The sequence below is a fragment of the Sphingopyxis sp. genome (genome assembly GCF_025869345.1).
In the GTDB taxonomy this organism is placed as follows: Bacteria; Pseudomonadota; Alphaproteobacteria; order Sphingomonadales; family Sphingomonadaceae; genus Sphingopyxis.
This window is the reverse complement of record NZ_JAOZVW010000071.1, coordinates 1-45,482: the sequence shown is the minus strand read 5'-3', so window position 1 is coordinate 45,482 and position 45,482 is coordinate 1. Positions and strand designations below refer to the sequence as shown.

Annotated in this window: 41 protein-coding genes; 26 read left to right on the top strand and 15 right to left on the bottom strand. The window is 66.9% G+C overall.

Annotated features, from left to right (window positions below):
• Positions 1-85: 85 nt before the first annotated feature.
• On the bottom strand, positions 86-532 hold the full coding sequence (locus OJI97_RS07880; protein WP_257548346.1) for a VOC family protein: 447 nt from the start codon (positions 530-532) through the stop codon (positions 86-88).
• Positions 533-544: 12 nt separating this feature from the next.
• Entirely contained in the window at positions 545-1,348 is an 804-nt protein-coding gene (locus OJI97_RS07875) for an aspartate dehydrogenase (protein WP_297662509.1), read from the bottom strand.
• A gap of 262 nt (positions 1,349-1,610) precedes the next feature.
• On the opposite strand from OJI97_RS07875, the gene OJI97_RS07870 reads away from it, so the two are divergent.
• From OJI97_RS07870 to dmpG, 13 genes are read left to right on the top strand one after another with little or no spacing between them, the layout of a single operon-like run.
• The gene (locus OJI97_RS07870; protein WP_297662508.1) at positions 1,611-2,639 is read left to right on the top strand and encodes a fumarylacetoacetate hydrolase family protein; all 1,029 of its coding nucleotides are present in this window, start codon (positions 1,611-1,613) and stop codon (positions 2,637-2,639) included.
• The gene (locus OJI97_RS07865; protein ID WP_297662507.1) at positions 2,636-3,688 is read left to right on the top strand and encodes an ABC transporter substrate-binding protein; all 1,053 of its coding nucleotides are present in this window, start codon (positions 2,636-2,638) and stop codon (positions 3,686-3,688) included. The genes OJI97_RS07870 and OJI97_RS07865 overlap by 4 nt, the downstream gene beginning before the upstream one ends.
• The gene (locus OJI97_RS07860; protein WP_297662506.1) at positions 3,685-4,242 is read left to right on the top strand and encodes a VOC family protein; all 558 of its coding nucleotides are present in this window, start codon (positions 3,685-3,687) and stop codon (positions 4,240-4,242) included. The genes OJI97_RS07865 and OJI97_RS07860 overlap by 4 nt, the downstream gene beginning before the upstream one ends.
• Positions 4,239-4,991, top strand: coding sequence for an ABC transporter permease (locus tag OJI97_RS07855; protein WP_297662505.1), 753 nt, complete (start codon positions 4,239-4,241; stop codon positions 4,989-4,991). Before OJI97_RS07860 ends, OJI97_RS07855 begins: the two co-directional genes overlap by 4 nt.
• Positions 4,988-5,737 carry an ABC transporter ATP-binding protein gene (locus OJI97_RS07850; protein ID WP_297662504.1) on the top strand — a complete coding sequence of 250 codons (750 nt, stop codon included), beginning with the start codon at positions 4,988-4,990 and terminating at the stop codon, positions 5,735-5,737. Before OJI97_RS07855 ends, OJI97_RS07850 begins: the two co-directional genes overlap by 4 nt.
• Positions 5,737-6,564, top strand: a complete 828-nt coding sequence (locus tag OJI97_RS07845; protein WP_297662503.1) for an alpha/beta fold hydrolase — start codon at positions 5,737-5,739, stop codon at positions 6,562-6,564. Before OJI97_RS07850 ends, OJI97_RS07845 begins: the two co-directional genes overlap by 1 nt.
• Positions 6,561-8,033: a 2-hydroxymuconic semialdehyde dehydrogenase gene (locus tag OJI97_RS07840; RefSeq protein WP_297662502.1), complete on the top strand. Its 1,473-nt coding sequence runs from the start codon at positions 6,561-6,563 to the stop codon at positions 8,031-8,033. Before OJI97_RS07845 ends, OJI97_RS07840 begins: the two co-directional genes overlap by 4 nt.
• 9 nt (positions 8,034-8,042) lie before the next feature.
• Entirely contained in the window at positions 8,043-8,822 is a 780-nt protein-coding gene (locus tag OJI97_RS07835) for a fumarylacetoacetate hydrolase family protein (RefSeq protein WP_297662501.1), read from the top strand.
• A complete protein-coding gene (locus tag OJI97_RS07830) occupies positions 8,819-9,253 on the top strand; it encodes a RidA family protein (protein WP_297662500.1) in 435 nt (144 codons plus the stop codon). Before OJI97_RS07835 ends, OJI97_RS07830 begins: the two co-directional genes overlap by 4 nt.
• 4 nt (positions 9,254-9,257) lie before the next feature.
• Complete coding sequence (locus OJI97_RS07825; RefSeq protein WP_297662499.1) at positions 9,258-9,782, top strand: 3-hydroxyanthranilate 3,4-dioxygenase; 525 nt, start codon at positions 9,258-9,260, stop codon at positions 9,780-9,782.
• On the top strand, positions 9,779-10,558 hold the full coding sequence (locus OJI97_RS07820) for a fumarylacetoacetate hydrolase family protein (protein WP_297662498.1): 780 nt from the start codon (positions 9,779-9,781) through the stop codon (positions 10,556-10,558). The genes OJI97_RS07825 and OJI97_RS07820 overlap by 4 nt, the downstream gene beginning before the upstream one ends.
• A gap of 4 nt (positions 10,559-10,562) precedes the next feature.
• Positions 10,563-11,492 (top strand): acetaldehyde dehydrogenase (acetylating), encoded by a 930-nt coding sequence (locus tag OJI97_RS07815; RefSeq protein ID WP_297662497.1) that lies wholly within the window; start codon positions 10,563-10,565, stop codon positions 11,490-11,492.
• Positions 11,489-12,514, top strand: coding sequence for a 4-hydroxy-2-oxovalerate aldolase (gene dmpG, locus OJI97_RS07810; protein ID WP_297662496.1), 1,026 nt, complete (start codon positions 11,489-11,491; stop codon positions 12,512-12,514). Before OJI97_RS07815 ends, dmpG begins: the two co-directional genes overlap by 4 nt.
• Positions 12,515-12,518: 4 nt before the next feature.
• Here dmpG and OJI97_RS07805 read toward each other — a convergent pair whose 3' ends face one another.
• A complete protein-coding gene (locus OJI97_RS07805) occupies positions 12,519-12,965 on the bottom strand; it encodes an Lrp/AsnC family transcriptional regulator (RefSeq protein ID WP_297662495.1) in 447 nt (148 codons plus the stop codon).
• A gap of 119 nt (positions 12,966-13,084) precedes the next feature.
• On the opposite strand from OJI97_RS07805, the gene alr reads away from it, so the two are divergent.
• Genes alr through OJI97_RS07790 form a run of 3 tightly spaced genes read left to right on the top strand, consistent with a single transcriptional unit; the run spans position 13,085 to position 15,842 of the window.
• Positions 13,085-14,212 (top strand): alanine racemase, encoded by a 1,128-nt coding sequence (gene alr / locus OJI97_RS07800; protein WP_297662494.1) that lies wholly within the window; start codon positions 13,085-13,087, stop codon positions 14,210-14,212.
• Complete coding sequence (locus tag OJI97_RS07795; protein ID WP_297662493.1) at positions 14,209-15,468, top strand: D-amino acid dehydrogenase; 1,260 nt, start codon at positions 14,209-14,211, stop codon at positions 15,466-15,468. The genes alr and OJI97_RS07795 overlap by 4 nt, the downstream gene beginning before the upstream one ends.
• 26 nt (positions 15,469-15,494) lie before the next feature.
• A complete protein-coding gene (locus OJI97_RS07790; RefSeq protein WP_297662492.1) occupies positions 15,495-15,842 on the top strand; it encodes a RidA family protein in 348 nt (115 codons plus the stop codon).
• Positions 15,843-15,886: 44 nt separating this feature from the next.
• Here the strand turns inward: OJI97_RS07790 and OJI97_RS07785 are convergent, their stop codons facing one another.
• The gene (locus tag OJI97_RS07785; protein ID WP_297662491.1) at positions 15,887-17,191 is read right to left on the bottom strand and encodes a hypothetical protein; all 1,305 of its coding nucleotides are present in this window, start codon (positions 17,189-17,191) and stop codon (positions 15,887-15,889) included.
• A 109-nt stretch (positions 17,192-17,300) separates the two neighbouring features.
• On the opposite strand from OJI97_RS07785, the gene OJI97_RS07780 reads away from it, so the two are divergent.
• Both OJI97_RS07780 and OJI97_RS07775 read left to right on the top strand, forming a co-directional pair.
• Positions 17,301-18,338 carry a serine hydrolase gene (locus OJI97_RS07780; protein ID WP_297662490.1) on the top strand — a complete coding sequence of 346 codons (1,038 nt, stop codon included), beginning with the start codon at positions 17,301-17,303 and terminating at the stop codon, positions 18,336-18,338.
• A gap of 54 nt (positions 18,339-18,392) precedes the next feature.
• Complete coding sequence (locus tag OJI97_RS07775) at positions 18,393-20,150, top strand: chloride channel protein (protein WP_297662489.1); 1,758 nt, start codon at positions 18,393-18,395, stop codon at positions 20,148-20,150.
• A 7-nt stretch (positions 20,151-20,157) separates the two neighbouring features.
• Here OJI97_RS07775 and OJI97_RS07770 read toward each other — a convergent pair whose 3' ends face one another.
• The 3 genes from OJI97_RS07770 to OJI97_RS07760 are packed head-to-tail and all read right to left on the bottom strand — an operon-like array spanning position 20,158 to position 23,380.
• The gene (locus OJI97_RS07770; protein ID WP_297662488.1) at positions 20,158-21,666 is read right to left on the bottom strand and encodes an NAD(P)/FAD-dependent oxidoreductase; all 1,509 of its coding nucleotides are present in this window, start codon (positions 21,664-21,666) and stop codon (positions 20,158-20,160) included.
• On the bottom strand, positions 21,663-22,517 hold the full coding sequence (locus OJI97_RS07765) for an SDR family oxidoreductase (RefSeq protein ID WP_297662487.1): 855 nt from the start codon (positions 22,515-22,517) through the stop codon (positions 21,663-21,665). Before OJI97_RS07765 ends, OJI97_RS07770 begins: the two co-directional genes overlap by 4 nt.
• On the bottom strand, positions 22,517-23,380 hold the full coding sequence (locus OJI97_RS07760; RefSeq protein WP_297662486.1) for a metal-dependent hydrolase: 864 nt from the start codon (positions 23,378-23,380) through the stop codon (positions 22,517-22,519). Before OJI97_RS07760 ends, OJI97_RS07765 begins: the two co-directional genes overlap by 1 nt.
• A gap of 301 nt (positions 23,381-23,681) precedes the next feature.
• On the opposite strand from OJI97_RS07760, the gene OJI97_RS07755 reads away from it, so the two are divergent.
• A complete protein-coding gene (locus OJI97_RS07755) occupies positions 23,682-27,965 on the top strand; it encodes a TonB-dependent receptor (RefSeq protein ID WP_297662485.1) in 4,284 nt (1,427 codons plus the stop codon).
• 87 nt (positions 27,966-28,052) lie between these two features.
• Here OJI97_RS07755 and OJI97_RS07750 read toward each other — a convergent pair whose 3' ends face one another.
• Entirely contained in the window at positions 28,053-28,619 is a 567-nt protein-coding gene (locus tag OJI97_RS07750; RefSeq protein WP_297662484.1) for a TetR/AcrR family transcriptional regulator, read from the bottom strand.
• A gap of 210 nt (positions 28,620-28,829) precedes the next feature.
• Entirely contained in the window at positions 28,830-29,777 is a 948-nt protein-coding gene (locus OJI97_RS07745) for an alpha/beta hydrolase fold domain-containing protein (RefSeq protein WP_297662483.1), read from the bottom strand.
• Between the two features lie 178 nt (positions 29,778-29,955).
• Between OJI97_RS07745 and OJI97_RS07740 the strand changes: the two genes are divergently transcribed.
• Entirely contained in the window at positions 29,956-30,639 is a 684-nt protein-coding gene (locus OJI97_RS07740) for a hypothetical protein (RefSeq protein ID WP_297662482.1), read from the top strand.
• 29 nt (positions 30,640-30,668) lie between these two features.
• On the opposite strand, the gene OJI97_RS07735 is transcribed toward OJI97_RS07740, so the two are convergent.
• Positions 30,669-31,100 (bottom strand): heme-binding protein, encoded by a 432-nt coding sequence (locus tag OJI97_RS07735; protein WP_297662481.1) that lies wholly within the window; start codon positions 31,098-31,100, stop codon positions 30,669-30,671.
• 23 nt (positions 31,101-31,123) lie between these two features.
• Positions 31,124-32,089, bottom strand: coding sequence for a DMT family transporter (locus OJI97_RS07730; RefSeq protein WP_297662480.1), 966 nt, complete (start codon positions 32,087-32,089; stop codon positions 31,124-31,126).
• Positions 32,090-32,187: 98 nt separating this feature from the next.
• Here OJI97_RS07730 and OJI97_RS07725 point away from each other — a divergent pair, with 98 nt between their 5' ends.
• The 6 genes from OJI97_RS07725 (at position 32,188) to OJI97_RS07700 (ending at position 39,709) form a co-directional block, all read left to right on the top strand.
• On the top strand, positions 32,188-32,676 hold the full coding sequence (locus OJI97_RS07725; RefSeq protein WP_297662479.1) for an Lrp/AsnC family transcriptional regulator: 489 nt from the start codon (positions 32,188-32,190) through the stop codon (positions 32,674-32,676).
• Between the two features lie 136 nt (positions 32,677-32,812).
• Positions 32,813-35,038: a TonB-dependent receptor gene (locus tag OJI97_RS07720; protein ID WP_297662478.1), complete on the top strand. Its 2,226-nt coding sequence runs from the start codon at positions 32,813-32,815 to the stop codon at positions 35,036-35,038.
• Positions 35,039-35,040: 2 nt separating this feature from the next.
• Positions 35,041-36,258 carry a cytochrome P450 gene (locus OJI97_RS07715; RefSeq protein WP_297662477.1) on the top strand — a complete coding sequence of 406 codons (1,218 nt, stop codon included), beginning with the start codon at positions 35,041-35,043 and terminating at the stop codon, positions 36,256-36,258.
• The gene (locus tag OJI97_RS07710) at positions 36,255-37,139 is read left to right on the top strand and encodes a helix-turn-helix domain-containing protein (protein ID WP_257548396.1); all 885 of its coding nucleotides are present in this window, start codon (positions 36,255-36,257) and stop codon (positions 37,137-37,139) included. Before OJI97_RS07715 ends, OJI97_RS07710 begins: the two co-directional genes overlap by 4 nt.
• 12 nt (positions 37,140-37,151) lie before the next feature.
• Complete coding sequence (locus tag OJI97_RS07705) at positions 37,152-38,264, top strand: NAD(P)-dependent alcohol dehydrogenase (RefSeq protein ID WP_297662476.1); 1,113 nt, start codon at positions 37,152-37,154, stop codon at positions 38,262-38,264.
• An 11-nt stretch (positions 38,265-38,275) separates the two neighbouring features.
• Positions 38,276-39,709, top strand: a complete 1,434-nt coding sequence (locus OJI97_RS07700; RefSeq protein WP_297662475.1) for an aldehyde dehydrogenase family protein — start codon at positions 38,276-38,278, stop codon at positions 39,707-39,709.
• A gap of 2 nt (positions 39,710-39,711) precedes the next feature.
• On the opposite strand, the gene OJI97_RS07695 is transcribed toward OJI97_RS07700, so the two are convergent.
• From OJI97_RS07695 to OJI97_RS07680, 4 genes are all read right to left on the bottom strand, one after another.
• Positions 39,712-41,520 carry a diguanylate cyclase gene (locus tag OJI97_RS07695; protein WP_297662474.1) on the bottom strand — a complete coding sequence of 603 codons (1,809 nt, stop codon included), beginning with the start codon at positions 41,518-41,520 and terminating at the stop codon, positions 39,712-39,714.
• 53 nt (positions 41,521-41,573) lie between these two features.
• Positions 41,574-42,425, bottom strand: coding sequence for a MaoC family dehydratase N-terminal domain-containing protein (locus tag OJI97_RS07690; RefSeq protein ID WP_297662473.1), 852 nt, complete (start codon positions 42,423-42,425; stop codon positions 41,574-41,576).
• A complete protein-coding gene (locus OJI97_RS07685; RefSeq protein WP_297662472.1) occupies positions 42,425-44,020 on the bottom strand; it encodes an acyl-CoA dehydrogenase family protein in 1,596 nt (531 codons plus the stop codon). The genes OJI97_RS07690 and OJI97_RS07685 overlap by 1 nt, the downstream gene beginning before the upstream one ends.
• Before the next feature lie 156 nt (positions 44,021-44,176).
• Positions 44,177-45,391 (bottom strand): acetyl-CoA C-acetyltransferase, encoded by a 1,215-nt coding sequence (locus OJI97_RS07680; protein WP_297662471.1) that lies wholly within the window; start codon positions 45,389-45,391, stop codon positions 44,177-44,179.
• Positions 45,392-45,482 lie beyond the last annotated feature (91 nt).

The window sequence follows — 45,482 nt, the reverse complement described above, 5'->3', positions numbered from 1 at the left end:
GCTTCGCTCGCAATGACGGAGGATATGGAAAAGCCGCCGAAGCGATGGGCTTCGGCGGCTTTCGTTTGTCAGACCGGCTGCAATCTCACGCTGGCGGCGGCGCGCCCTTGAAGCTCTCGGTGCCCGCCCAGCCGCGTTCGGAGACGTCGACCATGACATTCTCCGGCCCTGCCATCTTGTACTCGGCATTGTCCTTCGCCGGATTCTTGCCGAGACCCTGCGCCAGGTTGACGTCGTGGCGCGGGGCGTAGCCCGAATTTTCGAAGCGCTCGACGACGTCGGCAATGTCGTCGCACTGGAAGCCGATGTGGTGGAGGCCGGTATAGCCCTCGGGGAACTCCATCCCCGCGGCGGGGCGGTTCTTGAAGCAGAGCAGGGCGATGTTGATGTGGCCGTCGGTGACGTAATAGCCGCGCGCGTTGCGGCTGTCGATCTTGCCGGCGACGGTCCAGCCGAGGACGTCGGTGAAGAAGCCGACCGAATTGTCGGGGTCGGCGGAGGCGATCGCCACATGGCGGAGGCGGGTGGTCATCGAGGAGCCTTTCTATGTTCCGATACGAATGGGGCTGACGAGGTCGTTCAGCACCGCGACGATGCTTTGCGCGGTGATGCGGCCGGTGCCGGGATTCTCGTCGGTCGGGATATTTTGAATCCCGAGTTCGAGCCGCGCGCTGTCCGAATCGACGAGGATGCGGTGGGTGTTGCGCGTCAGCGCCGGGTCGGCCCAGATTTCGAGCCGGGTGCGTTCGGGGCCGACGCCCGCGAGGCCCAGCGCCGCCGCGACATTGACGTTGGCGGGAAAGGCGATCGCGCCTTCGCGCGCATTGCCCTCGAAAATCTTGAGCGGCTCGGTGATCGCGGTCAGGTCGATGGCGTTGCGCACGACATGCTCGGCCTTGATCAGCGACTTGACCGGCTTGCGCGTCACCATCGTCACCGAATGGATCGTGCCGATCGCCGCCGCGCGCACCGCGTCGAGCCCGAGCAGCGCGCCGGTCGCGAGGATCAGGCGACCACCGTGCGCGCGGGCGAGGTCGGCCGCTTCGGGCCATTGCATCAGCGCCGCGCCGCTGACCGTCACCAGCGTCTTGCCCGCGCGTAGCGTCGCCTCCGCAATCTCGCGGAACGCGGCGGTCGGCGCGCTGTCGACGATCACGTCGGACAGGGCGACCAGCTCATCGGTGTCGACGATCGGGACGGGACGCTTCAGCTTTGCCATTGCCGCTTCTGCGCGCGCGCGGTCGCCCGCCGACACCGCCGCCAGAGTCAGCGGCAGGTCGCTTGCTTCGATATGGCGCGCGACGACGCGACCGATGGTGCCGAACCCGGCGATGCCAATGCTCTTCATATTCGCCGCGCTACGGCGTCGCTGTTATATGCGATAATATCGATTGTCCGGCCCGCTATCTCCGAACGGATATAGGGGCGCCGATCGGCCAGCTATGTATTTTTGGTTATAGGCGGCCGCATTTTCTATCTTTGACTGCATATCGTCCGCCCCGCACAAGCAGGACAGCATTTTTGGGGGAGCCATGCAGGCGCTTTTGAAACCGGAACGGGAACCAGTCGCGGCGGTGTGGATGCCGATCCGGGCCTGCGGGTGAGATGCGATGGCCGGTGCCTCCCTCGATCGTCGCGCCGCGCTGGCGGCGCTCGGCGCCGGTCTCGCATTCGGCTGCGCCGCGCCCGGCTTCGCACGCCATTTTGAGAAGGAAGATCGACGCATGACCCGCTTTGCCCTTGCCACCCGCGCGACGCCCGAGGGCGCGCGCCCGACGATCCGGGTCGGCGATGCCTTCCACGACCTGCACGCCGCCGCCGATGCGCATGGCTTCGCGGCGGTGGCGGGCGACGTCAGCGCGATCATCCGCGACTGGGACGCGCGGCGCGAGGGGCTGTTCGCGCTCGCCCGCGCGCTCGACGGAACGGCCGGCGGAATCGAGGCGCCCGCGCTCGCGGCGCCCTTCGAGCCGCGCCGCATCTTCGCCGCCGCGTCGAACTTCATCGAACATGCCGACGAGATGAAGACCAAGCTCGCCGCCAAGGCCGAGAGCGAACCTTATATCTTCCTGAAAACGGTCGAGAGCGTCGTGGGGCCGAACGAGACGGTCGTGGTGCCCCCGCAGGTCTCGCGCCCCGACTGGGAGGTCGAACTCGGCGTCGTCCTCGGCCGCGCGGGCAAGCATGTCGCCGCCGCCGACGCGCACGACCTGATCGCGGGCTATACGATCGTCAACGACGTGTCGGCGCGCGACCGCACGCGGCGCAGCGACTTTCCCTTCTCGCACGACTGGTTCCGCGGCAAGAGCTTCGACAGCTTCACGCCGCTCGGCCCGGTGTTCGTGCCGCGCGACTGCCTCGGCGATCCGCATGACATCCGCCTCGGCCTCAAGGTCAATGGCGAGGCGATGCAGGACGGCAATACGTCGGAGATGATCTTCAACATCTATGAGCAGATCGCCTATCTCTCGACGATCCTCGAACTCAGGGCGGGCGACCTGATCGCTTCGGGCACCCCCGCCGGGGTCGGCATGGGGCGCGGCGTCTTCCTGAAGGACGGCGACGTGATGGATGCCTGGGTCGAAGGCATCGGCGAGCTTCGCAATCCCGTCTCGGCGCCGCACCTGCCGCGCGCATGACGCCGAAGACCGCCTTTTCGCGCCGCGCGCTGATCGTGCCCCTGCTCGTCGTCGCGGCGATCGCCGCGCTGACGCTGTGGAGCGCGTTCGGCGGCAATGCGCCGCAGGCCGCGAAGCAGGCGGAGGGCGCTCGAACCGTCCGTTTCAACATGGCGTGGCTGCCGCAGGGCAGTATGGCGGGCCTCTTCGTCGCGATCGACAAAGGCTATTTCGCCGATGCGGGGCTGAACGTCGAGCCGGTGCGCGGCTTCGGCGGGATGCGCACCGCGAACGAGCTCGACCAGGGCATGTTCGAATTCGCCTATATCGATCCGCTGTCGGTCGCGCTGGCCCGCGCCAAGGGCGGCAAGGTGCGGATGATCGGCGGCATCAACATGCGGCTTCCCGCCGGCGCCTGCTTCGTCAAGGAACGGCATCGTGTTACCAGGCCCGCCGACCTCGCGGGCCTGCGCTTCGGCGCCGGGCAAAGTTCGATGATCCAGGCGCTGCTCCCGGCATGGCTCAAGGATAATGGCGTCGACCCCGCGCGCGTCGAGCAGATTCAGCTCGACCCGGCGATTGTCGTCTCCTCGCTCGTCGAGGGGCGGATCGACGCCGCCGAATGCTGGCTCGGCAATTCGCTGGCGCTGTTCGACAAGGCGGCGAAGGCGAAGGGGGTGACGATCGGGCGCATCGCCTATGCCGATTTCGGCCTCGACGTTTACGGCAGCGGTTTCGCGACGCAGGATGCGCTGATCGAGAAGCAGCCCGATCTGGTGCGCGCTTTCCTGAAGGCCGCCTATCGCGGCTATGCCGACGCGGCGCGCGATCCCAAGGGCGCGCTCAGGGTCATCCGCAAGGCCTATCCGTTGCTCGACGAGGCGGTGACCGAACGTCAGATTCGCGAAACCGCCGACCTGATGGCGGTCGAGGGCGGCTCGCACCGCCTCGCGCCCGAGAAGGTCGAGCGCACCGTCACCACGCTGCAGGCGAGCGGCCAGCTTCGGGGCTTCGACCAGACGCCGCAGCTCTTCACCAACGCCTTCGTTCCGATGGGGAATCAGCCATGACCGATCCCGCCGCCTATCGCCCGCGCCCGACGCGGCTCGGCCACCTTGTGCTCAAGGTGCGCGACATCGACCGCAGCCTCGCCTTCTATACCGAGGTGATCGGGCTCACCGTGTCCGACTGGATCGACCATCATATGGTCTTCCTGCGCGCGGGCGAGGATCACCACGACCTTGCGCTGCTCCAGCTTCCGCCCGGCCATACCGGCATCCCCGAGGGCCATTATCCCGCGGTCGAGCATTTCTCCTACCGCCTCGAGACGATCGAGGAGATGGAGGCGGTCGCGGCGATGCTGATCGCGCGCGGCATCCCGATCGATCGCGGCATCGGCAAGCATGGGCCGGGGGCGAACAGCTTCCTCGTTTTCCGCGATCCCGACGGCAATAATGTCGAATTCTACACCGACATGACGCAGATCACCGCCGACAGCCCCTATGCGCCGTCGGTGTGGGACGGGAAGGACCTCGAAACCTTCGACCGCTGGCATTTGGACCGCTTCCTTGTGCCGCCGCCCGCACGCATTCAGGCGCTGCTCGACAAGGACGGCGGCGCGTGAGCAGGATCGTCAACCGCGATACCGCGATCAGCGCGGGCTTCTTTCTGCTGCTCGGACTGGCGTGGGAATATGGCGTCCGCGCGTCGGGCATCGCGTCCTATCTGTTGCCGCCGCCGAGCGCGATCCTCGGCGAGCTGTGGCAATCGCGCGGGCCGATCCTGTCGCAGAGCCTCGTCACGCTGACCGAGGTGTTCTGGGGCTTTCTGATCGCGGTCGCGCTCGGGGTGCCGATCGCGGCGCTGATCCATTTCTCGCGCACTGCGAAAAGCACCGTCTATCCGCTGTTCGTCGCACTCCAGTCGATCCCCAAGATCGGGCTCGCGCCGCTGATCGTCGTCTGGTTCGGCTATGGCCTCGCGTCGAAGCTGATCATGGCGTTCCTCTTCGCCTTCTTCCCGATCATCATCGCGACGCTCGGCGGGCTCGCGAGCACGCCCGCGCATCTCGAAGAGCATTTCCGCGCGCTGCGCGCCACCCCGATGCAGGCCTTCTGGCGTCTCCGCCTCCCCGCCGCGCTGCCGAGCTTCCTCGACGGTTGCAAGGTCGCGATGCCGCTCGCGGTGATCGGCGCGGTGGTCGGCGAGTTCGTCGGCTCGAACGACGGGCTCGGCAACCTCATCCTCACCGCGTCGGGCTCGGGGCACACGACGCTGACCTTCGCGGCGTTGATCGCGGTGACGATCCTGTCGCTGCTGCTCTTCTATGGCGTCGCCTATTGGGAGCGCTTCATCTGGTGGCGGGCCGCATGAGCGCGGTGATTTCTCTCTCGAACGCCGGCAAGCTGTTCGGCGGCCGTCAGGTGCTGCAGGGCGTCAGCGCCGAGATCGGCGACGCCGAATTCGTCTCGATCCTCGGCCCCTCGGGCTGCGGCAAGAGCACGCTCCTCCGCCTGATCGCCGGGCTCGTCCCGTTCGAGGAGGGCAGCATCCGCTTCGGCGGCGCCGAGGTCACCGCGCCGACCGCCGACATGGGCTTCGTCTTCCAGACCTCGAACCTGTTGCCGTGGCGCAATGTCCGCGACAATCTGCTGCTCGGGGTCGACCTCGACCCGGCGGCGCGGCGCCCCGACGAGGCGGCGATCGCGGCGCTGGTCGAGACGCTCGGCCTCACCGGCTTCGAGGCGAGCTATCCCGGCGAGCTGTCGGGCGGGATGCGCCACCGCGTTGCGATCGGCCAGGCGCTCGCGCGCGGGCCGCGGGTGCTGCTGATGGACGAGCCGTTCGGCGCGCTCGACGCGCTGACCCGCGACCGGCTCAACATGGAACTGCTCCGCATATGGCAGCGCGACCGCAAGACCGTGCTGCTCGTCACCCACAGCATTTCGGAAGCGGTGCTGCTCTCCGACCGCGTGCTCGTGATGTCGGAGCGGCCGGGGACGATTATCGAGGATGTCCGCATCGACCTGCCGCGCCCGCGCGATCCCAGCGCGACGCGCGAGGACCCGGCGTTTGGCGACTATGTCGTGCGGCTCAGCAAATTGATGGGAGTATCGTGATGGACAGCGGGGTTCTGGCGACGGCGGGCGCCGAAATCTGGTGGCAGGCGCAAGGCGAGGGGCCGGCGGTCGTGCTGGCGCACGGCATCGGCGGCAATCATGCGATCTGGTATCGGCAGATCGATGCGCTGGCGCGGTCGAACCGCGTCATCACCTTCGACCATCGCGGTTTCGGCCTGTCGCGCGACCATGACGGGCGAGGGCGCGATGCCTTCGTCGACGATCTGGCCGCGCTGCTCGATCATCTGGGCGTGGAGAAGGCGGCGCTCGTCGGCCAGTCGATGGGCGCGGGCACCTGCATCGGCTTCGCGCGTCGCGCGCCGGAGCGTGTCGCGGCGCTTGCGATCTGCGACAGCCTGCACGGCATCGCCGAAAGCGCCGAGATAAAAGCGATCATGGACGCCGCGCGCGCGAAGACCGCCGGCCTGTCGCAGATCGAGCGCGTGCTCGGCGCGGGCGCGCCGCGCGAACTGGCGGCGCTCTATAGCCAGATCGCGAGCTTCAACGCCGCCGATCGTCACAGCCTGGCGGGCCGTTTCGAGGCGCGCCCGGCGGCCGAGCTCGGCGGCAAGGGGTTCCCGATCCTCTTCCTCTGCGGGGTCGAGGACGCGCTTTTCCCGATCGAGGCGGTGCGCCTCGCGCAGGCCGACGTCGCGGGCTCCTTCCTCGTCGAGGTCAACGACGCGGGCCATTCGGCCTTCCTCGAAGCGCCCACCCAGTTCAACGACACCATCTTGTCGCTGCTACAGATGGCGGGCCATGTCGGCAAGGCCGGCCCCGCGCACAGCAATGCCGCGGGCTATGTCGCGGTCGGAGGGGCGGCATGAGCGCCTATCCCTTCGCTGAACGCCCGGTGCTGAACTATGTGGGCGGCACCTTCGTCGAGGGCGACGGCTGGTTCGACAATGTGAACCCGGTCGACGGCAGCGTCGCGGGCCGCGTATCGCTGGCGAGCCGCGATCTTGTCGATCGCGCCGTCGCGGCGGGCCGCGCCGCGCTCAAGGGGCCGTGGGGCAGGATGTCGCAGGCCGAGCGCTGCAAGCTGCTCGTCCGCATCGCCGAGGGGATCGAAGCGCGCTTCGACGAATTCGCGGCGGCCGAGATCGCCGATACCGGCAAGTCGCTGCATCAGGCGCGGACGATCGACATTCCGCGCGGCGCCGCCAATTTTCGCGCCTTCGCCGCGCTCGCCGAGGCGCGCGCGATGCCGAGCTTCCGCACCGACCTCCCCGACGGGCGCAGCGCGATCAACTATGCGGTCGCGCGGCCCCTGGGCGTCGTCGCGATCGTGTCGCCGTGGAACCTGCCGCTGCTGCTGATGACGTGGAAGGTCGCGCCCGCGCTCGCCTGCGGCAATGTCGTCGTCGTCAAGCCGAGCGAGGAAACCCCTTCGACCGCGACCCTGCTCGCCGAGGTGATGGATGCGGCGGGGGTGCCGCCGGGGGTGTTCAACCTCGTCCACGGTTTCGGCGCTGCATCGACCGGCGAATGGCTGACCGCCAATCCCGATATCGACGCGATCACCTTCACCGGGGAATCGGCGACCGGCGGCGCGATCATGCGCGTCGCGGCAGCAGGCGTGAAACCCGTCTCCTTCGAGCTCGGCGGCAAGAATGCCGCGCTCGTCTTCGCCGACTGCGATTTCGACGAGGCGGTCGCGGGCACGGTGCGCTCGGTCTTCTCCAATTGCGGGCAGGTGTGCCTCTGCACCGAGCGCGTTTATGTCGAGCGGCCGATCTTCGATCGTTTCGTGAAAGCGCTGGCCGAACGCGCCGAGGCGTTGACGGTGGGCGACCCGTGGTCGGGCGCCGATATGGGGCCGCTGATCTCGCACGGGCACCGCGAGAAGGTGCTGTCCTATTATGCGCTCGCGCGCGACGAGGGCGCGACGGTGGTGACGGGCGGCGGGGTACCCGAATTGGGCGGCGCGCTGGCGGGCGGGGCGTTCGTCCAGCCGACGATCCTCACCGGGCTCGGGCAGGACGCCCGCTGCGTGCGCGAGGAGATATTCGGCCCCGTCTGCCACATCGCGCCCTTCGACAGCGAAGAGGAGGCGGTCGAGCTTGCCAACGATACCGACTATGGCCTTGCCGCTGCGATCTGGACGCGCGACGTGGGACGCGCGCACCGCGTCGCGGCGCAGATGGAGGTGGGCATCGTCTGGGTCAATGAATGGTTCCTGCGCGACCTCCGCACGCCCTTCGGCGGCATGAAACTGTCGGGGATCGGGCGCGAGGGCGGCGAGCATTCGCTGAATTTCTATTCCGAACCGACCAATATCTGCGTGAAACTGTAAGAGGACATCATGGCCGACATTGCCGCCATCGCCGCAAGGCTCGACACTGCCGCCCGCGAGGCCCGGGCGATCCCGCAGATCACCGGCGAGGCGGGCGACCTGCCGCTGGCCGACGCCTATGAGATCCAGCGCGCGGCGATCGACCATCGCCTTGCGCGCGGCGCTTCGCTCGTCGGCGTGAAGATGGGCTTCACCAGCGAAGCGAAGATGGCGCAGATGGGCCTCAAGGACCAGATATGGGGGCGGCTCACCTCCGACATGGTCGTCGTCAACGGCGGCGCGATCGACCGCGCGCGCTTCATCCATCCGCGCGTCGAGCCCGAGGTCGCGGTGCGGCTGAAGGCGCCGCTGGCGGGCGAGGTGACGCGCGACGAAGCACTCGCGGCGGTCGATGCGGTCGCCGCGGCGCTCGAGGTCATCGACAGCCGCTACGAGAATTTCCGCTTCGCGCTCGGCGACGTGATCGCCGACAATGCCTCATCGTCGGCCTTCGTCACCGGGCCCTGGCTTGCCGCCGGCACCGACGTATCGGACGTCGCGATGACGATGCGCGTCGATGGCGAGGTGGTCGAGACGGGAACGAGCGCCGCGATCCTCGGCGATCCGATCCGCTCGCTCGTCGCCGCGGCGCGGCTTGCGGGCGCGGCGGGCCTCACGCTTCAGCCGGGCTGGACGGTGATGCTCGGCGGCGCGACCGCGGCGGCGGCGATCGGCGATGCGCGCAGCGTCTCGCTCGACGCGGGGCATCTCGGCCGCGTCGGCTTCACGATCGAGGGAGGCGTGGCATGAGCGGCGATAGCGATGGCCGGGTAATCCCCGGCAAGGCGCGCCCGCGCGGCCGCTTTCCGCACTATCGCCGTGCGGGCGATTTCGTCTTCGTCTCGGGCACCAGCTCGCGCCGCGCCGACAACAGCTTCGCGGGCGCCTCGGCCGACCAGTTCGGCACCGTGACGCTCGACATCGCGCAGCAGACGCGCGCGGTGATCGAGAATATCGGCGCGATCCTCGCCGATGCGGGCGGCTCGCTTGCGGACGTCGTCGACGTGACGAGCTTCCTCGTCAACATGAACGATTTCGGCGGCTACAACGCCGTCTATGCCGAATATTTCGACGAAGCCGGGCCCGCGCGCACCACCGTCGCGGTCCACCAGCTTCCCCACCCGCATCTGCTGATCGAGATCAAGGCGACCGCCTTCATCCCGCGCGCGCCGAAAGGATGATGCCATGCTGACCTATGGACTGCCCTTCAACTTCCGCGAATGGATCGAGGATCATCGCGACGTGCTGCAACCCCCGGTCGGCAATGCGCAGATATGGGAGGATGCCGATTTCATCGTCACCGTCGTCGGCGGGCCCAACCAGCGCACCGACTATCATGTCGATCCGCTCGAGGAGTTCTTCTACCAGATCGAGGGCGATATGAACCTGCGCCTGTGGACCGAGGACGGGCCGAAGGACATGCCGATCCGCGCCGGCGACATCTTCCTGCTGCCGCCGAACGTCCCGCACTCGCCGCAGCGCCCCGTCGCGGGCAGCGTCGGCCTCGTCATCGAGCGCAAGCGGCCCGAGGGCGTGACCGACGCCTTCCAATGGTATTGCGACGATTGCGGCCATATCGTCCACCGCGTCGAGGTCCAGCTCCAGAGCATCGTCCGCGACCTGCCGCCTTTGTTCGAGGCCTTTTACGCGAGCGAGGAGCTGCGCACCTGCGGCGAGTGCGGCACGGTCCATCCGGGAAAGCAGCGATGACCGCGACCCACGAAGCCCTCGCGCGCCGTTTGCGCGACGCCTATTCGGGGGGGGCGGTCGAGCCGCTGCGCGACGGACTGGCGCCGACCGATGTTGCGGGCGCCTATGCGGTTCAGACGATCAACACGCGGTTCTGGGAAGCACAGGGCCGCCGCATCGTCGGGCGCAAGGCGGGGCTGACCGCGAAGGCGGTGCAGGCGCAACTCGGGGTCGATCAGCCCGACTTCGGCGTGCTGTTCGACGATATGCGCGTCGCCGATGGCGGGCGGCTGGACCCGGCGCGGGCAATCCAGCCCAAGGCGGAGGCCGAGATCGCCTTCATCCTCGGCGCCGATCTGCCCGACGCCGATACGAGCGCCGAACAGGTCGCGGCGGCGGTGGCGTCGGTCCACGCCGCGATCGAGATCGTCGACAGCCGCATTGCGGACTGGAAAATCACCTTCGCCGACACGGTGGCGGACAACGGCTCGTCGGCCTTCTTCCTGCTCGCCGATGCGGGGCTGCCGCTCGCCGGGCTCGACCTCGAAGGCGCGGCGATGGAGATGCGCGTGAACGATGCGGTCGCCTCGACCGGGGTCGGCGCCGCGGCGCTCGGCAATCCGCTCAACGCCGCCGCCTGGCTGGCGCGGACGCTGGCGGCGCGCGGCGAGCCGCTGAAGGCGGGCGACATCCTGCTGGCAGGCGCGCTCGGGCCGATGGTCGCACTGACGTCCGGCGATCATGTCGAGGCGCGTATCGTCGGCATCGGCGCGTGCAGCTTCACATACAAGGCATAGAGCGATGGCGAAGACCAAAGTGGCGATCATCGGATCGGGCAATATCGGCACCGACCTGATGATCAAGATCATGCGCTTATCCGATGTCCTTGAGATGGCCGCCTTCGTCGGCATCGATCCCGAGAGCGACGGCCTCAAGCGCGCTGCGCGGCTCGGCGTGCCGATCACCGCCGAAGGGCTGGACGGGCTGATCACTATGCCCGGCTTTGCCGACATTGCCATCGTCTTCGACGCGACCTCGGCGGGCGCACACAAACGGCACAGCGAGGTGTTGATCGCGCACGGCAAGCGCGTCGTCGATCTGACCCCGGCGGCGATCGGTCCCTACACGATCCCGCCGGTCAACGGCGATGCGCACCTCGATGCGGCGAACGTCAACATGGTGACCTGCGGCGGGCAGGCGACGATCCCGATCGTCGCGGCGGTGAACCGGATCGCGAAGGTGCATTATGGCGAGATCGTCGCGTCGATCGCCTCGAAGAGCGCGGGCCCCGGCACGCGCGCCAATATCGACGAGTTCACCGAGACGACGAGCCGCGCGATCACCGAGGTCGGCGGCGCGACGCGCGGCAAGGCGATCATCGTCCTTAACCCCGCCGAGCCGCCGCTGATCATGCGCGACACCGTCTATTGCCTGTGCGAGGACGGCGACCGCGCGGCGATCGCGCGGAGCGTCGCGGATATGGTCGCCGAGGTGCAGAGCTACGTTCCCGGCTACCGCCTCAAGCAGGCGGTGCAGTTCGAGAGCATCGGCGGCAACGCCCCCTTGCGCATTCCCGAGATGGGCGGGAGCTTCACGGGGCTCAAGGTCAGCGTCTTCCTCGAGGTCGAGGGCGCGGCGCATTATCTGCCGGCTTACGCGGGCAATCTCGACATCATGACCTCCGCCGCGCTCAAGACCGCCGAGAAGATCGCCGAAAGGATGGCCGCATGAGCTTCGATCCGACCACGACCAAGCTTTATATTCAGGACGTGACGCTGCGCGACGGGATGCACGCGATCCGTCACCAGTACGGCCTCGATCATGTGAAGGCGATCGCCAGGGCGCTCGACGCCGCGAAGGTCGATGCGATCGAGGTGTCGCATGGCGACGGCCTGCAAGGGTCGAGCTTCAACTACGGCTTCGGCGCGCACACCGACTGGGACTGGATCGGCGCGGTCGCCGAGGTGCTGGAACATAGCGTCCTGACCACGCTGCTTCTCCCCGGGATCGGGACGATCCACGACCTTAGACATGCCTATGAGATGGGCGTCCGCTCGGTCCGCATCGCGACGCATTGCACCGAGGCCGATGTCGCGAAGCAGCATATCGAGTTCGCGCGCGGGCTGGGCATGGACGTCGCGGGCTTTTTGATGATGAGCCATATGTCGGAGCCCGAGGCCCTTGCGAGCCAAGCGAAGCTGATGGAAGATTATGGCGCACGCTGCGTCTATGTCACCGACAGCGGCGGTGCGCTGACGATGGACGGCTATGCGGCGCGCCTCCAGGCGTACGACCGGGTGCTGAAGCCCGAGACAGAGCGCGGCGTCCACGCGCACCACAACCTCAGCCTCGGCGTCGCGAACAGCATCGTCGCGGTGCAGAATGGCGCGGTCCGCGTCGACGCCAGCCTCGCCGGGATGGGCGCGGGGGCGGGCAATGCACCGCTGGAGGTGTTCATCGCCGCCGCCGACGTTCACGGCTGGAACCATGGCTGCGATCTGTTCGCGCTGATGGACGCCGCCGAGGACCTCGTGCGCCCGCTTCAGGACCGGCCCGTCCGCGTCGACCGCGAGACGCTGACGCTCGGCTATGCCGGGGTCTATTCCAGCTTCCTTCGCCACGCGGAGAAAGCTGCCGCCGAGCACGGCCTCGACACCCGCGCCATCCTCGTCGAACTCGGCCGCCGCAAAATGGTCGGCGGGCAGGAGGATATGATCACAGATGTCGCGCTCGATATGGCGAGCGGCCGATAGGGTCCTACATCCGCCGGTTGCTGCGCATCGCGAAGCTCGACATGATCCGCGAGACGCCGGGCAGGCGCGAAAGCACGTCGCGGTGGAAGGCGCCATAGGCGTCGATGCCTTCGATCTGCACCCGCAGGACATAATCGCCGCTTCCCGACATCAGATACCATTCCTGGATCTCGGCATGGTCGCGCACCGCCTTTTCGAAGCGGACGAGATATTCCTCGGTCTGCCGCTCCAGCTCGATCTGGACGATCGCGGTCGTCCCTTCGTGCGGGGCGGCGTGCGAGACGATCGCGGCATAGCCGCGGATCACTCCCGACTGTTCGAGCAGGCGCACGCGGCGCAGGCAGGCCGAGGGCGACAGCCCGACCTCGCTCGCGAGCGCCTGGTTGGTGATCCGCGCGTCGAGCCGCAGGCGGTTGAGGATGCGCCGGTCGATGGCGTCGAGAGACTGCATATTTTGCGATACTTTCGCATATTATTCGAATCGATACACCGATTATGCCGGTTTCTACTCCGGATAGACGACAAATTGGAAGAGTCTTTGCCTATCTCCGGTTCCGGGAGATAGGGATCATGTCGCAAATCCTGTCGTCGAGCATCCTTCGGATCGACCTCGACGCGATCCGCGCCAATTATCGAACGATCGCAGAGCGCGTCGCGCCGGCGCGCGCCGGCGCGGTGGTCAAGGCCAACGGCTATGGCCTCGGCGCCGAACGCGTGGCGGCGGCGCTGTATCTCGAGGGATGCCGGACCTTCTTCGTCGCGCGGCTCGTCGAGGCCGACGCCTTGCGCGCGGTGCTGGACGCCGATGCCGGTATCTTCGTGCTGAATGGCCTCGACCCCGGCGCCGAACCGCGCTGCGCCGACGTGGGCCATATTCCGGTTCTCAATTCATCTTCGCAGGTTGCGGCGTGGCGCGGGCTCGCGGCGGCGCGGGGGGTGGCGCTTCCGGCGGCGCTGCAACTTGACAGCGGCATGTCGCGCCTCGGCCTTCCGCTCGCCGATGCCGAGCGGCTGGCGCGCGATGCCGCTTTCGCGGACGAGATCGACCTGCGCCTCGTGATGAGCCATCTCGCGTGCGGCGACGAGCCCGATCATCCCGGCAATACGGCCCAGCTTGCGGCCTTCGCCGCGGGACGCGCACTGTTTCCGGGCGTCCCGGCCTCGCTCGCCAACAGCGGCGGATCGTTCCTGCCCGAGGATTTTCATGGCGATATCGTCCGCCCCGGCGTGGCGCTGTTCGGCGTCGATCCCGGGCCAGCGGCGACAGGCCTGCGGCCCGTCGCGACATTGCACGCCCGCGTCCTGCAAATCCGCGAGATCGAGGCGGGCACCGGCGTCGGCTATGGGCTCGACCATGTCGCGCGCGACCGGCAGCGGCTGGCGACGATCGGCATCGGCTATGCCGACGGCTGGCCGCGCAACCTCGGCTGCGTCGGCCGCGCCTGGTGGAACGGCGTGCCGCTGCCGATCGTGGGGCGCGTGTCGATGGACAGCCTGACGATCGACATCAGTGACCCGCGCGCCGCGACGCTTGCCGAAGGCGATCTCGTCGAACTGATCGGACCGTCGCAGTCGCTCGCCGACGTCGCCCGCGACGCGGGGACGATCCCCTATGAAATTTTGACCCGTCTTGGATCGCGCCATGCGCGGATTTTCGTCGAGGACGGTCCATCGCTCGATGTAGGAGACAGGGCATGAAGGTCGTGGTTCTCGGCGCCGGAGTCATCGGCGTCACATCGGCCTATTATCTGGCCGAGGCCGGACACGAGGTCGTGCTGATCGACCGCCAGCCGGGGCCGGGGCTCGAAACCAGCTTTGCCAATGCGGGCGAGATCTCGCCCGGCTATGCCTCGCCCTGGGCGGCGCCGGGCATTCCGGTCAAGGCGCTGCGCTGGCTGTTCATGCATCATGCGCCGCTGATCCTGAAGCTGCGTTTCGATCCCGCGATGCTGCGCTGGATCTTCGCGATGCTGCGCAACTGCACGGCCGGGCGCTATGCCCTCAACAAGAGCCGCATGGTCCGCCTTGCAGAGTATAGCCGCGACGAGCTTGTCGCGCTGCGGACGAGGCTGGGGATCGCCTATGACCATCGCTCGCAGGGGACGCTTCAGCTTTTCCGCACCCAAAAGCAGTTCGACGACAGCGCGAGCGATATCGCGGTCCTGAAGGATTATGGGGTCGCCTATGAGCTGCTGGAGCGCGACGGCTGCGTCGGCGCGGAGCCGGGGCTCGCGGCGACGCAGGACCGCTTCGTCGGCGGCCTGCGGCTGCCCGGCGACGAGACGGGCGACTGCCACCTCTTCACCCGCGCGCTCGCGGATCGCCTGCCGGCGATGGGCGTCGAAATCCTCTACGACACCGCGATCGAAGCGCTCGAAAGCGAGGGTGGGCGGATCGCCGGGGTGCGGACCGACCGCGGGACGATCCGCGGCGACGCCTATCTGGCGGCGCTGGCGAGCTTTTCGCCGGGGCTGCTGCGTCCGCTCGGGCTCGACGTGCCGATCTATCCGGTCAAGGGCTATTCAGTCACTGTCCCGATCGCCGACGACAGCCGCGCGCCGGTGTCGACGCTGCTCGACGAAAGCTACAAGATCGCGATCACCCGGCTGGGCGACCGCATCCGCGTCGGCGGCATGGCCGAACTGTCGGGGTTCAACCGCGCGCTTTCGCCGCGCCGCGAAGAGACGCTGCTGCACTCGCTGAACGACCTGTTTCCGGGCGCCGCCGTCCCGGGCGCGGAGACGAATTTCTGGAGCGGGCTGCGGCCGATGACCCCCGACAGCACGCCGATCATCGGCGCGACCCGGGTGCCCAATCTTTTTCTGAATGTCGGCCATGGCACATTGGGCTGGACGATGGCATGCGGCTCCGGGCGCCTGATCGCCAGCCTGATCGGCGGAACGCCGCCGCCGATCGACCATGCGGACCTGGCCCTTTCGCGCTATGCGCGCTGACCGTTTCAAACGAAGGAGAAGGAAGAGTGACCATCGAACGCCTGCATAGCGGCCCGCGCATGAGCCAGGCCGTGATCCACAACGGCATCGTCCATCTTGCGGGCCAGATCGGCGCGCCCGGCGAGGATGCGACGGCGCAAACGCGCGCCGTGCTCGCGTCGATCGACACGCTGCTCGCCGAAGCGGGAACCAGCCGCGACCGCCTGCTCACCGCCACGATCTGGCTCGCCGACATGGGTGACTTCGCGGCGATGAACGCCGTCTGGGAGGAATGGCTTGGCGGCGCCAATGCGCCGACCCGCGCCACCGGCGAATTGCGCCTCGCGACCGATGCGTACAAGGTCGAGATCATCGTGACTGCTGCGCTGCCCTGATAGTTCAAGCCCGGCGGGCGAGGCGTGCGACGGCGCGTCTCGCCTCAGCCCGGCGTGCCGGCGACCGCTTCGAGCAGCCGGCGAAATCCCTGCGCCGCGGCAATGGTGGCGGGAACGTCGAGACAGCGTTCGTCATCGTCGGCGACATGGTGATAGCGGTGGATTCCGAAAACCCCGGCCGCCGGGGCATAGCCGGCCTTGATGACCTCATCGAGCTCGCCCGCCGACAGAAGTTTGCTCGAAACCGGGGCTTCATAGCCGAGCTGGCCCGCGAAAACGGCGCGCGCCAGTGGGAGCAGCGCCGGCGAGATCGACAGGAAGCGCTGGCTGTCGACGCTGGGCAGCGGGGTCAGATGGCCCCCGAGGTCGTGCCAGTCGCGTGCCGCGACATTGGCGCCGATATGCAGCCAGAAACGCGTCGCGGCGGGCGGCGGCGCGATTTGCTTCATGGCCTCGGCGGCGCCGAGATATTCATATTCATGGCCGGTGTTGCAAATGAGGGCGAGGTCGTGATCGGGCAGCGCTTGCGGCGCCCAGCGCGCGAGGTCGAGCCACGCGGCGACGCCCGGCCCGCGTTCGGCGGCGCAGCCGAACCAGCCCGACCGCGGCGTTGAGATCGCCAGCCAGCGGCCCTTGCCGCGATCGATCCGGCCGACGAAGTTGAAGGCCGGGCGCGTGCCGCCCCGGCCGTCGATCGTCAGCCTCGCCTCGCTGCCCTGCATCGCGGCCGCGAGGAAGGGATCGGCGTCCTCGGGAGCGATCAGCGCCACCGGCCCCGCGAACATCGGCTTGCGGCCGTCGGCGTTGAGCGCGATCAGCTTGCCCGTCGGGCCGTTGGTGATCGCCACCGCGGCTTTCGCGCCACCGGCGAAGGCCGCTTCGATCGGTCCGCGCGCCGCCTTGGCGAGCATCGACGACCAGCGTGCGTGCGGCAGATCGACGAGCGCGATCGCGCCTTGCAGCGAGGCGGCGGCGCGGCCGCGCGGATCGACGCGCACCAGCGGCCCCGAAACGCCGACGGGGCCGGTCGGGATGACGACGGGCTGCGGATGGATCGCGGCCGTTCGCCGCTCGCACGCCAGTTCGGCGGTCGCGGCGTCGAACCAGGGGGCCGCGAAATCCTGTCGCTCGACGGCATAGCCCGCGCGCTTGAGCTCATCCGCCAGCCAGGCGCCGCACGCCATGTCGCCGGGGCCGCCGGCGCGCTTGTTGCCGAAACCGACATAGCGCAGCAGGTCCGCCTCGATCGCGCCGCTTGCGGGGGAGGCGGCGGCCCGAACCCCGGCGCCTGCCAGCGGCAGCAGCGCGCCCGCGCCCAGAAATCTTCGCCTGCTGCTGTCGATCATCATCCTGCCTCTCGCCCCTTCGGGGCCAGCATGGCGCGATCGATTTGCATTGGTCAACCCGCCATGCGACGGTAACGGCACCAGCAGAACAGGGGAGAAGAAAGTGCGGCGGATGGCGCGACTGGCGACGGGGATCATGGCCGGCCTGCTCGCGGGCTGCGCGCCCGTCGCGGCCGAGGCGTCTTCGCCGCCCGCACCACGCGCGGCGCCCGATCAGGACGCCGCGATGCAGGAACTGCTCGATTATGTGCGCGGTCAGCGCAGCACCGGCTTCCTCGTCGTGCGCGGCGGGCGGACACTGGTCGAGGAGAATTGGCCGGCGCCCGACGACCGGACCTTTTCGATCTTCCTTTACGGCAAGACCGCGAGCGGCGCGCTGCTAGAGGATGTCGCATCGCAGCAGAAGAGCTTCATCGCGGTGCTCGTCGGCGTCGCGGTCGACAAGGGCCTGATCGACGTCGACCGGCCGGTCGGCGATTATCTCGGCGCTGGCTGGTCGAAAGCCTCGCCCGCGCAGGAAAAGCAGATCCGGGTGATCAACATCCTGCAGATGAATTCGGGACTCGACGAGAAATTCGGCTATGTCGCGCCACCCGGAACGCAATTCTTCTACAACACCGCGGTGTATGCGGTCTCCAAGCGCATCCTGACCGCGGCGAGCAAGCTGCCGCTCGACCAGTTGACGCGCGACTGGCTGACCGTGCCCGCCGGCATGACCGAGACGGCGTGGCGAGAGCGGCCGGCAGCGCTCGCCAACGTCGGCAATGCCACCGGACTCGTCACCTCGCCGCGCGATACCGCGCGCTTCGGGCAAATGATCCTGAACGGCGGCGTCGCCAAAAACGGCATGCGCATCGTGTCGAAGGCCGGGCTGAGCGCGATGTTCGAGCGCTCGCCGACCAATCCCGCCTATGGGCGGCTCTGGTGGCTCAACGGCGGCGCCTATGCGGTTCGCGCGACCGAGGGACGCCGGGCCGGGCCGCTGATCGCCGCGGCGCCCGCCGATCTGGTCGGCGCCTTCGGCTTTCTCGACCGGCGGCTCTATGTGGTGCCGAGCCTCGATCTGGTCGTCGTCCGCACCGGCGCCGATGCGCCCGACGCCGATTTCGATCAGCAGCTCTGGCTGCGCCTGATGCGCGTGATCGGCTGAGCTTTTCCCGAAAGCGCTTGACCCGCCGCGACGGACGCGGTTGGAGCGCTGGCCATGGTCCGCCTGCGCAAATCCGCTCTCGTGATCGCCGCTGCCCGCCAGCGGCGGCGGCTGCGCGAAAGCGAAGCGGCCTTCATCCTGCTCGCGGCGGTCGCGGGGCTGGCGGCGGGCGTGCTGACCAATGTCCAGCAGCTCATCGCGCACGGAATCCAGAGCCTGCTCTATGGCGTGACGATCAACCGGCTGAGCGCGCTCGGCATGATCCATCATCCGTGGAAGCTGCTGGCGCTGCCAATCGGCGGGGCGATGCTGATGCTCCTTGCGCGCGGGCTGCGCAACCGGCGGCGCCTTCCCGTCGACGTGGTCGAGGCCAATGCGCTGCATGGCGGGCGGATTCCGTTCGCCGACAATTTGGTCATCGCGTCGCAAACGATCATCTCGAACGGAGTGGGCGCCTCGGTGGGGCTGGAGGCCGCTTATGCCCAGATGGGCGGCGGCGTCGCATCGCAGATCGGGCAATGGTTCACGCTGCGCCGGGGCGACCTGCGCACATTGGTCGGCGCAGGCGCGGGCGGGGCGATCGGCGCCGCCTTCGGCGCGCCGCTGACCGGCGCTTTCTATGCCTTCGAGATCGTGATCGGCAATTACACCCCGGCCGCGATCGCGCCGGTGATGGCCGCGGCTTTGTCCGCGGTATTCGTGAGCCGCGCGCTGGGGGCCGATCCCTATCTGATCGCGACGACGGCGGGGCGAGCCTTTTCGGTGTCCGATTATCTGCTCTATGCGCTGCTCGGCCTGCTCTGCGCGCTGTTCGGTATGCTGATCATGCGCCTTGTCGCCTTCACCGAGCTGCGCGTCCATGGCTGGCGGCGCATCGCCGGATGGAAGCCGGTCGTCGGCGGGCTGCTCCTCATTCCGCTGGCGATGCTGTCGCCGCAGACGCTGTCGGCGGGGCATGGCGCGCTCCATCTCGATCTGGTGCTGCGCCCGGCGCTGAGCTTTCTGGCGATCGTCCTGCTGCTCAAGATCGCGGCGTCGGTCATTTCGCTCAGCTTCGGCTTTCGCGGCGGGCTGTTCTTCGCCTCGCTTTTCCTGGGGTCGCTGATCGGACAGATTTTCGCGGGCCTCGTCAATCTAAGCCCGCTGGGAGCCTTCATCGATCCGAACGACGCCGCGCTCGTCGGCATGGCGGCGCTTTCGGTCTCGATCGTCGGCGGGCCGATGACGCTGGCGGTGCTGATGCTCGAGACGACGCACGACTTCGCTCTGATGGGCGTTGTGCTCACCGCGACGCTGGTGTCCAGCGCCTTCACGCGCGAGATGTTCGGCTATTCCTTCTCGACCTGGCGGCTTCACCTGCGCGGCTCGACCATCCGCAGCCCGCGCGACATCGGACGGCTGATGACGCTGACCGCCGGGCGTATCATGCGGACCGACTGGACCGCGGTGAGCCAGGATATGACCGTCGCCGAATTCCGGGACCGCGTGCCCCTGGGCAAGACCGCCAAGGTCATCCTGATCGACGCCGATGGCCATTATCGCGGAATCGTGCCGACCGCCGCGGCCTTTCATCCCGACCTCGACGGCGCGTCGGCGGTCGCGGGGCTGGCGACCCGGTCGGGCATCGTTTTGCGCCGGGCGATGGACATCCGGTCGGTGCTGAAGCTGTTCGATGAGGCATCGGCGGACGAACTCGTCGTGATCGACGACGACGAGCAGGTGATCGGCGTGGTGACCGAGCGACATGCCCGCCGCCGCTACTTCGAGGAACTCGAAACCTCGCAGCGCGAGCTGTTCGGCGAGAGCGGCTAGGGCCGGCTCACGGCGCGGCCACCCGCGCTTGCGACGAGGCGCGGGCAACGATGCCATATTCCCCGGCTTTGCGCCGCCGGCAGAGCAGGATGTAAAGAAACGTCGAGCGCGGCCACAGTGCGACGACGCGGCCGGTGAGATCCTGATACCAGCTTTGGCAGCCGCCCCGCGCCCAGACACTGGTGCGCAGCCGGCGCTGGGTGTCGCGGTCGAAGGCGGCGGCGCGCGCGGCGGACACCTCGATCGCGGCTGCGCCCGAGCGTCGCATCCAGCGCAGCGCCCGGATGATATGCTCGGCCTGCGCCTCGATCATCAGGATCTGCGAATTATGCCCGAGCCCGGTGTTGGGACCGAGCATCAGGAAGAAGTTCGGGAAAGCCGGAACCGACAGGCCCAGATAGGCGGCGGGGCCGTCCCGCCAAGCCTCGGCGAGCCGCGCGCCCCCCACTCCCCGAATATCGAGCCGTTTCAGCGACTCGACGACCTGAAAGCCGGTTCCGAAGATGATCGTATCGGCCGTGACGCGCTCGCCGCTCGCGGTCACGACCTGATTATGCTCGACCCGCGCGATGCCGCCGGTGTTGACCGAAACATTCGGGGCGGCGAGCGCCGGATAATAGTCGTTGGAGAGCAATGTGCGCTTGCAGCCGAGATCATAGGCCGGCGTCACGGCGGTGCGAAGCGCCTCATCGGGGATCGCGCGGGCGATGATCCGTTCGCCGTGCCGGCGCGCGAGACGGCGCAGCCGCTTCCCGCCGGTAAAGACCAGCAGCTGCGCTTCGTGCAGCCAATAGAGGCTCGCACGCAGCAGTCGCCGGTAGCCGGGCAGATGGCGGAGCGCGGCGCGTTGCAGCGCCCCGATCGGCCGGTCGAATTTCGGCAGCACCCACGGGGCGGTGCGCTGGAATAGAGTAAGCGACCGCGCCCGTTTCGCCAGCTCGGGCACGAACTGGATCGCGCTGGCGCCGGTTCCGACGACTGCGATGCGCCGCCCGGCCGCATCGAAATCGGCCGGCCATTCGGCGGAGTGAAAGACCGCCCCGGGGAAGGTTTCGATCCCTGCGATGGCGGGCTTCTCGGGCACATGCAGCGCCCCGATCGCCGAGACGAGCACCGCGGCCTTGAACAGTCGTCCGTCGCGCGTCCGCACCCGCCAAAGCGATTCGCCGGCGTCCCATTCGGCGTCGGCGAAGGCGGTATTCAGCCGCAGGTGCGGGCCGAGATCGAAGTGGCGCGCGACCTCCTCCAGATAGGCGAACAGTTCGGGCTGGGTCGGATAATAGCGCGACCAGTCGGGCCGCGGCCCGAACGAGAGCGAATAGAGATGCGAGGGAATGTCGCAGGCGCACCCCGGATAGCGATTGTCGCGCCAGGTGCCGCCGACGCTGTCGCCCTTTTCAAGGATGACGAAATCCCGCTGCCCCTCGCGAACGAGCCGCGCGCCGAGGCAAAGTCCGCTGAACCCCGCACCGACGATCAGCACCTCGACGCGGTCTTCGGGTTCGATGGGAGTCACGAGGCTTGCCCCCCGCGCACCATCGACCCGACATGCTCGCGCATGCCGCCCATCAGGGCGCGCAGCACATGCCCGTATCGGGCGGGGACGATGCGCGCGAGCAGGTCGCCGAAAACGGCGTCGCCGCCGATCAGCAGGCGCGGTTTTCCTTTTTCGACGGCGCGGACGATCAGGGCAGCGGCGCGATCGGGCTCCATCCGCAGCAGCTTTCCGAACGCCGCCGTTGCCGCCTGGGCGCGGCCGGGGTCGATCGCGCCCGCGATCTCCGCATTGCGCGCGATCGCGGTGCGGACGCCGCCCGGATGGATCGCGGTGACCTTGATCCCGATCCCGGCAAGCTCGTGCCGCAGCGCTTCGGTGAAACCGCGCACCGCGAACTTGCTGGTCACATAGGGAAGCTGGCCGGGCGGCGCGATCAGGCCGAACAGGCTGGAGAGGTTGGCGATCCGGGCATCGGGGCCGAGGTGCGGCAGAAAGGCTTTGGTCATCGCCAGCACGCCGCCGAAATTGACCGCCATCACCCGGTCGAACTCGTCGAGGCTGAGCTGGTCGAAGCGCCCCATGGCGGCGATGCCGGCGTTGTTGATGAGGATGTCGACATGCGCGATGCCGTCGCTGCCCAATATCTCGGCGGGCAGCCCCGCGACGGCCGCGCGGTCGGTCACGTCGACTCCGTGGAGGCTCGACACCGCCGTTCCCAGCGGCGCCGCAACCAGTTCGAGCATCGTCCGGTCGCGGTCCACCAGCACTAACCGGCATCCGCGCGCGGCGAGATGGCTCGCCAGCGCGGCGCCGATGCCGCTCGCGGCGCCGGTCAGGACGACGGTGCGCCCCGCAAGATCGTAACGCATCAGGCGGCGGCCAGCCCGTATTTCGCCTCGGTCGCGGTCAGCAGGTCGCGGTCGTCATGGTCCCAGGGATGAAAGCCCGGCCGGTAATATTGCAGATAGGGAAAGAAGCAGCGGCGGAGCACGCCGGGCTTGCCCAGCAGATATTTGGCGGTCCGCCACCAGGTCGCGGGCGTGTTGATGCGGTCCTCGCGATAGAGCGAGGCCATATTGGCGCCGATCGTCCAGAAAAAGAGCAGCGTGCTCGCGACCATCGTGACGGTGCGCAGAAGGTAGCGCCGCGGCGACGACCAGTTTCGCGTCGCGACCATCATCGTGTCGAAGGCGACCGCCTTGTGCTCGAGCTCCTCCATCGCGTGCCAGCTCCACATGCGCTTCGCCTCGTCGGGCGCGCCGGCGAGGTCGGTGCTGTCCGCTTCGAGCAGCGCGTGGGCGAGGATCGCGGTGAAATGTTCGAGCGCGCAGGTCGCCGCGAGCTGCCGTATCTTTGCATTGCGCTTGCCGAGCGCGATGACGCGCTGCGTCCGCGCCTCGAGCCTGGCGATGTCGTAACCGGCGTCGGTGGCGAGCGCGTTGAATTCGCGATGCTCGCGGCTGTGCACCGCTTCCTGGCCGACGAAATCCTTGATCTGCGAGCGCAGCGGCTCGCTGGTCAGGTGGCGATATTCGCGCACGCTGTCCATGAAGAATTTCTCGCCATCGGGGAAGGTCGCCGACAGCGCGTTGAAAAAGGCGGTCGCGACCGGATCGCCGCCATGCCACCAGCGCCGGCTTCGCGCGTTGCCATCGAACCGGAAGCGGAGGTTGCGGATGGTGATCGACAGGTCGTCGGGGCTCTTGGATGAAAGGCGTTTTTCGAGGGTCATGGGTTCGACTCCGTTTTGACAATGATGTCAAAATAGGAAGAGTTATACATCGATGTCAATATAAAAGTGCCAGGGGCGCCCAAGGGGCGTGCGGGAATCTCCTGCCTCGCCCTTTCCGTCATGCTGAACTCGTTTCAGCATCCATGGCCGAATCATGCAGAAAAGGCAGCCTAAACTGAGAAGGTGGACCATGGATGCCGAAACGAGTTCAGCATGACGAAGGAGAGGAAATCGGTGGATTCCCGCAAACTGCGCGGCTCGCCGGATTTTGATATTGACATCAAAGTCAATTTGCGAAACCATGATCGGGCAACAAGAACAGGCGGACCAGATTCCGCCGTCTTCAGGGGAGGATGATATGGGGTCGAGAAGCGTCTCGCGGGCCGGTGCGGCCGTCAGTCTGATCGCGGTTTCGATGTGTCTGGCGATGCCGGCGCACGCCGAGGAGGCGGCGGAACAGAAGCCGGCAGCCGAGGAGGGGCAGGGGCGCAGCAACGAGATCGTCGTCACCGCGCGCAAGCGCGCCGAATCGATCCAGGACGTGCCTGCTGCGGTAACCGCGGTGACGATGGAGGAACTGACGACGCGTCAGGTGACGGGCGGGCCCGACCTTATGACGCAGGTTCCCAACATGACCTTCACCAAGACCAATTTTTCGGGCTATTCGATCCAGATCCGCGGCATCGGAACGCAGGCGATCTCGGTCACCACCGACCCGGCGGTCGGTGTCGCGCTCAACAACACCCCCTTCATTCGCAACCGCTTTTTCGAACAGGAATTCTTCGACCTCGAACGGGTCGAGATCCTGCGTGGCCCGCAGGGCACGCTCTATGGCCGCAACGCGACCGCGGGCGTCGTCAACCTGGTGACCGCGAAACCGAAGTTCGAACCGGGGGCGAAGCTGTCGGTCGACGTCGGCAGTTACAACCAGATCCGCACCGAAGGGATGATCAACATCCCGATCGTCGACGACAAGGTTGCGCTTCGCCTGGCGGGCGCGTGGACGAAGCGCGACGGCTATGTGCACAACAGCATCACCGACAAGCAGATCGATGGCCGCGACCTCTGGTCGACGCGCGCCAGCCTGCTGTTCCGCCCGACCGATAATTTCGAGGCCAATTTCGTCTGGGAACATTTCAACGAAAACGACGACCGCCTGCGCTCGGGCAAGCAATTGTGCAAGACCGATGAACGGACCGAGGTCGCTGGGTTTCCGGTGACGCATTTTCAGGCGTTGCCCGATAGAGGGCAGTCTGGGGGGACCTATATTGGCGGGGTCCAATCGACTTTCAGCCAGGGGTGTTTGCCGTCGAGCTTCTATTCCGAAGAAAGTTATCAGACACCAAACGGCTTGTCCGCTCCATACTATGGCCCATTGGGCGCGATCGGTTTACCGGTGGCGCTGAAGGACCCTTATGTCAGTCGTGTCCAGTCGCAAAATTTGCGCGAGATCGAGTCAACGATCGAGCCACATTATCGTGCGCGTTCGAACATCTTTGAATTACAGCTCGGTTGGGATGTGGCTGACAATTTGAAGCTGAGTTCCGAAACTGCCTATTCAACCGACAAGATCTTTTCGACGCAGGATTTCAATCGTTTCAATACTCGTTCCGGTGCCTTCTTCTACGATGATCGACGCCCCGGCGTTCTCGAAGAGGGGCCGGTTGTGCTGACGCCGGAGGAAGCGTCGGGCAATGGCCGATTCAAAACCGGTATCTTCTGTGATCCACAATTGGGCTGTGCGGACCGGCTTGTCGGTATGGACCTCTCCACCGCCAAATCGACACAATTCGCGCAGGAATTCCGTCTGGCATCCAATAATGACGGGCCGTTCAATTTTAATATCGGCGCCAATTTCCTGCGTTATGATACGCGGGAGAAATTCTATGTTTTCTTCAATTCACTCAGTCTGGCTACAGCTAGAGGTTGGCCTGGCATCGACTACAAGCCCTATGTCGGCGGTGTCAGCGATAATCGGGAATGTATGCCTAACGGGTTGCAGCCGCCCGATCCCAATCGGGCCTATGAAGTTTCAACCTGCGTTTATATGGACCCCAATCCCGTCGGCAGCCTCAACGATCTTGGTCACAATTATTTCCTTAGCAACAACCCTTATGACCTGACATCCTATGCTGCCTTTGGCGAAGCCTATTATGACATTACGGATACGCTGAAATTCACGATCGGCGGACGTCTTACTGTCGATGAGAAGGAGGCGCCGCGCATTCCGAGTTGGGTTGTTGCGGGGCAGTCTGCCGGTTCCTCGGTCGCGAAAGTGATCGAGCAAAAATGGGTCAAGCCGACGGGCAAGGTCAGTCTCGATTGGAAGCCCGAACTGTCCTTCACCGACAGCACCTTGATCTATGCTTCGATATCCCGAGGCTACAAGGCGGGCGGCGCCAATCCGCCGTCGACTGGCACGGTGGCATACGCTTTGCCACTTGGCGGAAAGACGGACGTGGTCGACGCGATCGTCAGGCGATCTGCGACCCGCCCCGAAACGTTTGCCCCCGAGTATGTCAATGCGTTCGAGATCGGCATTAAAAACGAATTGTTGAATCGCACGCTGACGGTCAATTTGGCAGGCTTCTTCTATGACTACAAAGGCTATCAGATTTCGCAGATCGTCGATCGGTCGGCAGTCAATCTGAACTTCGACACGTTGGTCTGGGGAGCCGAACTGGAATCGCTGTGGAGCCCGACGGAGAATTTTCAGCTTGGCCTGAAAATGGGTTATCAGGGGAGCAAACTGAGGAAGGGGTCGCAGGCCGTCGACCTGATGGATCGTACAGCGGGCAATCCAGACTGGGTGGTCGTGCGGCCGTTTCCTGCCTATCCGTCAAACTGCGTCCTGCCGGCCGCCCTGTTTCAAGGCGTCGTTCCGGCAGGCGTCATTAACTTCGGAACGCCAGGTGACCCGGCACTGATCAATCTCGGTGGCATGAGCGGGGGCAATCCCGGTCCATGCGAACTGGCCTATCAACTGGGCTACGATCCCGTGACTGCAGCTCCCTATGTCCCCAATCCGACCACGGGTGGGCCGCTTTCGATGCTGGCGTGGAAGCCGGGTTATGGTGGATGGGATCCCTCGACCGCGCCGAACAATGGCGAAGGCTTCTACACGGACATATCGGGCAACGAACTTCCCAATGCGCCGCACGTCACCGTGTCGATCAATGCAGACTATACCATTCCCCTCGGAAAGAGCTGGCTGGCGACGCTGCACGGCGACTATTATTATCAGGGCAAAAGCTGGGCGCGCGTCTTCAACCGTCCCGACTATGACCGCATCAAGCCCTACACCACGGTCAACGCAGCGCTGCTACTGCACAATGCGGAGGCAGGCTGGAATATCATGGCCTACGTCAAGAATATCTTTAACCGGACCGCGATCACCGGCGCCTTCCTTCTCAGTGACGACACCCAGCTCGTCACCAATATGTTCCTCACCGAACCGCGCCGTTATGGTCTGCGCGTGACCAAGGAATTTTCGGGGCTTCCTTTCGGCTTCGGCGGTGCCAATCACCCCCATAAGCCCGGAACGCCGTGGGACGTGACGATCGAGGGTGGGGTCGAGCTGCTGCGGCATGGTGGCGGTAATGCTCCCTATCGCCCAACCTTCGCCGACGCCTATCCGGCGGACATCGACGCGTTTACTCCGATTCAGGCGCATCGTCCGCAGGCCTGGCGGGACAGCACCGACCTCGCGGTGATTGTCCAGCCGAACGACAGTCCCTGGAAACTGACCGCCGAGCTTCGCTATGGCAAGGATGGACAAAATCGGCGCGGTCGTGCGGAAAAGGTCGGCGATCCCATCTGCGCTTTCAGCAACCCTTCCAATATCGATGACTGTACCAGTATACGGCCAGTCTTCACCAATTGGTCTGACGTTGGAGCCGTCGATAGCCAGAAGCATTTGATCGGCGATCTTATTTTCAGTCACGCCATCGATCTGTCGCCGCGTGTACACAGCTTCATTGGGATTGGCGCGCGTTACACCGATTTACAGGATGATACATCACTCGACATATTTGGCATCCCGGATAACGTGCAAGAAAATAACATTCTCCTGCGGATGGCGGCCTTCCATCGCTATCAAAGCTATGCCGATATCAAGCGCGAATTCCACGGTGTTGGTCCGATTGTCCGCTGGGATGGCACTGCCGACCTCTTCGGGACTCCCGAAACCGGAGTCATCGGTTTCGACTGGGCGCTGACGGGAGGTTTGCTCTTCGGCCGTCAGAAATCCAACATCACGGCAGAGGAAACCGACGAATTCTGGGCTGAGAGCACGTCACCTGCAGATGTCGTGCGGCGCATCAATATTGCAGTGGGATATATGAGGTCGCCGGATACGGAAACCACCACCCAAGTCAGCATCGCCCGCCGCAACAGCGTCACCGTCCCGACGCTCGGCGCTGCGGCCGGCCTGTCCTACAGCATCGGGCGCGTGGGGGTGAAGGCGGGGTATCGCTGGGATCGCTATTTCAACGCCATCGATGGCGGCGGGGCGGATGGTCCGGGGAAATATGACCGCACGATCCACGGTCCCTACATCAAGCTGAGCATCGGTTTCGGGAACTGATCCAACCGCTCTCCCACCCGCACTCCGGGAAGCGTCCACTGGGGGGCGGGTCTTGGCCCGCCCCGCTTTTTTGGAAGGAGATGGAGGCTAAAGCGGCGCGATCACGAACATCGGCAGCAGTTTGGCGGCGAGGCTGCGCATCGCGTCCTCGTCCTGGCCCAGCATGTCGCGCAGGTGCGGGCCGATGACCGCATCCCCAAACGCGCACGTCGCGACCATCAGCACCGCCGACCGAACGCGCGGGTCGGCGTCCTCGTCGAGGAACTTGTCGCGAAAGGCGACGACCAGGCTGTTCACCGCCTCGCGCACCGGCTCCAGATGCGAAAAGTCGCGCGACAGGGCGATCCAGGCGGCGAGCTGGCCCGCGCCGCCTTCGCCAAAGGCGTCGAACACCTGATCGACGATCACCCGCGGCGCCGCGCCATCGGTCTTGATACGCTCGACCGCGCTGTCGAGTGCGTCGGTCAGGTCGCGGATCATCGATCCCATCAGCGCCGACTGCAGATCGGCGGCCGAGCCGAAATGATAGAGGACGTTGGCGTGCGACATGCCGATCGCTTCGCCGACATTGGCGAGCGTCACCGCGGCCGGCCCGCCTTCGAGGAGCAGCTTGCGCGCGGCGATCAGCCCTTCCTCGCGCGCCTTGTCGCCCATCCACTTGCGCCGCCGGACCCGGGGCTCCTTTGGAACTTTCGCCACTTCGGTCAATGATGGTCCCTCTATTCCCCCGGTGCGTGGGACGGCGGCGCGTCGGCGCGGCGGGGTGGCCGCCGACGGCGCAATGCCGTGACTCCTGAACCGCCGCTGCGCGTTCGTCAATATGACAGCGCGCACGAAGGCGGCGCCGGACCGGAAGAGGGAGGATCAGGCGGGGATGGCGGCCAGCCTCTGCCGAAGCCAGCGATGGCCGCGCGCGCGGACCTTCGCGGCATAGGCGCCGGGAAAGTGGATGATCCCGTGCGGCGCCTCGGGCAGCAGCGCCAGCTCGGCCTCGCCCCCTGCGGCTTGCAAGCGCTCGGCGAGCTGGACGCTGTCGTCGCGCAGCGGATCGATGTCGCCGACGACGATCAGCGCGGGCGGCAAGCCGGTCAGGTCGTCGTAAAGCGGTGAGAGGTCGGGCCGGCGCCTTTCCTCGCGGGTCAGGCCGGGACACAGCCGCGCGATCTGGCGCTCGAGCGTCGGGCCGTGGAGGACGAGGCTGTCCTTGCCCGCGGCCATGGCGCTGGGCGTGCCGCCGAGGTCGTAGACGCCATAATGCAGGACCATGCCGCGAAAGCGGCTTTGCCACTCCGGCTGATCTTTGAGCCTCAACGCGGCCGACAGCGCGAGGTGGCCGCCGGCGGACTCGCCGGTGAGGAAGATCGGCAAGTGCGCGGCGTCCGGCCGTTCGGCGATCGCCAGCGCCGCCGCGGCGCATTCGGTCTGGATCGCGGCGATCGAACGCGGCATCGCGAGCCGATAGTCGACCGAAAAGACCAGCAGGCCGCATGCTTCCGCAAAACCGGCGTTGAGCTTGTCGTCCATCGCGGCGAGGCCGACCGCCCAGGCGCCGCCGTGGAAATCGATCAGCACGCCCCTGGGCGGACCGTCGGGCCGGAGGATGCGGACGGGCGTGCGGTCGGGCGTCGGGAGACGCTCCAGAGTCAGGGCGATGCCGCGGCGGCCGACCCGTGTCGCCGATCCGGTCGTTGCCGCTTGCAGAAGCCGCCGCGTGAGCCACAGCCGTGCGCCGCCGGTCACCTTCAGCCGCGGCGCCCAGCGAAGCAGGTGGTTCCGTCGTCGCTGCGCCCGGATGTCCTCTTCGCTCACCATAGGCTCACCTCATTAATTTGACATTGAATTATATTCATACCCATCAGAACGGAGCAGATCGCCAAAAATTAGGCTCCATTCAACGGAATGGCGGCGTGGTCACTATTTATAATTGACATCAATGTCAAATTTGGGCAATCGAATCTCGAACAGGGCAACCGACGGGAGTTTTCGACACATGCATAAATCGACCGCCTTTCTGGGCGCCGCCGCCATCGTCCTCGCCGCGCCCGCCGCCTCGGCCGCGAGCCCGCGCGCCACGCTCGTCACCGCCGCGTTTCAGACCGGCGGCAAGACGCAGGCGCTGGCGCTGGTGAACCAGGCGATCCGGTCGCTCGACGCCACGCTGGCGAAAGAGCCCGGGAATCGCGACGCCCAGCTTCAGCAGGGAATCGCCTATGGCTATCGCGGCAAGCTGACGCGGTCGCTGGGCGATGCCCGGCGCGGGCGCGATTTGCTGACGACTTTCGCGAACCGCCATCCGAGCGATCCCGAGGCGCAGATCGCGCTCGGCGGATGGCATCTGACCGTGATCAACGAGGTCGGCGGGTTCGTCGGCGGCTCGGCGCTCGGTGCCAGCAAGAGCAAGGGGCTGGCGGCGCTGAACAAGGCGGTGAGCCTTGGCGGCAACCGCGCCTTCTTTCCCGCTTATGCCGGGCTGGCGCGCATCGCGCTCGACGCGAAGGACGCGTCGGCGGCAAAGCTGCTGCTCGACAAGGCGGTGCGCGCGCCGGCGCCGGCCGAAGTCGACCGGATCACACAGGCGGCCGCGAAGCGCGTCGTCGCGCTGATCCGTGCTGGCGACAACAAGGGGGCCTCCCGCCTCGCCGAGCAACTATTGCCGTTCGGCCGGATATCCTGACGCGGCGGCAAAGCAAGGAGGTTGCGGCGTTATTCGGCGGCGAGGCCGACCGCGGCGAGCGCTTTCGTCGCGACCTCCATGTCCTGATGATAATGGCCGCCGCTGATGCCGAAGCCGCCGATCACTGCGCCTTCCTCTTTGACCGGATAGCCGCCGCCGAAGGTGACGAGGCGGTCGGTGTGGACGATGCCGTGGAGAAGCGGCGGGTCGTTCTTGATGAACTCGTGCCACGCGTGCGTCGCCATGCCGAATCCGGCGGCGGTATAGGCCTTGTTGATCGCGATGTCGGTGCTGAGCAGCGGCGCGCCGTCCATGCGCTGGAAATAAATGAGATTGCCCGCGGCGCAGGTGACCGCGATGCACATCGGCACGCCGATTTCGGCGGCGGCCGCGGCGGCCGCGTCGGTCAATTCGCGTGCGGCGGCGGCGGAGATGGTGGCGATCGGGCGGCTGTGCGTCATGCGGAAACTCCTTAGTAAGCTAATTACTCAGGCGCCTCCATTGCCAGCTTCGCCCGCCGTGCGCCAGCCCCGCTGTGCGCCGCAACACAGGCGAGAACGCTCGCGACGACGAAGCCGAACGCCGCCGCTTCGAGCGCGGTCGGTCCGCGCTGTTCCCACCAGAAGGCATAGAGGAGCGCGAACAACGTCTCGAACAGGATCATCTGGCCGGTGAGCGCCAGCGGCAGCAATCGGCTCATCCGGTTCCAGAGCGCGTTGCCGGCGATCGACGCCAGCAGAGCGACGCCGACCGACACGCCCGTGAACAGCAGCCAGTCGGGGGCACCATGACCCCAATTTTCGAGGAAGAGCGCGAGCGGAAGCAGCAGCAGGCATTGGGCGCCGGTGGCGATCCCGATGAGCAGACTCCAGTCGTGGGCGGAAATCGCGTCGAGGCGGGCGAGGGCGCGGCTGTTGCGGACCGCATAGGCGGTCCATGAGGCGAGCGCGCCGATCGCGCAGACAAGGCCGATCAACGGCTCGATCGATGCGCTGCCGAGCAGCGCGAACGCCTGCCATCCGACGCAGATCGCGCCGGCGCCGCAGAGGAGGAGGGAGGGAAGCAGCCGTCGGAGCGGCACGGCATCGGCGTCGCGTCGGCCGATGATTGTCACCGCGACCGGCAGGAAGCCGATGACGAGCGAGGTCATCGCGATGCCGCCCGCCTGCACCGCCGCCGACAAGAGCACATAGTAAAGCGTGTTGCCGAGCAGCGCGAGCAGGGCGAGTTCGCGTCCGTCGCGCCGAGCGAGATGCGATGCGAGCATCCGGCGGCGCGGCGCGATCAGGACGAGCGACAACAGACCATAGGCGAGATAGCGCCCGATCGTCAGTTGCAGCGGCCCGAAGGCCGCGGCGAGTTGCGGCGCCAGGAAGACGAGACCCCAGAGCGCGCCGGCTCCCATGCCATATGCCACCCCGGCGAGGGTTGCCTTTCCGCCTTGCGCCATGGTCCCGATTCCCTTGCTGCCCAACGGCGCGGTGATAGCATCGCCGCAGCGAGCGAAGCGCTCTTGATCGCACCGGCAAATGCAACAAAAGTGCGTCCATGTCCCGTCCCGCCAACCGTTCCGCGCGCGCGCTCGATTCGTTCGACAAGGCGATCCTTCGCCTCGTCCAGCGCGACAACAAGATGCCGCAGCGCGCGATCGGCGAAGCGGTCAACCTCTCCGCGGCGGCGGTGCAGCGGCGGATCGCGGCGATGGAGGCGGCGGGGATCATCCGGGCGAATGTCGCGCTGATCGATCCTGCGGCAGCGGCGCTGACGATCACCTCGATCGTCGAGGTGCGGCTGATCGACGAACATGTGGCGACGGTCGAGGCCGCGAAGGCGCTGTTCCGGGCCACGCCCGAAATCCAGCAATGCTATTATGTCACCGGCGGGATCAGCTTTGCGCTGGTGATCGTCACGATCGACATGCCCGCCTATGAGGCGCTGACGCGGCGCCTGTTCGTCGAAAATCCCGCTATCGAAAGCTTCCGCTCGCTGATCGCCCTCGACCGCGTGAAGGCCGAAACGGGCGTCATCGTCCCCTGATTGGGAGGTGACAGGCCGGTCGCCCGGCGCGCAAGAAATGTCAAATCTCGTTGCAAGCGAGGCTAAAGCCACGCGGGGGGCGCCGATCTAATTCTTTCCCATGAGGTTCGCAGAGGCCTCGATCGGGAGAGATGATATGGCAAGCATGGCCTTTTCGCGCGCGCTTCTCGCCGCGCTCGCAATTTCGACATCGACCGCCGCGCTGGCGCAGGAGACGGGCGGCGCGCCCGCCGGGACCGACGCCGCCGACGGCGACATCGTCGTCACCGCGCAGCGCCGCGAACAGTCGCTGCTCGACGTGCCGCTCGCGGTCACCGCGCTCGGCGGCGACACGCTCGCCGAACGCGGCATCACCAATTCGGCGCAGCTCGGCGACGCGGTTCCCAATCTTCAGATCAACAGCCCTTATGGCGATACGCAGCCGAACTTCTCGCTGCGCGGCATCGGGGTCGCGAACGAATATAACAGCAATCAGGCGTCGCCCGTAGGGGTCTATCTCGACGACGTCTATCTGGCGCCGCGCACCAGCCATGGCATGGGGCTGTTCGACCTCGACCGCATCGAGGTGCTGCGCGGGCCGCAAGGGACACTGTTTGGGCGCAACACCACCGGCGGCGCGATCAACTTCATCACGAAGAAGCCGGGCCTGTCGGGCACGAACGGCTACGTCCAGATCGGTTACGCCAATTTCGACACGATCACCGCGCAAGGCGCCGCCGAGGCGACGCTCGCAGAGGATGTCGCGGGGCTTCGTCTCGCGGTGAATTATGCCAAGGGCGACGGGCAGATCAAAAACATCTTCCCCGGCGGGCGCGATGCGGCGTCGGTCGACACGCTGCAAGGGCGCGCGTCGCTGCGGATCAAGCCGACCGAGACGCTCGACGTCGTGCTGCGCGCCTATGGCGGGCGCGATCGCGGGACGCAGGCGGCGGTCCACGGCCTCGGCGCCTTCCGCACCGGGCTCGGCTTCTTCGAAACCGACGAGAATCGCATTGGCGAGAACCGTACCGACGCCTGGGGCTTTTCGGCCAATATCGCGCTCGAACTGAACGACCGGCTCAGCCTGACCTCGATCACCAGCTACGACGGCGGCAAGCAGGATTTGCAGCAGGCGGCCGACGGCTCGCCGCTCGACCTGCTCGATATCAACTGGCGGTCGCGTTACCGCCAGTTCAGCCAGGAATTGCGCGCCAATTACGATGGCGACGGCATCACCTTCGTCGGTGGACTCTTCTATGGTTGGGACCGTAACATCACCGACAATCGGTTCAACCTGCCGCTGCCCCCGGCGGGCGGCTTCTTCCAGCATTACCGGCAGGTGCGCAAAAGCTATGCGGTGTTCGGCCAGGCCGACATCGACCTTGCCGAGCGGCTCGTGCTGACCCTGGGCGCGCGCTATACCACCGACAAGTCGCGCTACGACGACGCCTTCGCCTATCTGTTCGTCGGCGGGGTCGACGATCCCGACACGCCGATCGCGACGACGGTGCCGTGCGCGGGCGTCGCGGGCACCTGTCCCTATGATCCCGATGCGCGCTTCGCGCTCGCCGACACCAATCACGCGCTGACCGGGCGCGTGGCCCTGAGCTATACTTTCGACAGCGGGATGCTGCTCTACGCCAGCTATAACCGCGGCTATCGCGCCGGGGCGGTCAACGGCGGCGGCTACACCTCGTCGAGCGGAATTTCCTACATCGAGCCCGAGCGGGTCAACGCCTATGAAGTCGGGATCAAGGGCCGCGCGGGCGGGCGGCTGCTGACCTATGCCGCCTCCGCTTTCTATTACGACTATGCGAACCAGCAGTTGCAGGACACGCGAGCAGGTCCCGTTTCCTTCCTCGTCAACGCCCCGGCGTCGGAGGTCTATGGCCTCGAGGTCGAAACGACGCTGCGTCCCGCCGCCGGCTTCCGCATCGATGCGTCGCTCGGCTGGCTGCATTCCAAATATAAGGAGCTGACGCTGCAAGGCGCCGACCTGTCGGGCAATTCGCTCCCCTTCGCGCCCAAGCTCACCGCGCAGCTCGGTTTCGAGTGGGACATGGTCGATATCGCGGGTGGCACGCTGACCTTCGCGCCGAACATGGCCTATTCGAGCCGCCAATATTTCTCGCCCTTCAACGCGGTCGACGCGCCCGGCACGCCGCAGGTGAACAGCGAGTTGCAGCAGGGCGCGAACGCCAAGGTCAACGCCTCGCTGAGCTGGTCTAACGACGCGCTGACCGTCCGGCTGTTCGCCAACAACCTCTTCGATCGCAAGACCTATGGCTATGGGCTCGACCTGCGCGGTGCGGGTTTTCCGTTCAATTTCCTCGTCCCCGCCGCGCCGCGCACCTATGGCGTCAGCCTGCGCTACGGTTTCTGACCATGGCGGCGGTCGACCTCAAGGACCCCGATCTCTACGTCGGCGCCATGCCCTATGCCGAACTTGCGGCGCTGCGCGCCGCGGGCTCGGTCCATTGGAACCCCGAGGCGGACGGCGCGGGCTTCTGGGCGGTGTTGGGGTTCGACGACATCGTCGCGGTGTCGCGGCAGGCCGATCTTTTCTCCTCGGCGCATGAAAATGGCGGGCACCGCATCTTCAACGAGAATGAGGTCGGGCTGACCGGGGCGGGCGAAGCGGCGATCGGTATCCCGTTCATCTCGCGCGACCCGCCGACGCACACGCAATATCGCCGCTTCGTCATGCCTGCGCTGTCGCCCGCGCGGCTGGAGGGGATCGAGGCACGGATCGCCGAGCGGGTCGAGCGGCTGTTCGCCGACGTGCCCTTGAACGAGACGGTCGACATCCTGCCGCTGCTCACCGTCCCGCTGCCGCTGCTGACGCTCGCCGAACTGCTCGGCGTTCCGGCCGAAATGTGGCACGATCTCCACCGCTGGACCGATGCCTTCGTCGGCGAGGACGATCCCGATTTCCGCCAGTCGCCCGAAGCGATGGCGGCGATCATGCAGGAATTCATGGGCTTTGCCGCCGCGCTGTTCGACGAACGCCGCGCGCGGCCCGGTCCCGACATCGCCTCGCTGCTCGCGAACACCGAAATCCACGGGGAGCCGGTGCCGCTGGGCGATTTCATCGGCAATCTGATCCTCGCGCTCGTCGGCGGCAACGAGACGACGCGCAATTCGATCAACCACAGCCTGATCGCCTTCGCGGCCAACCCCGACCAGTGGGATGCGATCCGCGCCGATCCCGGCCTGCTCCCGAATGCGGTCAAGGAAATGGTCCGCTATGCCAGCCCCGTCATCCACATGCGCCGCACCGCGACGCGCGACACCGAACTCGGCGGACAGGCGATCCGCAAGGGCGACAAGGTCGTCGTCTTCTACCCCGCCGGCAACCGCGATCCGGCGATCTTCGCCGACCCTGATCGCTTCGACGTGACGCGCCTGATCCGCCAGCATCTCGCTTTCGGCGCGGGGGTGCATGTCTGCGTCGGATCGCGGCTGGCCGAGATGCAATTGCGACTCGCCTTTGCCTGGATGGCGCGGCATGTTCGGCGCTTCGAGGTCGTGGAAGAGCCGCGCCGCGTGCGGTCGAACTTCATCAACGGCTTCAAGCGGCTCGAGGTCAGGCTGGTGGCGTGAAACAGGACAGCGTCTGGGATAATAAGGAGATCATCTGCGACGTCCTCGGCCGCGCGCCCGATGTCGAGATGGGGTCGTTCGGCGACGGCTGGTCGCTCTGCCGCTGGCGCCAGTTCGTCGGCAGCTATACCTTGCCCGCGCTGCCGCAGCCGATCTTCACCGTCCATGTCGCGGGCAAGCCGCAGGTAAAGACCTGGGACAGGGACGGCTGGACCGAGACGAGCTCGATCCCCGGCTGCGCGACGATCGTCCCAGCGGGGATGCCGACCGGCTGGCTCGTCGATGGCGAGCTCGACGTCGTGACGCTGTCGATGTCGTCGGACGTGCTCGCGGGGCAGCCGCACGCCGATCAGTTCAGCAGGATGCGCTTCGCCTTCGCCGATCCGCTGGGGGTCGCGCTGACCCGCCAGATCCTCGCCGAGCTTTACGCGCCGCAGGCCGAGGAGCGCACCGCCTATGTCTCGGCGATGGTCAATGCGCTCAAGGCGCATATCCTCTCGGGACCGCCCGCGCATGGCAATCCCACCGAAATCCCGGTGTCGGATTTTTCGGCCTACCGCCTCCACAAGATCATGAACGCGGTGCTCGCCAACCCGGCGGAAGAGCATAGCCTCGAAGCGATGGCGGCGGTCGCGGGGGTGACGCCGTCGCATTTCTGCCGCCTGTTCAAGAAGGCGACGGGCATTTCGCCGCACCAATATGTGATGAAGGCGCGGCTCGACCGCGCACAGCAGATGCTCGTCCAGACCGACCTCAGCCTCGCGGCGCTGTCCGAGGCGACGGGTTTCACCAGCCAGAGCCATTTCAGCCGCGCCTTCCGCGCCTGGTTCGGCATGGCGCCGAGCGACTATCGCCAGCAGGAACGGCGCGGGCTTCATTGAACGGAGAAGGATATGACCGAAGCGACGGCCGCCGTGGTGCGACAGCCCGGCGGCGATTTCACGATCGAGACGATTGCGGTCGAGGCGCCGCGCGCGGGTGAGGTGCGGGTGCGGATCGCGGGGGTCGGGCTCTGCCACACCGATCTGATCTTCCGCGACCAGTTCGCGCCCTTTGCGCTGCCCGGGGTGCTCGGCCATGAAGGCGCCGGGGTGATCGAGGCGGTGGGCGAGGGCGTCGAAGGCCTCGCCGTCGGCGACGCGGTCGTCGTCGGCTTTTCGAGTTGCGGCGCCTGCCCGCGCTGCGACGAGCATCTGCCGAGCTATTGCCAGAGCTTCGTGCCGCTGAACTATGCCGGGATGCGGCTCGACGACGGCTCGACCGCCTATGCCAAGAGCGATGAGCGGATCACGTCGCATTTCTTCGGTCAGTCTTCTTTCTCGGCGCTGACCGTCACGCGCGCGCGCAATGTGGTGAAGGTCGATACGTCGAAGGTCGCGCTCGAACTGCTCGGGCCGCTCGGCTGCGGCTTCCAGACCGGCGCGGGCGGCGTGATGAACTCGCTCGCCTGCCCCGCGGGGTCGAGCATCGCGATCTTCGGCGGCGGCCCGGTCGGGCTGGCGGCGGTGATGGGCGCGGTGATCCGGGGATGCTCGACGATCATCCTCGTCGAACCGATCGCAGCGCGGCGCGACATCGCCGGGAGGCTCGGCGCGACGCATGTCGTCGATCCGGCCGAGGCTGGCGATCTGGCCGAAGCGCTGCGCGCGATCGTTCCGGCCGGGCTCGATTTCGCGTTCGACACCAGCGGCGTCATTCCCGTCATCGAGGCCGGGCTTGCCGCGCTCGGCAGCCATGGCGCGATCGGGCTCGTCGGCGTGCCCGCGCAACGCGACGCCGCGATCAGCGTCAACATCGCCGCGCTGATGACCCCGGGGCACCGCATCATCGGGATCATCGAGGGCGACAGCGACCCGCAGCGCTTCATCCCCGAGCTGATCGCGCATCACGCCGCGGGGCGCTTCCCCTTCGACACGCTGATCCAGACCTTTCCGCTTGCCCGGATCAACGAGGCCGTTGCCGCGCAGGCGCGCGGCGAGTGCATCAAGGTCGTGCTGATACCCTGAGGAGAGATACCATGAATTTCGACCGCGACTATGCGATGCTGATCGGCGGCAAGCTGGAGGCCGGCAGCGCCCGCTTCGACGTGCTCAACCCCGCGACCGAGGCCGTGATCGCCAGCGTGCCCGATGCGGACCGCGACGACCTCGACCGCGCCGTCGCCGCGGCGCGCGCCGCTTTTCCCGGCTGGGCCGCGACCCCGATCGCCGAACGCAAGGCCGCGCTGAACGCGATGGGGCAGGCGGTGCTCGCCAACGCCGATGCCTTCAAGCGCCTGCTGACCGCCGAACAGGGCAAGCCGCACGCCGAGGCTGAGGGCGAGATCATGGGCGCGGGCTATTGGCTGATGGGCGCGGCGAGCCTCGATCTGCCGGTCACGGTCAACGAGGACAGCGACGAACGCTATAGCGAGACGCGCCACGTCCCACTCGGCGTCGTCGGCGCCATCGCGCCGTGGAATTTCCCGATGATCCTCGCGATGTTCAAGGTCGGCCCGGCGCTGCTGGCGGGGAATGCGATGGTGCTGAAACCCTCGCCCTTCACGCCGCTGGCGACGCTCAAGTTCGGCGAACTGGTCAAGGATCTGCTGCCGCCGGGCGTGCTCAACATCGTCACCGGCGGCGATGCGCTCGGCCCGTGGATGACGAGTCATAAGGGCTTCGACAAGATCAGCTTCACCGGCTCGACCGCCACGGGACGCCGGGTGATGGAATCGGCGGCGCCGACGCTGAAGCGCGTCACGCTCGAACTCGGCGGCAACGACGCCGCGATCGTCATGCCCGACGTCGATGTCGAAAAGGTCGCCGAGGAGCTCTTCTGGGCCGCCTTCCGCAACAACGGCCAGATCTGCATCGCGACCAAGCGTATGTATGTCCACAAGGACATCTACGAGCCGCTGAAGGAAGCGCTCGTCGCCTATGCGAAGACGGTGAAGGTCGGCGACGGGTCGGAGCAAGGCACGCAAATCGGCCCGATCAACAACGAGGCGCAATACCGCCGCGTGCTCGACCTGATTCAGGATGCCAAGGACAAGGGCTATACATTTCTCGTCGGCGGCGAGGCGGCGGAGGTGCCGGGTTATTTCATCCCCGTCACCATCCTCGACAACCCGCCCGAGGACAGCCGCATCGTGCAGGAGGAACAGTTCGGCCCCGTGCTGCCGCTCCTCAAGTTCGACGACTTGGATGAGGTCGTCGCGCGCGCCAATGCGACCGATTACGGCCTCGGCGGTTCGGTCTGGGGCTCGGATGAGGACAAGGCGTTCGAGATTGCGCAGCGTATCGCGAGCGGGACGGTCTGGGTGAATGAGGTCCAGCATCTGTCGCCCACCGCGGCGTTCGGCGGGATGAAGCAGTCGGGCGTCGGGGTCGAGGGCGGGGTCGAAGGCCTGCTCGAATATACCAATGCGCAGACGATCGTGCAGCGGAAGAAAGCGACGCAGCCCGCCTAGCGTCAGGTGGCGGCGAACGCGTCGCGCTGCTGCGCCATTTCGACGCGGTCGCGCCCCATCGCCTTCGCGCGCAGCAGCGCGGCGTCGGCGGTGCGCACCAACCGGTCGGGCGGACAATGGAGCGGCGTGATCGCGACCCCGATCGAGACGGTGACGGGGCCAAGATTGCCCGCTTCGCTGCCGAGCTGCAGGCCGGCAATCCGCTGCCGGATTTCCTCGGCGCGCGCGCTTGCCTGGTCGGCGGAAAAGCCCGGCAGCAGGACCATGAACTCCTCGCCGCCATAGCGGAAGGCGAGCCCCGCTTCGCGCGTTGCATTCGCCAGCACGCGCCCGACTTCGCGCAGGATCATGTCGCCGGCATCGTGGCCGTGGACGTCGTTGAAGCGCTTGAAATGATCGACGTCGACCATCAGGCAGCCGAGATCGCGGCCGAGCCGCCCGGCCTCTGCGAGTTGCACCTCCAGAAGCTGATCGAGCTGCCGCCGGTTCGGCAGGCCGGTGAGCGGATCGGCGAGCGCCATTTCGCGCAGCGTTTCGCGGAGCTGGAGGTTGGCGACGGCGAGCCCGATATTCTCTGCCAATATGTCGAGATAGATTTCGGGGCCGGTCAGGCCGTCGCCCTGCGCATCCCTGGGTTCGAGATAGAGCAGCCCCAGCGTCTCGCGCTGTGCGATCAGCGGCAGGCACAGCGTGTCGAGCGGCGCGTCGCCGGCGCGCTCGACATGATCGCACGGCACATCGATGCTGGCGCCCGCGGGCCGATGCGGAACGCCGCGCCGCAGCGCCCAGCAGGCAAGCGCCGAAAATTCGGGCCTCGAATGAAGGGGATCGAGCCAGTTGGTCGCCTCGACCACCCTATTGCGCCGCCGGTCGAGCAGGTAGAGGCATCCGGCGAGTCCCGGTGCGATCTCGGGCATGAAGCGGCCGACGACCTCTTTCAGATCGTCCATCGTGTCGCAGCCCTGCAGCCGCTGCGTCATCCGCGACAAGAGGTCGCGCATCGCCCGGTCGGCGTCGCGCTCGGCCTCCAGCCGCAGGCGTTCGAGGCCGTTCTCGCGGAAGATGCGGATCGCCTGCGCCATGTCGCCGATCTCGTCGATCTGGTCGATCGCGGGCGGTTCGGCCTCGAAATCCTGCCGGGCGAGGCGGTTGACGACGTCGCTCAGTTTGACGACCGGATGCAGCACGCGCTGCTTGAAGACGAAATAGAGGACGCAGAGCACGAGCAGCGCGGTCAGCGCGAGCACGATCTCCGACATGCGCTTCCACAGCCGCGACAGGTCGGTGGCGGCCGCGACCTGCCGTTCGGTGCGGCTTTCGAGCCGGTCCTGAAAGCGCCTGAGGTCCATTTCGGCGCGGTCGAGCTGCCGCTCATATTCGGCGCCGAACAGGATCTGGCGGGCCTGTGCTTCATCGCCCTTCTCGTGCGCCGCCAGCGCTGCGCTCTGCTCGTCGCGAAGCAGGTCGGCGAGCCGCACCGCCTCGCCGAGCGCCGCAAGCTCGCTTTCGGAAGCCCCCGCATCGCCGATATGCGCGATCCGCTGCTCGACCGGCTTGAGCGCCGCCGCCTCGGCGCGGTAACCGACCAGATAGGTCGCATCGCCGCTGTTCACATATTGGCGCGCGCGGTCGCTCAGCGCGAAAATGTCGTCGCCCAGCGTCGCGGTCGCCTGATCGAGCCGGTAGCGCTGCTCGACCGCCTCGCGCTCGCGCTGCTGTGCGTTCGAGGCGAGCAGCATCGTCGTCGATGAGGCGATCGTCAGCACGACCGTCGCGCCATAGGCCCAGTTGGTGATGGTCGCGAGACGCATGACCTCCGCTTAATCGCATCGCGATCTTATGGAAGAGGGAAATGCGCGCCCGGTCAGATGGCCGCGGTTGCCGCCATCACCTGCCGCCCGTCGGCCGCAAAGGCACCGAGCTCGATCGCATCGCCGCTGCCGCGCAGCGCAAGATGCAGGTCCTCGCCGCAGATGGCGGGCGAGGTGCCGCGAAAGTCGAAGCGCCTGACGGCATTGTCGCCGAACCGCCGCTGCGCGAGGTCGAGCAGCAATGTCGCGGTCAGCGGGCCGTGGACGACGAGGCCGCGATAGCCCTCCTGCTGGCAAGCATAGGGAAGATCATAGTGGATGCGGTGGCTGTTGAAGGTCAGCGCCGAATAGCGGAACAGCAGCGCCTCCGACGGAACGATCATCCGGTGCGCGTCCCACGGCGACGGATCGAAACTGCCATCGCCGGGCAGCGGCGGGGCAGGCGGAGCGTCGGCGGGGGCCGGCTCGCGAAAGACGATCGATTGCGTCTCGCGCACCGCCAGCTCACCGTCGCCGCGGGTTTCGTGGGCGACTTCGGCGAAGACGAGCTTGCCGCTGCCGCCCTGTTTTTCGGTGATCGCGGCAACGCGCGAGCTGCGCGCCACCGACTGGCCGGGGCGCAGGGGGCGGAGAAATTCGACCTTGCTCGCCGCCCACATGCGGCGGGGCAGGGGGATCGGCGGCAGGAAGCTGTTCGGGCTGTCGTCGCGCACCGGATGGCCGTCGGCGCCGAGGATCGCGGTCGGCGCATCGGGCAGGCCGAAGCACCAGTGATAAGCCTGCGGGACGCTGCCGTCCGCCGGGGCGGCGCGATCGAGCGTCGCGAGCCAGCGCGCCACCGCGGCCGGATCGATATGGTCGCGGCGGACATCCTCGCGGCCGATCCATGCGCTCCAGTCGCTCATCAGTTTCGTCCCCCGGTCAGCCCGCGCGCGATCACCTGCGCCTGAATTTCCGCCGCGCCCTCGAAGATGTTGAGGATGCGCGCGTCGCACAGCACGCGGCTGATCTCATATTCGAGCGCATAGCCGTTCCCGCCGTGGATCTGCAGCGCCGCGTCGGCATTCGACCAGGCAGCGCGCGCGCCGAGCAGCTTCGCCATCCCCGCCTCGATGTCGCAGCGCTTTCCCGAGTCCTTGGCGCGCGCGGCGGCGTAGCTGAGTTCGCGCGCGGTGACGAAATCGACCAGGCTCATCGCGAGCTTGTCGGCGACGCGCGGGAAATGGACGATCGCCTTACCGAACTGCTTGCGGGCGAGCGCATAGCCCAGCCCGAGTTCGAGCGCCCGGCGCGCGACGCCGACGGCGCGCGCGGCGGTCTGGATACGCGCGCCCTCGAAAGTGCGCATGAGCTGCTTGAAACCTTGCCCTTCCTCGCCGCCGAGCAGCGCGTCGGCGGGCGCGGTCAGCCCATCGAACTGGAGCGCATATTCGCGCATCCCGCGATAGCCGAGCACTTCGATCTCGCTGCCGGTCATGCCGGTGGCGGGGAAAGGATCGGCCTCGGTCCCGCGCGGCTTGGGGACGAGCAGCATCGACAGGCCGGCATAGCCTTTCGCATCCGGAAGGGTCCGGGCGAGCAGGGTCATCAGGTCCGAGCGGCTGGCGTGGGTGATCCAGGTCTTGGCGCCGTCGATCACCCAATGATCGCCTTCGCGCCGCGCGCGTGTCTGGAGCGAGCCGAGATCGGAGCCGACGTCGGGTTCGGTGAACACGGCGGTGGGCAAAATCTCGCCGCTCGCGATCTTCGGCAGCCATTCGGCCTTCTGCGTGTCGGTGCCGCCCATCGCGATCAGTTCGCCCGCGATCTCCGAGCGCGTGCCGAGCGACCCCGCGCCGATCCAGCCGCGCGACAATTCCTCGGTGACGAGGCACATCACGAGCTTGCCGAGGCCGAGGCCGCCAAATTCCTCGGGGATACAGACGCCGAAGGTGCCGAGTTCGGCCATCGCCTGCACGGTGGCGTCGGGGATCAGGTCGTTGGCGAGGTGCCAGCCGTGCGCGTGCGGGATAATCGCGGCGTCGGTGAAGCGGCGATACTGCTCGCGGATCGCGTCGAGGTCGGCGTCGTGCAGCGTCTCGCTCGGCCAATGGCCTTCCGCGAGCGCGGCGGCGACCGCGGCGCGCATTGCGGCATGGTCGGCGTCGAGCAGGTCGGCGCAGGCGTCCGCCAGCACCCGCGCGGCGGCGGCGATGCCGAGATCGGCCGGGCGGAAGATTTCGTTCTGCCCCATCGGCAAACCGCCGGTGAGCTGGCCGATGCCTTCGGCGAAAGCGAGGGTGGCGATCTGGCCGTCGAGCGGGTTAGAGCCCTGGCCGGACTCGAACCACGCAAGCGTTGCTTCCAATGCCGCGACCGTCGTTGCGACCCACGCAAAGCCGTGCGCCGCGCGCTGCTCGCGGTCGATCGGGTTCGCCGCCAGCCGCCCGGCGAGCGCCGCCTGTGCCGCGCCGCGATAGGCCTGTACCGCTACAAGAGCGCTATTTAGATTCGCACGCATCGTCAGGACCTCCCCCCTTTCCTATCGTCACCCCGGACTTGATCCGGGGTCCCGCTCAACAACGGTGAAAAGCTGGACCCCGGATCAAGTCCGGGGTGACGAGGAGGAAGGTCTTGTTTCAATGTGACCGCCTGATGCTTATCGATCCGTGCTCCCTCAAACCGCGCGCTCGAAGATCGCCGCGATGCCCTGGCCGCCACCGATGCACATGGTTTCAAGGCCATAGCGGCCGTTCCTGCGAACCAGTTCGCGCGTCAGATTGGCGAGGATGCGCCCGCCGGTCGCGCCGATCGGGTGACCCAGCGAGATGCCCGATCCGTTGACGTTGAGGATTTCGTTCCGGCTGTCGTCGTCGGACCAGTCCCAGCCCTTGAGCACCGCGAGCACCTGCGGCGCGAAAGCCTCGTTGAGCTCGACGAGGTCGATGTCGCCCCAGCCGAGGCCGTTCCGCGCGAACAGGCGCTCGACTGCGGGAACGGGGCCGATGCCCATGCGGCTCGGATCGCAGCCCGCCGCCGCCGAGCTGTGATACCAGGCGATGGGTTCGAGGCCGAGTTCGTCGAGCTTGTCCTCGGCGACGACGAGACAGGCGGCGGCGGCGTCATTCTGCTGGCTCGCATTGCCCGCCGTGACCACGCCGCCTTCCAGCGCGCGCAGCTTGCCGAGCGTTTCCATGCTTGCGTCGGCGCGATAGCCCTCGTCGTGCGCGAAGACGACCGGATCGCCCTTCTTCTGCGGCACGCTCACCGGCACCAGTTCGTCGTCGAACAGGCCGTTCGCCCAGGCGGCGGCGGCGCGCTGATGGCTCTGCACCGCATAGGCGTCGCACGCCTCGCGGCTGATGTCATAATCCTTGGCGAGATTTTCGGCGGTTTCGATCATCCCGGTGATGACGCCGAAACGCTCGACCGGCTGCGACATCACGCGGCCGCGCGTCAGCCGGTCGTGGAGGGTGAGGTTGCCCGCGCGCACGCCCTTGCGGACGTCGGTGCTGTAATGCTCGACATTCGACATCGATTCGACGCCGCCCGCGACGACGACATCGGACATGCCGGTCTGGACCATCATCGCGGCGTTGACGATCGCCTGCAGCCCTGAGCCGCAGCGGCGGTCGAGCTGGTATCCCGGCACAGCGAGCGGCAGGCCCGCGGCGAGCCACGACCAGTGACCGATGCACGGCGCCTCGCCGTTGCCGTAGCCTTGCGAAAAGACGACGTCGTCGACGCGCGCGGGGTCGACCTTGGTGCGCTCCATAAGCGCCTTCAGGATGACGGCGCCGAGGTCGCCCGCGGTCATCGACGAGAGCGAACCGCCGAACTTGCCGACGGCGGTGCGGATGGGGGCGACGATGGCGGCGCGGCGCAGGGTCATTTCGGGTCTCCGATTGGGGCAGGGGTATTTAGCTGCTTCGTCACCCCGGACTTGATCCGGGGTCCCGCTAAGCAACGCTGGGAAGCGGGAC

Excerpts from the sequence above, each read along its gene's own strand:
- OJI97_RS07745 (WP_297662483.1), bottom strand. The coding sequence starts at position 29,777 with ATGGTGAGCGAAGAGGACATCCGGGCGCAGCGACGACGGAACCACCTG.
- OJI97_RS07785 (WP_297662491.1), bottom strand. The coding sequence starts at position 17,191 with ATGATGATCGACAGCAGCAGGCGAAGATTTCTGGGCGCGGGCGCGCTG.
- OJI97_RS07725 (WP_297662479.1), top strand. The coding sequence starts at position 32,188 with ATGTCCCGTCCCGCCAACCGTTCCGCGCGCGCGCTCGATTCGTTCGAC.
- OJI97_RS07695 (WP_297662474.1), bottom strand. The coding sequence starts at position 41,520 with ATGCGTCTCGCGACCATCACCAACTGGGCCTATGGCGCGACGGTCGTG.
- OJI97_RS07875 (WP_297662509.1), bottom strand. The coding sequence starts at position 1,348 with ATGAAGAGCATTGGCATCGCCGGGTTCGGCACCATCGGTCGCGTCGTC.
- OJI97_RS07820 (WP_297662498.1), top strand. The coding sequence starts at position 9,779 with ATGACCGCGACCCACGAAGCCCTCGCGCGCCGTTTGCGCGACGCCTAT.
- OJI97_RS07705 (WP_297662476.1), top strand. The coding sequence starts at position 37,152 with ATGACCGAAGCGACGGCCGCCGTGGTGCGACAGCCCGGCGGCGATTTC.
- OJI97_RS07680 (WP_297662471.1), bottom strand. The coding sequence starts at position 45,391 with ATGACCCTGCGCCGCGCCGCCATCGTCGCCCCCATCCGCACCGCCGTC.
- OJI97_RS07830 (WP_297662500.1), top strand. The coding sequence starts at position 8,819 with ATGAGCGGCGATAGCGATGGCCGGGTAATCCCCGGCAAGGCGCGCCCG.
- OJI97_RS07735 (WP_297662481.1), bottom strand. The coding sequence starts at position 31,100 with ATGACGCACAGCCGCCCGATCGCCACCATCTCCGCCGCCGCCGCACGC.
- OJI97_RS07740 (WP_297662482.1), top strand. The coding sequence starts at position 29,956 with ATGCATAAATCGACCGCCTTTCTGGGCGCCGCCGCCATCGTCCTCGCC.
- OJI97_RS07750 (WP_297662484.1), bottom strand. The coding sequence starts at position 28,619 with ATGGGCGACAAGGCGCGCGAGGAAGGGCTGATCGCCGCGCGCAAGCTG.
- OJI97_RS07860 (WP_297662506.1), top strand. The coding sequence starts at position 3,685 with ATGACCGATCCCGCCGCCTATCGCCCGCGCCCGACGCGGCTCGGCCAC.
- OJI97_RS07775 (WP_297662489.1), top strand. The coding sequence starts at position 18,393 with ATGGTCCGCCTGCGCAAATCCGCTCTCGTGATCGCCGCTGCCCGCCAG.
- OJI97_RS07825 (WP_297662499.1), top strand. The coding sequence starts at position 9,258 with ATGCTGACCTATGGACTGCCCTTCAACTTCCGCGAATGGATCGAGGAT.
- OJI97_RS07835 (WP_297662501.1), top strand. The coding sequence starts at position 8,043 with ATGGCCGACATTGCCGCCATCGCCGCAAGGCTCGACACTGCCGCCCGC.
- OJI97_RS07850 (WP_297662504.1), top strand. The coding sequence starts at position 4,988 with ATGAGCGCGGTGATTTCTCTCTCGAACGCCGGCAAGCTGTTCGGCGGC.
- OJI97_RS07690 (WP_297662473.1), bottom strand. The coding sequence starts at position 42,425 with ATGAGCGACTGGAGCGCATGGATCGGCCGCGAGGATGTCCGCCGCGAC.
- OJI97_RS07700 (WP_297662475.1), top strand. The coding sequence starts at position 38,276 with ATGAATTTCGACCGCGACTATGCGATGCTGATCGGCGGCAAGCTGGAG.
- OJI97_RS07845 (WP_297662503.1), top strand. The coding sequence starts at position 5,737 with ATGGACAGCGGGGTTCTGGCGACGGCGGGCGCCGAAATCTGGTGGCAG.
- OJI97_RS07840 (WP_297662502.1), top strand. The coding sequence starts at position 6,561 with ATGAGCGCCTATCCCTTCGCTGAACGCCCGGTGCTGAACTATGTGGGC.
- OJI97_RS07815 (WP_297662497.1), top strand. The coding sequence starts at position 10,563 with ATGGCGAAGACCAAAGTGGCGATCATCGGATCGGGCAATATCGGCACC.
- OJI97_RS07760 (WP_297662486.1), bottom strand. The coding sequence starts at position 23,380 with ATGACCCTCGAAAAACGCCTTTCATCCAAGAGCCCCGACGACCTGTCG.
- OJI97_RS07685 (WP_297662472.1), bottom strand. The coding sequence starts at position 44,020 with ATGCGTGCGAATCTAAATAGCGCTCTTGTAGCGGTACAGGCCTATCGC.
- alr (WP_297662494.1), top strand. The coding sequence starts at position 13,085 with ATGTCGCAAATCCTGTCGTCGAGCATCCTTCGGATCGACCTCGACGCG.
- OJI97_RS07765 (WP_297662487.1), bottom strand. The coding sequence starts at position 22,517 with ATGCGTTACGATCTTGCGGGGCGCACCGTCGTCCTGACCGGCGCCGCG.
- OJI97_RS07795 (WP_297662493.1), top strand. The coding sequence starts at position 14,209 with ATGAAGGTCGTGGTTCTCGGCGCCGGAGTCATCGGCGTCACATCGGCC.
- OJI97_RS07865 (WP_297662507.1), top strand. The coding sequence starts at position 2,636 with ATGACGCCGAAGACCGCCTTTTCGCGCCGCGCGCTGATCGTGCCCCTG.
- dmpG (WP_297662496.1), top strand. The coding sequence starts at position 11,489 with ATGAGCTTCGATCCGACCACGACCAAGCTTTATATTCAGGACGTGACG.
- OJI97_RS07730 (WP_297662480.1), bottom strand. The coding sequence starts at position 32,089 with ATGGCGCAAGGCGGAAAGGCAACCCTCGCCGGGGTGGCATATGGCATG.
- OJI97_RS07805 (WP_297662495.1), bottom strand. The coding sequence starts at position 12,965 with ATGCAGTCTCTCGACGCCATCGACCGGCGCATCCTCAACCGCCTGCGG.
- OJI97_RS07755 (WP_297662485.1), top strand. The coding sequence starts at position 23,682 with ATGATCGGGCAACAAGAACAGGCGGACCAGATTCCGCCGTCTTCAGGG.
- OJI97_RS07880 (WP_257548346.1), bottom strand. The coding sequence starts at position 532 with ATGACCACCCGCCTCCGCCATGTGGCGATCGCCTCCGCCGACCCCGAC.
- OJI97_RS07870 (WP_297662508.1), top strand. The coding sequence starts at position 1,611 with ATGGCCGGTGCCTCCCTCGATCGTCGCGCCGCGCTGGCGGCGCTCGGC.
- OJI97_RS07780 (WP_297662490.1), top strand. The coding sequence starts at position 17,301 with ATGGCGCGACTGGCGACGGGGATCATGGCCGGCCTGCTCGCGGGCTGC.
- OJI97_RS07715 (WP_297662477.1), top strand. The coding sequence starts at position 35,041 with ATGGCGGCGGTCGACCTCAAGGACCCCGATCTCTACGTCGGCGCCATG.
- OJI97_RS07720 (WP_297662478.1), top strand. The coding sequence starts at position 32,813 with ATGGCAAGCATGGCCTTTTCGCGCGCGCTTCTCGCCGCGCTCGCAATT.